Annotated in this window: 58 protein-coding genes and 1 pseudogene (2 of these 59 running past the window's edge); 29 read left to right on the top strand and 30 right to left on the bottom strand. The window is 66.4% G+C overall.

Annotated features, from left to right (window positions below; all coding sequences use genetic code 11):
• Positions 1-113: the beginning of a DUF1501 domain-containing protein gene (locus tag AC1DIN_RS02735; RefSeq protein ID WP_476808582.1), read on the bottom strand. It extends 1138 nt beyond the left edge of the window; 113 of the gene's 1251 nt are visible here — the first part of the coding sequence; the start codon lies at positions 111-113; its stop codon lies off the left edge, out of view.
• A gap of 5 nt (positions 114-118) precedes the next feature.
• Positions 119-1585 (bottom strand): DUF1800 domain-containing protein, encoded by a 1467-nt coding sequence (locus AC1DIN_RS02740; RefSeq protein WP_476808583.1) that lies wholly within the window; start codon positions 1583-1585, stop codon positions 119-121.
• Between the two features lie 272 nt (positions 1586-1857).
• Here AC1DIN_RS02740 and rpiB point away from each other — a divergent pair, with 272 nt between their 5' ends.
• Together rpiB and AC1DIN_RS02750 are read left to right on the top strand one after the other, a co-directional pair.
• Positions 1858-2307 (top strand): ribose 5-phosphate isomerase B, encoded by a 450-nt coding sequence (gene rpiB / locus AC1DIN_RS02745; RefSeq protein ID WP_476808584.1) that lies wholly within the window; start codon positions 1858-1860, stop codon positions 2305-2307.
• Positions 2308-2667: 360 nt separating this feature from the next.
• Positions 2668-4265 (top strand): annotated as a pseudogene (locus tag AC1DIN_RS02750) (arylsulfatase).
• Between the two features lie 160 nt (positions 4266-4425).
• Here the strand turns inward: AC1DIN_RS02750 and AC1DIN_RS02755 are convergent.
• Positions 4426-5517 (bottom strand): ATP-dependent DNA helicase, encoded by a 1092-nt coding sequence (locus AC1DIN_RS02755; protein ID WP_476808585.1) that lies wholly within the window; start codon positions 5515-5517, stop codon positions 4426-4428.
• Positions 5518-5599: 82 nt separating this feature from the next.
• Complete coding sequence (locus AC1DIN_RS02760) at positions 5600-7261, bottom strand: methyl-accepting chemotaxis protein (protein ID WP_476808586.1); 1662 nt, start codon at positions 7259-7261, stop codon at positions 5600-5602.
• Positions 7262-7458: 197 nt separating this feature from the next.
• On the opposite strand from AC1DIN_RS02760, the gene AC1DIN_RS02765 reads away from it, so the two are divergent.
• Together AC1DIN_RS02765 and AC1DIN_RS02770 are read left to right on the top strand one after the other, a co-directional pair.
• Positions 7459-8448 carry an alpha/beta hydrolase gene (locus tag AC1DIN_RS02765; RefSeq protein ID WP_476808587.1) on the top strand — a complete coding sequence of 330 codons (990 nt, stop codon included), beginning with the start codon at positions 7459-7461 and terminating at the stop codon, positions 8446-8448.
• Positions 8449-8470: 22 nt separating this feature from the next.
• Positions 8471-9325, top strand: a complete 855-nt coding sequence (locus tag AC1DIN_RS02770) for an alpha/beta fold hydrolase (protein ID WP_476808588.1) — start codon at positions 8471-8473, stop codon at positions 9323-9325.
• 15 nt (positions 9326-9340) lie between these two features.
• Here the strand turns inward: AC1DIN_RS02770 and AC1DIN_RS02775 are convergent, their stop codons facing one another.
• Positions 9341-9925 carry a GNAT family N-acetyltransferase gene (locus AC1DIN_RS02775; protein ID WP_476808589.1) on the bottom strand — a complete coding sequence of 195 codons (585 nt, stop codon included), beginning with the start codon at positions 9923-9925 and terminating at the stop codon, positions 9341-9343.
• Positions 9926-10015: 90 nt separating this feature from the next.
• Here AC1DIN_RS02775 and AC1DIN_RS02780 point away from each other — a divergent pair, with 90 nt between their 5' ends.
• Positions 10016-10633, top strand: a complete 618-nt coding sequence (locus tag AC1DIN_RS02780) for a LysE family translocator (protein WP_476808590.1) — start codon at positions 10016-10018, stop codon at positions 10631-10633.
• Between the two features lie 18 nt (positions 10634-10651).
• On the opposite strand, the gene AC1DIN_RS02785 is transcribed toward AC1DIN_RS02780, so the two are convergent.
• Together AC1DIN_RS02785 and AC1DIN_RS02790 are read right to left on the bottom strand one after the other, a co-directional pair.
• Entirely contained in the window at positions 10652-11347 is a 696-nt protein-coding gene (locus tag AC1DIN_RS02785) for an SDR family oxidoreductase (RefSeq protein WP_476808591.1), read from the bottom strand.
• Positions 11348-11381: 34 nt separating this feature from the next.
• Complete coding sequence (locus AC1DIN_RS02790; RefSeq protein WP_476808592.1) at positions 11382-14981, bottom strand: hydantoinase B/oxoprolinase family protein; 3600 nt, start codon at positions 14979-14981, stop codon at positions 11382-11384.
• A 223-nt stretch (positions 14982-15204) separates the two neighbouring features.
• Here AC1DIN_RS02790 and AC1DIN_RS02795 point away from each other — a divergent pair, with 223 nt between their 5' ends.
• The 4 genes from AC1DIN_RS02795 to AC1DIN_RS02810 all read left to right on the top strand — a co-directional run bounded on the left by AC1DIN_RS02795 (position 15205) and on the right by AC1DIN_RS02810 (position 18763).
• A complete protein-coding gene (locus AC1DIN_RS02795; RefSeq protein ID WP_476808593.1) occupies positions 15205-15753 on the top strand; it encodes a TRAP transporter small permease in 549 nt (182 codons plus the stop codon).
• 2 nt (positions 15754-15755) lie between these two features.
• On the top strand, positions 15756-17060 hold the full coding sequence (locus tag AC1DIN_RS02800; protein ID WP_441469841.1) for a TRAP transporter large permease: 1305 nt from the start codon (positions 15756-15758) through the stop codon (positions 17058-17060).
• Between the two features lie 42 nt (positions 17061-17102).
• On the top strand, positions 17103-18092 hold the full coding sequence (locus AC1DIN_RS02805) for a TRAP transporter substrate-binding protein (RefSeq protein WP_476808594.1): 990 nt from the start codon (positions 17103-17105) through the stop codon (positions 18090-18092).
• 146 nt (positions 18093-18238) lie between these two features.
• Entirely contained in the window at positions 18239-18763 is a 525-nt protein-coding gene (locus AC1DIN_RS02810; protein WP_441469843.1) for a winged helix DNA-binding protein, read from the top strand.
• On the opposite strand, the gene AC1DIN_RS02815 is transcribed toward AC1DIN_RS02810, so the two are convergent.
• Both AC1DIN_RS02815 and AC1DIN_RS02820 read right to left on the bottom strand, forming a co-directional pair.
• Positions 18764-19321, bottom strand: a complete 558-nt coding sequence (locus AC1DIN_RS02815; protein WP_476808595.1) for an SRPBCC family protein — start codon at positions 19319-19321, stop codon at positions 18764-18766.
• Positions 19318-19641: an ArsR/SmtB family transcription factor gene (locus AC1DIN_RS02820; protein WP_441469845.1), complete on the bottom strand. Its 324-nt coding sequence runs from the start codon at positions 19639-19641 to the stop codon at positions 19318-19320. The genes AC1DIN_RS02815 and AC1DIN_RS02820 overlap by 4 nt, the downstream gene beginning before the upstream one ends.
• A 139-nt stretch (positions 19642-19780) precedes the next feature.
• On the opposite strand from AC1DIN_RS02820, the gene AC1DIN_RS02825 reads away from it, so the two are divergent.
• Positions 19781-20683 carry a DMT family transporter gene (locus AC1DIN_RS02825; RefSeq protein ID WP_441469846.1) on the top strand — a complete coding sequence of 301 codons (903 nt, stop codon included), beginning with the start codon at positions 19781-19783 and terminating at the stop codon, positions 20681-20683.
• Between the two features lie 72 nt (positions 20684-20755).
• Here the strand turns inward: AC1DIN_RS02825 and AC1DIN_RS02830 are convergent, their stop codons facing one another.
• Positions 20756-21391, bottom strand: coding sequence for a pyridoxamine 5'-phosphate oxidase family protein (locus AC1DIN_RS02830; RefSeq protein WP_476808596.1), 636 nt, complete (start codon positions 21389-21391; stop codon positions 20756-20758).
• A gap of 219 nt (positions 21392-21610) precedes the next feature.
• Here AC1DIN_RS02830 and AC1DIN_RS02835 point away from each other — a divergent pair, with 219 nt between their 5' ends.
• The 4 genes from AC1DIN_RS02835 to AC1DIN_RS02850 all read left to right on the top strand — a co-directional run bounded on the left by AC1DIN_RS02835 (position 21611) and on the right by AC1DIN_RS02850 (position 24298).
• A complete protein-coding gene (locus AC1DIN_RS02835) occupies positions 21611-22069 on the top strand; it encodes a hypothetical protein (protein WP_476808597.1) in 459 nt (152 codons plus the stop codon).
• Positions 22070-22087: 18 nt separating this feature from the next.
• Positions 22088-22750 carry a ribonuclease T2 family protein gene (locus AC1DIN_RS02840; protein ID WP_441470035.1) on the top strand — a complete coding sequence of 221 codons (663 nt, stop codon included), beginning with the start codon at positions 22088-22090 and terminating at the stop codon, positions 22748-22750.
• A 64-nt stretch (positions 22751-22814) separates the two neighbouring features.
• On the top strand, positions 22815-23666 hold the full coding sequence (locus AC1DIN_RS02845) for a 23S rRNA (adenine(2030)-N(6))-methyltransferase RlmJ (protein WP_476808598.1): 852 nt from the start codon (positions 22815-22817) through the stop codon (positions 23664-23666).
• 29 nt (positions 23667-23695) lie between these two features.
• The gene (locus tag AC1DIN_RS02850) at positions 23696-24298 is read left to right on the top strand and encodes a glutathione S-transferase (RefSeq protein WP_441469850.1); all 603 of its coding nucleotides are present in this window, start codon (positions 23696-23698) and stop codon (positions 24296-24298) included.
• A 180-nt stretch (positions 24299-24478) separates the two neighbouring features.
• Here AC1DIN_RS02850 and AC1DIN_RS02855 read toward each other — a convergent pair whose 3' ends face one another.
• The gene (locus AC1DIN_RS02855; RefSeq protein ID WP_441469851.1) at positions 24479-25132 is read right to left on the bottom strand and encodes an outer membrane protein; all 654 of its coding nucleotides are present in this window, start codon (positions 25130-25132) and stop codon (positions 24479-24481) included.
• A 383-nt stretch (positions 25133-25515) separates the two neighbouring features.
• On the opposite strand from AC1DIN_RS02855, the gene AC1DIN_RS02860 reads away from it, so the two are divergent.
• On the top strand, positions 25516-26331 hold the full coding sequence (locus tag AC1DIN_RS02860; protein WP_441469852.1) for a glycosyltransferase family 2 protein: 816 nt from the start codon (positions 25516-25518) through the stop codon (positions 26329-26331).
• Entirely contained in the window at positions 26324-27070 is a 747-nt protein-coding gene (locus tag AC1DIN_RS02865; RefSeq protein ID WP_476808599.1) for an SDR family oxidoreductase, read from the top strand. Before AC1DIN_RS02860 ends, AC1DIN_RS02865 begins: the two co-directional genes overlap by 8 nt.
• Positions 27071-27073: 3 nt before the next feature.
• Here the strand turns inward: AC1DIN_RS02865 and AC1DIN_RS02870 are convergent, their stop codons facing one another.
• From AC1DIN_RS02870 to AC1DIN_RS02905, 8 genes are all read right to left on the bottom strand, one after another.
• On the bottom strand, positions 27074-27703 hold the full coding sequence (locus AC1DIN_RS02870; RefSeq protein ID WP_476808600.1) for a DsbA family protein: 630 nt from the start codon (positions 27701-27703) through the stop codon (positions 27074-27076).
• A gap of 126 nt (positions 27704-27829) precedes the next feature.
• Positions 27830-28114, bottom strand: a complete 285-nt coding sequence (locus tag AC1DIN_RS02875; protein WP_441469855.1) for a hypothetical protein — start codon at positions 28112-28114, stop codon at positions 27830-27832.
• A gap of 141 nt (positions 28115-28255) precedes the next feature.
• The gene (pgeF, locus tag AC1DIN_RS02880; protein WP_441469856.1) at positions 28256-29020 is read right to left on the bottom strand and encodes a peptidoglycan editing factor PgeF; all 765 of its coding nucleotides are present in this window, start codon (positions 29018-29020) and stop codon (positions 28256-28258) included.
• A gap of 42 nt (positions 29021-29062) precedes the next feature.
• The gene (locus AC1DIN_RS02885) at positions 29063-30154 is read right to left on the bottom strand and encodes a class I SAM-dependent methyltransferase (RefSeq protein WP_476808601.1); all 1092 of its coding nucleotides are present in this window, start codon (positions 30152-30154) and stop codon (positions 29063-29065) included.
• On the bottom strand, positions 30151-31005 hold the full coding sequence (gene lgt, locus AC1DIN_RS02890; protein WP_476808602.1) for a prolipoprotein diacylglyceryl transferase: 855 nt from the start codon (positions 31003-31005) through the stop codon (positions 30151-30153). The genes AC1DIN_RS02885 and lgt overlap by 4 nt, the downstream gene beginning before the upstream one ends.
• 85 nt (positions 31006-31090) lie before the next feature.
• Entirely contained in the window at positions 31091-32110 is a 1020-nt protein-coding gene (locus tag AC1DIN_RS02895; RefSeq protein ID WP_476808603.1) for an NADP-dependent oxidoreductase, read from the bottom strand.
• Between the two features lie 144 nt (positions 32111-32254).
• Positions 32255-32824 carry a chloramphenicol phosphotransferase CPT family protein gene (locus AC1DIN_RS02900; RefSeq protein WP_476808604.1) on the bottom strand — a complete coding sequence of 190 codons (570 nt, stop codon included), beginning with the start codon at positions 32822-32824 and terminating at the stop codon, positions 32255-32257.
• Complete coding sequence (locus AC1DIN_RS02905; RefSeq protein WP_476808605.1) at positions 32824-33342, bottom strand: MarR family winged helix-turn-helix transcriptional regulator; 519 nt, start codon at positions 33340-33342, stop codon at positions 32824-32826. The genes AC1DIN_RS02900 and AC1DIN_RS02905 overlap by 1 nt, the downstream gene beginning before the upstream one ends.
• 125 nt (positions 33343-33467) lie before the next feature.
• On the opposite strand from AC1DIN_RS02905, the gene AC1DIN_RS02910 reads away from it, so the two are divergent.
• Positions 33468-33821: a cupin domain-containing protein gene (locus AC1DIN_RS02910; protein WP_476808606.1), complete on the top strand. Its 354-nt coding sequence runs from the start codon at positions 33468-33470 to the stop codon at positions 33819-33821.
• Between the two features lie 291 nt (positions 33822-34112).
• Here AC1DIN_RS02910 and AC1DIN_RS02915 read toward each other — a convergent pair whose 3' ends face one another.
• The 3 genes from AC1DIN_RS02915 to AC1DIN_RS02925 all read right to left on the bottom strand — a co-directional run bounded on the left by AC1DIN_RS02915 (position 34113) and on the right by AC1DIN_RS02925 (position 35030).
• On the bottom strand, positions 34113-34373 hold the full coding sequence (locus AC1DIN_RS02915; protein ID WP_441469863.1) for a hypothetical protein: 261 nt from the start codon (positions 34371-34373) through the stop codon (positions 34113-34115).
• 41 nt (positions 34374-34414) lie between these two features.
• Complete coding sequence (gene rpsU / locus AC1DIN_RS02920; RefSeq protein WP_441469864.1) at positions 34415-34687, bottom strand: 30S ribosomal protein S21; 273 nt, start codon at positions 34685-34687, stop codon at positions 34415-34417.
• 133 nt (positions 34688-34820) lie between these two features.
• Entirely contained in the window at positions 34821-35030 is a 210-nt protein-coding gene (locus AC1DIN_RS02925) for a cold-shock protein (RefSeq protein WP_441469865.1), read from the bottom strand.
• Between the two features lie 355 nt (positions 35031-35385).
• Between AC1DIN_RS02925 and uvrC the strand changes: the two genes are divergently transcribed.
• From uvrC to AC1DIN_RS02950, 5 genes are read left to right on the top strand one after another with little or no spacing between them, the layout of a single operon-like run.
• Positions 35386-37503: an excinuclease ABC subunit UvrC gene (gene uvrC / locus AC1DIN_RS02930; protein ID WP_476808718.1), complete on the top strand. Its 2118-nt coding sequence runs from the start codon at positions 35386-35388 to the stop codon at positions 37501-37503.
• A gap of 57 nt (positions 37504-37560) precedes the next feature.
• Positions 37561-38181 carry a CDP-diacylglycerol--glycerol-3-phosphate 3-phosphatidyltransferase gene (pgsA, locus tag AC1DIN_RS02935; protein ID WP_441469866.1) on the top strand — a complete coding sequence of 207 codons (621 nt, stop codon included), beginning with the start codon at positions 37561-37563 and terminating at the stop codon, positions 38179-38181.
• Complete coding sequence (gene moaD, locus AC1DIN_RS02940; protein ID WP_476808607.1) at positions 38178-38471, top strand: molybdopterin converting factor subunit 1; 294 nt, start codon at positions 38178-38180, stop codon at positions 38469-38471. The genes pgsA and moaD overlap by 4 nt, the downstream gene beginning before the upstream one ends.
• A 7-nt stretch (positions 38472-38478) precedes the next feature.
• Complete coding sequence (locus tag AC1DIN_RS02945) at positions 38479-38943, top strand: molybdenum cofactor biosynthesis protein MoaE (RefSeq protein WP_441469868.1); 465 nt, start codon at positions 38479-38481, stop codon at positions 38941-38943.
• Position 38944: 1 nt separating this feature from the next.
• Positions 38945-39994 (top strand): DUF1176 domain-containing protein, encoded by a 1050-nt coding sequence (locus AC1DIN_RS02950; RefSeq protein ID WP_476808608.1) that lies wholly within the window; start codon positions 38945-38947, stop codon positions 39992-39994.
• Between the two features lie 106 nt (positions 39995-40100).
• On the opposite strand, the gene AC1DIN_RS02955 is transcribed toward AC1DIN_RS02950, so the two are convergent.
• Positions 40101-40988, bottom strand: coding sequence for a branched-chain amino acid aminotransferase (locus AC1DIN_RS02955; protein WP_441469870.1), 888 nt, complete (start codon positions 40986-40988; stop codon positions 40101-40103).
• 146 nt (positions 40989-41134) lie between these two features.
• On the opposite strand from AC1DIN_RS02955, the gene AC1DIN_RS02960 reads away from it, so the two are divergent.
• From AC1DIN_RS02960 to AC1DIN_RS02975, 4 genes are all read left to right on the top strand, one after another.
• Positions 41135-41677 (top strand): MarR family winged helix-turn-helix transcriptional regulator, encoded by a 543-nt coding sequence (locus AC1DIN_RS02960; protein ID WP_441469871.1) that lies wholly within the window; start codon positions 41135-41137, stop codon positions 41675-41677.
• 83 nt (positions 41678-41760) lie between these two features.
• The gene (locus AC1DIN_RS02965) at positions 41761-42504 is read left to right on the top strand and encodes a response regulator (protein WP_441469872.1); all 744 of its coding nucleotides are present in this window, start codon (positions 41761-41763) and stop codon (positions 42502-42504) included.
• A gap of 53 nt (positions 42505-42557) precedes the next feature.
• Entirely contained in the window at positions 42558-43958 is a 1401-nt protein-coding gene (locus AC1DIN_RS02970) for an ATP-binding protein (protein ID WP_476808609.1), read from the top strand.
• A 68-nt stretch (positions 43959-44026) separates the two neighbouring features.
• Positions 44027-44725, top strand: a complete 699-nt coding sequence (locus AC1DIN_RS02975) for an alpha/beta fold hydrolase (RefSeq protein ID WP_476808610.1) — start codon at positions 44027-44029, stop codon at positions 44723-44725.
• On the opposite strand, the gene AC1DIN_RS02980 is transcribed toward AC1DIN_RS02975, so the two are convergent.
• Complete coding sequence (locus AC1DIN_RS02980) at positions 44722-45624, bottom strand: LysR family transcriptional regulator (protein ID WP_476808611.1); 903 nt, start codon at positions 45622-45624, stop codon at positions 44722-44724. The genes AC1DIN_RS02975 and AC1DIN_RS02980 overlap by 4 nt on opposite strands.
• Positions 45625-45723: 99 nt before the next feature.
• Here AC1DIN_RS02980 and AC1DIN_RS02985 point away from each other — a divergent pair, with 99 nt between their 5' ends.
• Both AC1DIN_RS02985 and AC1DIN_RS02990 read left to right on the top strand, forming a co-directional pair.
• Positions 45724-46362: a glutathione S-transferase family protein gene (locus tag AC1DIN_RS02985; RefSeq protein ID WP_476808612.1), complete on the top strand. Its 639-nt coding sequence runs from the start codon at positions 45724-45726 to the stop codon at positions 46360-46362.
• On the top strand, positions 46352-47278 hold the full coding sequence (locus AC1DIN_RS02990) for a pyridoxamine 5'-phosphate oxidase family protein (RefSeq protein ID WP_476808613.1): 927 nt from the start codon (positions 46352-46354) through the stop codon (positions 47276-47278). The genes AC1DIN_RS02985 and AC1DIN_RS02990 overlap by 11 nt, the downstream gene beginning before the upstream one ends.
• A 10-nt stretch (positions 47279-47288) precedes the next feature.
• On the opposite strand, the gene AC1DIN_RS02995 is transcribed toward AC1DIN_RS02990, so the two are convergent.
• From AC1DIN_RS02995 to AC1DIN_RS03020, 6 genes are all read right to left on the bottom strand, one after another.
• A complete protein-coding gene (locus tag AC1DIN_RS02995) occupies positions 47289-47648 on the bottom strand; it encodes a tRNA-binding protein (protein ID WP_476808614.1) in 360 nt (119 codons plus the stop codon).
• The gene (locus AC1DIN_RS03000) at positions 47645-49642 is read right to left on the bottom strand and encodes a methyl-accepting chemotaxis protein (RefSeq protein ID WP_476808615.1); all 1998 of its coding nucleotides are present in this window, start codon (positions 49640-49642) and stop codon (positions 47645-47647) included. The genes AC1DIN_RS02995 and AC1DIN_RS03000 overlap by 4 nt, the downstream gene beginning before the upstream one ends.
• A 113-nt stretch (positions 49643-49755) precedes the next feature.
• Positions 49756-50508 (bottom strand): TetR/AcrR family transcriptional regulator, encoded by a 753-nt coding sequence (locus AC1DIN_RS03005; protein ID WP_476808616.1) that lies wholly within the window; start codon positions 50506-50508, stop codon positions 49756-49758.
• Positions 50509-50575: 67 nt separating this feature from the next.
• Positions 50576-51397 (bottom strand): pyrroline-5-carboxylate reductase, encoded by an 822-nt coding sequence (gene proC / locus AC1DIN_RS03010; protein WP_476808617.1) that lies wholly within the window; start codon positions 51395-51397, stop codon positions 50576-50578.
• 118 nt (positions 51398-51515) lie between these two features.
• A complete protein-coding gene (locus AC1DIN_RS03015; RefSeq protein ID WP_441469882.1) occupies positions 51516-52022 on the bottom strand; it encodes a type III secretion system chaperone family protein in 507 nt (168 codons plus the stop codon).
• A gap of 326 nt (positions 52023-52348) precedes the next feature.
• Positions 52349-52603, bottom strand: coding sequence for an accessory factor UbiK family protein (locus tag AC1DIN_RS03020; RefSeq protein ID WP_476808618.1), 255 nt, complete (start codon positions 52601-52603; stop codon positions 52349-52351).
• A 140-nt stretch (positions 52604-52743) separates the two neighbouring features.
• On the opposite strand from AC1DIN_RS03020, the gene AC1DIN_RS03025 reads away from it, so the two are divergent.
• Positions 52744-53732, top strand: the 5' portion of a protein-coding gene (locus AC1DIN_RS03025; protein ID WP_476808619.1) for a M24 family metallopeptidase. Its footprint extends 163 nt past the window's final position; 989 of the gene's 1152 nt are visible here — the first part of the coding sequence; the start codon lies at positions 52744-52746; its stop codon lies off the right edge, out of view.

A 53732-nucleotide genomic window follows, 5' to 3' on the forward strand; every position in this document is an offset into this window, starting at 1 on the left:
TAGGCAAATTTGGGCACGAAGGACCAGGCGAAGAGAGCGCCCGCCGCGCCGAGCGCGGCGCGCCGCGACGGTGTCATCCGTTCGCAGTCATCGTCATCGTCGTGGTGATCCATCGGCCTCACCTCCGCTGGAATTCGGGCGACATCAGCAGCAGCGCCAGCGCCTGCGGGCGGCTCTCCGCCCGCGCCACCGCCTGCTTCGTCTCGGGCGAGAGAATCGGACCGAGAATATCCTCGCTCAGGCCACGCGGGTCTGGCACCGCGTTCGCCGCCTGCCGGCCCCAACCGGCGGCGACGTCGATGCGCGTCTTGATGCCTTCGGCCGAGGCCCAGGCGGCATTGGTGTCGGCATAGCCGTTCGGCCCGGAGGGCTGCCAGAAGGGCTGACCCATCGCCGCCAGCGGCCCGGCGATCTGGCCGAAATCGGGTTGACGGCCCAGCGCCCGATAGGAGGCGATCAGGAACTCCTGCGGCGAGCGCATCTTGCTTGCCGGCGCTGTCCATGCCGCGTTGCTGCCAATCAACGCCCGGTAGACAGCGGGCAAATCTCCGGCGCTCTGGCGGAAAGTCGCGGCCAGAAGTTCGACGAGTTCGCGCGGAGGATCGTCCGCCACGAAATGGCGTACGAGCTTGGTCGCGATGAACCGGGCGGTGGCGGGATGGCGGGCGAGGTCTGTCAGGGCCGCAACGCCCTGCGCCCGGCCCGGCTGATCGTAGGAGCGGCCGAGCAGCGGCGTCACGCCCGGCTCGTGCAGGCCGACGTTGAAGGCGAAGGAGCCGGGAAAGCCGAGCACGCCCTCGCGCCCCACGACGGTCCAGCCGGTGATGATGCGGGCGAGATTGGTGACGTCCGCCTGACTGTAGCCGCCGGAGACGCCGAGCGTGTGCAGTTCCATGATCTCGCGGGCGAGGTTCTCGTTCAGCCCGCGCCCGCGCCGCCGGCCGGCGGCGGAATTGGGGCCGACGGACTGGCGGTTGTCGAGGAAGTCGAGCATCGCCGGGTGGCTCTCCGCCGCGACCAGCATGTCCTCGAAGCGGCCGAAGACATGGGGGCGGATCGCCTCGCGCTCATAGCTTCCCGCCATGATCCGGGACATGTTGCTCTTGGTCGCGCCGATGCAGAAATGGTTCGACCAGAACATCACCAGCCGTTCGGTGAGACCTGTCTCGGCCGCGAGCGCCAGATCGACCCGCGCCTTCACCTCGTCGCGATAGGTGCGATAGGGCAGCGCCGGCTCGCTCGACGCCTTCGGAGCCTGTGCCATCTGGTTCTGCGAGGGAGCCGGCTGCGCGTCGGCTTGCGCCGCGCTGGCGACCTGCATGCCCTGAGCGGGCTGCGGCATAGCCATACGCTTGGCCTCGCGCTCCCGCTTCTCATCGTCTTCGAAAGCGTAGAGCGCCTTGCCGATCTCGGCCGCGCCTGAAAGCAGCACGCCCTGAGGCTGCGCGACGACCCCGGCCGCGATCTCGGCCAGCAGCCGGTCCCGCGCCTGCCGGCGTATCACCTCGCCCTGCCCCGGCTTCGGCCCGAGACCAAAGCGCAGGAGGGCCACCGCCCCCGCCTTCAGATCGTCCGGTCCCGCCATGCCGCCGGCCTCCGCTGACCATCCCCACCAGCATCCGCAGCGACTATGGCAAAAAAGCAAAGAGATTCATGACAATTCGGCAATGTTCGACGGTGAGACTCGGCTCGTGGAACATCCAGACAGCCCGCTCCCGACCCCTTCCAGGCATCGCCCCTGTCCGCATTCGGCAGGTTGCAGCCATTCGAAGAACGGGAAGAATTGACGAAACAAAAAGCACCTGATTCAACTCGGCCGAGCTGCCAGATTGCCTCGGGAAACGGGACGACTTCGCCTTGATAGCCAGCAATCGCATCGTCCTCTCCAGCGACCACGCCGCCATTCAGCTCCGGCAGGCCATTGCCGCTCATATTGCGACGCAGGGCTGGGTGGTGGTGGACATCGGACCGACGACGCCGGAGAGCACACACTATCCCAAGCACGGCGAAGCGGCGGCGCGGCTCGTCGCCTCCGGCGATTGCCGGTTTGGCATCGTCCTATGCGGCACCGGCCAGGGCATCATGATGGCGGCGAACAAGGTCAAGGGCATCCGTTGCGGCGTCTGTGCCGACACATTCTCAGCCCGCATGATCCGCCAGCACAACGATGCCAACATGCTGTCGATCGGCGTGCGCGTGGTGGGCGAAGGGCTGGCGCTCGATATCGTGGATGCGTTCCTGACCGCCCAGTTCGAGGGCGGCCGGCACGCGACGCGGGTGGCGATGATTGAGGCGCTGGAGGAGTAGCGCCGTTCGTTGCTTCCCGCTTCGGGACATGCCCTGTTGCAGGCAACGGACCAATGTCCGGACGCGCGACGTGGCCGACATTTGACGGCATTCGGAATGCGAAGGAACGGCTGGAACGGCCCTCACGAACAGTCCAATCGCGTAATTCAAATTGATCGGCCGTGTCTGCCTTCGCAGTTTCCTCGGCTAAGCTCTGACGCCCAGAAACGTCAAGTGCGCCTTCCCTAGAGAGCTGCTAGGTTCCATTCGCCAGCATAAGAGCACGTACTGAGTTTAGATGCGCTTTGTCTCCGTAGAACCACCTTGACGAGGAGGATTACGATGACGACCGGCTTGCCTTCGAAGACTGTCACCGGAACGATGCCGCAGGGCGATCATGCCCTGGACAGACGCAAGATCCTGCTGGGCGGTACGACGCTTGCCGCCGCCTCCGCCCTCGGCGCGGCGGCGCCAGTCCAGGTGGCGCAGGCGCAGACGGCACCTGCTACGACCTCCGCTCGTCCGCCGAACATCCTGATTATCTGGGGTGACGACATCGGCACCTGGAACATCAGCCACAACAACCGCGGCATGATGGGTTACATGACGCCCGGCATCGACCGGATCGCACGTGAAGGCGTCTCCTTTACCGACTATTACGGCCAGCAGAGCTGCACGGCGGGCCGTGCGGCCTTCATCAGCGGGATGGTGCCGGTGCGCACCGGCATGACCAAAGTGGGCCTGCCCGGCGCCAAGGAAGGCTGGCAGGCCAGCGACCCGACGATCGCCGCCCTGCTCAAGGACAAGGGCTACGCCACAGGCCAGTTCGGCAAGAACCATTTCGGCGACCAGGATGAACACCTGCCGACGCGGCACGGTTTCGACGAGTTTTCGGCAGCCTTTACCATCTCAATGCGTCGGAAGAGCCGGAGAACTTCGACTATCCCAAGGACGTGGAATTCCGCAGAAAGTTCGGCCCGCGCGGCGTGATCAAGGCAACCGTCGATGGCAAGATCGAGGATACCGGTCCGCTCACCAAGAAGCGGATGGAGACGATCGACGAGGAGACGGTCGCGGCAGCCAAGGATTTCATCAGCCGACAGAAGGCGGCCAACAAGCCGTTCTTCTGCTGGTGGAACGCGACGCGGATGCATTACCGGACACATGTGAAGGCTGCCAACCGCGGCAAGTCGGGCCAGGACGAGTATTCTGACGGCATGGTCGAGCACGACGCCATGGTGGGCGACCTGCTCAAGTTCATGGACGATCAAGGCCTCGCCAACGACACCATCGTCTTCTACTCGACCGATAACGGCCCGCATTACAATGCCTGGCCGGATGCCGGCACGACGCCGTTCCGCAGCGAGAAGAACTCGAACTGGGAAGGCGCCTATCGCGTGCCGGCCTTCGTGCGCTGGCCCGGAAAATTCCCGGCCGGCACGACGCTGAACGGCATCGTGGCGCATGAGGACTGGCTCATCACGCTGCTGACGGCCGCCGGCATGCCGGACGTGAAGGAACGGCTGATGAAGGGCGATACCTTCGCGGGCCGGAAATACCGCGCCCATCCCGACGGCTACAACATGCTCGACTACTTCAGCGGCAAGGTGAAGGAATCGCCGCGCAACGAGTTCTGGTACGTCAATGATGACGGCCAGGTCGTCGCCGCTCGCTACCAGGACTGGAAGGTCGTCTTCCTGGAGAACCGCGGTCAAGCCTTCGGCGTCTGGCGCGAGCCGTTCGTCGAGCTGCGGGCGCCGCTGCTGTTCCACCTGCGCCGGGACCCATTCGAGAAGGCGCAGCACAACTCCAACACGTATAACGACTGGTTCATGGATCGAGCGTTCGTCGTCGTACCGATCCAGGGACTTGCGGCGCAGTTCCTCCTGTCCATGAAGGACTATCCGCCGAGCCAGTCGCCGGGATCGTTCAACCTGAGCAAGATCGAGGCGCAACTGCGAGGCGCCGGTGGCGACTAGTCGTATCGTTCTGCACGTCGCAACGACGGGGCCGTTTCACAATCACAACGATGCCCCGTCGTGTATGTCCAACCTCTTGGGGGGAGCCTTCGGCAGCGCACGGGGTGTGCTGCTCGACCCCTAGCAATGTCCGCTTCCCACCCCTACCGGACGCTCGTCCCTACATCACCACCGTGATCGTCTCGGCCGCGCGCGTCAGCCCCGTATAGAGCCAGCGCGCCCGGTGCTCGCGGAAGGCGAAGCTCTCGTCGAAGAGCACCACGTCGTCCCATTGCGAGCCCTGCGACTTGTGCACCGTCAGGGCGTAGCCGAAGGTGAACTCGTCGGTGTGCTTGCGCAGCTCCCACGGCACCTCCTCCTCGGTCCCGTCGAAGAAGTTCGGCAGCACCGAGACCTTCACCGCCTTGGCGCCGGTGTCGTCCTCCGGCGTCACCCGCATGGTGACCAGCCCCTTCTTCGAGGTCTTGATCTCCTGCACGATCCAGGAGCCGCCGTTGAGCAGGCCCTTGCTCTTGTCGTTGCGCAGGCAGACCAGCTTCTCGCCGGCGACCGGGCTGTTGTCCGTGCGGCCCATGAGCTGGCGGATGCGGGCGTTGTAGTTGCGCCGCGTCTTGTTCATCCCGACCAGGACCTGATCGGCCGTCATGACGATCTCGGGATTGACCTCCTCGCGCCGGATCACGCGGCTGGGGCCATAGTCGCCATAGTCGAGCCGGCCGCCCTCGCGCACGATCATCGACATCCGCACGATCGGGTTGTCCGCCGCCTGCCGATGCACTTCGGTCAGCATCACGTCGGGCTCCTGCTCGGTGAAGAAGCCCCCGCCCCTCACCGGCGGCAGCTGCGCCGGGTCGCCCAGAACCAGAACCGGCGTGCCGAAGGAGAGCAGGTCGCGACCCAGCTCCTCGTCGACCATCGAGCATTCGTCGATGATGATGAGCTTGGCCTTGGTGGCGGCGCTCTCGCGGTTGAGCACGAAGGTCGGGCTCTCCTCCTCGACCCCGCGCGAGCGATAGATCAGCGAGTGAATGGTCTGCGCGCCATGGCAGCGCTTGTTGCGCAGCACGAGCGCGGCCTTGCCGGTATAGGCGGCGAAGACGACCTCGCCGTCGACCGCCTCGGCGATATGGCGCGCGAGCGTCGTCTTGCCGGTGCCGGCATAGCCGAACATGCGGAAGAGCTGCGGCTCGCCGGCCTGCAGCCAGCGCGCCACGGCGGTCAAAGCCGCATCCTGCTGGGGCGACCAGCTCATCGCGAGGGAATCGTCGAAACGGGCATGGCGCAAATGGGGCCGAGTCGCCCCGCGAAGGCAAGCGCAACGATGCCGAAACCGATCAGGCCATGCGCAGGCGCCGCACGAAGGCTCCTGCCTCCACCTGAAGCGCATTGATCCGCCGATCGAGTTCGCCGGCGCTCTGAGCACCCATATCGGCCTGCCCCACGGTCTGCAGATTGGCCGTCGCGATCTCGGACATCGCAATGGCGGCCGTCGCAGTCACGTCCGAGATGCGTCCGACCGTCTCGCCGAGCGAGCCGAGAAGCTCGACATGCGATCCCACCATCGTGGCGATCTCGGTGCCGGTCTGCTCGACCGCGGCGACGCTCGCTCCGATGGCAGATACGGCTTGCGCCGCATGCGACAAGGCTTCGTCGGCCTGCGCGATGCGATGGACGATCCGCGCGGCGGCTTCCGACGCCTGGTTCGCCAGGGTCTTCACCTCGGCTGCGACGACGGCGAAGCCGCGTCCTTGCGCACCGGCGCGGGCCGCCTCGATCGTGGCGTTCAGCGCCAGCAGATTGGTCTGGCGCGCGACCGCCTCGATGATGCCGACGACGTCGCGAATTTGCGCGGCGTTCTCCGTCAGACGCGAGACCAGAGCGTGGGTTCCTGCCGCTTCGCGGGTTGCCGCCGTGGCCATCTCGGAGACGCGCCTGACCTCGGCATTGATCTGGCCGATAACATGCTCCATCCGCAGCGCGGCCTCGGTGGAACGAATCGCCTCGACGCCGGCTCCATCGACGGAAGCGGCCGCCGTCTCCGTGCTCTTCGAGACCTGATGGACCCGCACCGCCGAATCCTGAAGCGCCATGCGCAGCACCTCGCTCTCCCGGCCGATCTCGCCGAGCAGCAGGCCGAGCCGTGCCTCGAACTCGTCCGCTATCCGGGCAAGCTCCGTGCTGCGCATCTGCGCGTGGCGTCGCGCATCGCCCGCCTCCGCCTCGCGTGTCACCAGCGTCGCCCTGACTTCGCTGAACTGGCGCACGACGCGGGCGAGCTCGCCGATCTCGTCGGCCCTCCCGCGATAGGGCACCTCGATGACCCGGTCCGAGGCCGCGGCTTCGCCGATCGAGGCCATAAGCCGTCGCAGCGGGCGCGTCAGATGGTTGCGGAGCAGGAGCCAAGTCACGAGACCGCCGCCGAGCGGCAGCAGGCAGGCAAACAGAATGGTCCGGAGGCGGACATTGCCTGCGCGCTCCTCGGCACGGACCGTCGCCTTGCTGGCCCGGCGCGCAAGCTCGTCACGCAAGGCCGATGTCGTCGTGATGATCTGATCGACATTGATGCGGGCATCGTCCGCTCCGGCCTCCAGAAGTGCCGCCTTCGCCGAAACCCGGCGGCCGATGTCGACGATGCCGCGCTGGAAAGCGATGAAGGTGCGGATCCTCGCGTCCAAGGTCGGGTTCGCTTCGCGCAAAGCGGCAGGCAAGGCCGAGATCAGATGCGCGCGGGCCGCATCGACCAGATCGACGGAGCCGTCGAGCCGCTCGAGCATGGCTTCGACCTGCTGCGTTGACATCTCGGGATCGACATTGCTCTGCAACGCGGTGGCGGCGACTCGGCTCGAGAGCAAGGAAGCGCTGCTGGCAAGGCCTATATCGGCAAAGGCCGCAGCATCGATGCGCCGGGCCTCGTCGAAACCGCTCAACGCACTGAAGAGGCCGAGCGCTCCGGCGAGGCTCAGCAACGCGAAGAACGCCATGATCTTCGCCGTCAATCCCAATCGCCTCATGGTCGTCACTACCTCATAGCCGGGGCTCCTTTCGCAGATGCGAACGAACGCAAGGTTAATGCGGATCGACATACCAGAACAAAATCAATATTTTAGCCGATTACATAACGGTACTGACCGCGGCATTCCGTGTCGGCTCCCGCGCCATTGCTCGCGGAGAAGAGGCAGCCTAGCTTCGCGACATGAGACCTCGCGCCACCCGGATTCTCCTGCTCTGCCTCGGCCTTGTTCTGGCTGGCTATGCAGCCTTCGTCCTTTCGCCCTGGCCTTCGACCCTGCTGACGCGGCTTGCCTTCGGCTACGGCGCATCGAAGACCGATGCCGCCCTCGCCAAGCATGTTCCGGCCGATATCCGCGAGCTGCTCGATATCCGCTACGGCGCCGCGGAAGAGGCACGGCTCGATGTCTACCTTCCGCGAGGCGATGCCACGCCGGGGCGACCGACCCTCGTCTGGATCCATGGCGGCGCCTTCGTCGCCGGCGACCGCAAGGATGTCGCGCCCTATCTCAAGCTTCTCGCCGGGCGCGGATTTCCTGCCGTCGCGGTGGGCTACACGCGCGCACCGACAGCCCGCTATCCCGAGCCGGTTCTGCAGTTGAACGAAGCGCTCGGCTTCCTGCAACGCGAAGGCCAGCGCCTCGGCCTCGACCCCAGCCGGGTCGTGCTTGCCGGCGACTCGGCCGGTGCCCATATCGCAGCGCAACTCGCCGCAGGGCTGACCGGCAAGGACTATGCCGAACTGCTCGGCTTGAAACCGGCCATGGACCCGGCAAACCTGCGAGGCACCGTCCTGTTCTGCGGCGCCTTCGACCCGACGTCGTTCGAGCTGACCGGCCCCTTCGGCGGCTTCATCCGCTCCGTGCTCCTGGCCTATTTCGGTACGTCGAACCCCTTCGACAGCGAACGCATCACCGAAGCGGCGGTGCCTCGCTATGTGACGGAGGCCTTTCCCCGCAGCTTTATTTCAGTCGGCAACGGCGATCCGCTGGCGCCGCAATCCGTGGTGATGGCCCAGGCGCTGCGTGACCACGGCGTCAAGGTCGACACGCTGTTCTTCCCGCCCGAGACCGAGCCGAAGTTGCCGCACGAGTACCAGTTCGATCTCGATCGACCGGAAGGCAGGCTGGCGCTGGACCGGCTGACGACCTTTCTGGCCGGGCTCGGCGGCTGACCCGCCATTGGAGCTATAGACCATGCGCGTCGAGGTGAATGGCGTCCGCCTCTATGTCGACGTCGAAGGAGCGGGCCTGGTTCCGGACGGGCCGCGGATGCGCGAGAAGCCGACGCTCCTGCTCCTGCACGGCGGCCCGGGCGGGGACCACAGCATCTACAAGCCAGGCTTTTCGGCGCTGCGCGACATCTGCCAGATCGTCTACTACGACCATCGCGGCTGCGGCCGCAGCGATGACGGGCTGCGCGAGCACTGGACGCTCGCGCAATGGGGCGATGACGTGAAGGGCCTCTGCGATGCGCTCGGTATCAATAGACCTCTTGTGCTCGGGACCTCCTTCGGTGGCTTCGTGGCCCAGGCCTATGCGACCCGTCATCCCGACCATGCTGGAAAGCTGATCTTGGTGAGCACGGCAGCCAAGGTCGACTTCGAGGAGATTTACGCAGCCTTCGAGCAGTTCGGAGGCAGAGAAGCGGCTGCGGCGGCCCGGAACTACTGGTCGGCACCCTCTGATGCAACGCGCGCGGTTTATCGAGAAATCTGCTTGCCGTTCTATTCGACTCGCAAAGAGGCACGCGACAGGCGCTGGCTGAGCCGCGCGATCATCCGCAACAATACCGGGGAGCATTTCAACGGTCCGGGCAACGAGCACGGCCGCTTCGACTTCCGGGAGGCGCTTGGCCGCGTTTCCTGCCCGGTCCTCGTCATGGCCGGAGACAAGGACCCGGTCACGCCGATCGCCTTCAGCGAAACGATCGCGGCCAGCCTCCCGCCCGGGCAGGTCCGCTTCCTGCGCTTCGCCGATTGCGGCCACGGCGTGGTCACCGACGATCGCGAAGGCGCCTTCCAGGAAATCCGGGACTTCATCCTCGGCTGAAGCGAAGCCGCCCCGTCACAGCACCAGCCGGAGCAAAGGCCGCCCCGGCTTCTGCCGGGCCACCTCGACGAAGCCGGCGCGTCGGAGCACGCTTTCCGGCCCGACATAGAGCCCGTCGGCGCTGCGCTTCTCCCGGTTGTCCATGGCCGCGGCCTCGATCAGCCGCGCACCACTCTCCCGCGCGAAATCGATTGCGCCCTCGATCAGCGCGCCGGTGACGCCCTGCCCGCGAAATCCGCGCCTGACGAAAAAGCAGGAAGCCGCCCAATTGCTGATGTCCTCGGCCGGCGCGTCAGCCAGCGGCGTCGAGGCGCGCCGCGGATTGTTCCACTCGGGGATATCAGCCCGCGGCCCCACCTGCAGCCAGCCAACGGCCTTGTCGTCGGCATAGGCCAGCACGCCCGGCGGCGGCCCCTGCTTCACCCGCTCCTCGAACAATCGGCGCGCCCCCTCGCCGAGCAGCGGCTTGCGCAGGCGCTGCGGCATGCGGAAATGGTTGCACCAGCAGCCATAGCAAGGCCCTTGCGGCCCGAAGAGATCCTCCAGATCGCCCCAGCGCTCGGTCGTCAGCGGAAGCACGGCAAAGCCATTCCGGCCCATCACAACCTCTCCTTCGGCGGCCATCCGAGACCGCTGGACAAGGAGCGGACATCGGCAGATCACTAGGCGACACAGCCGGAGACCCGCGCCATGTCGCTCGAAGTCTATGCCGCCTATCTGCTCGCCTGCATCGTCATCATCATCGTGCCCGGGCCGACGGTCACGCTGATCGTCGCCAACAGCCTGAAGCACGGTACCCGCGCCGGCCTCCTCAATGTGGCAGGAACGCAGGCTGGGCTCGCGATCATGGTCGTGGTCGCCGGCATCGGGCTGAGTTCGGTCATCGCCGCGCTCGGCCACTGGTTCGAGTGGCTGCGACTGGCCGGAGCCGTCTATCTGATCTGGCTGGGCTGGAAGATGTTTCGCTCGGCGGGCTCCGGTCTCGACGGTGGCGCGCGGGCGAAGCCGCCGCGCGGCGGCTTCTTCCTGCAGGGCGCGCTCGTCGCTCTCAGCAATCCAAAGACGCTGCTGTTCTTCGGCGCCTTCTTCCCGCAGTTCCTCGATCCGGCACGCGACCAAGCCACCCAGATCGCTATCATGGGCACGACCGCGCTGGCCTTCGCCGCGCTCAGCGACGGCGCCTATGCGCTGCTGTCCGGGCGCGCCGGCCATCTGCTCTCGCAGCGGCGCGTCCGGCTCCTGTCGAAGCTCAGCGGTGGGTTTCTGGTCGGCGGCGGGCTCTGGCTCGCCTCGACGCGGGCGAGTTGAGCCACCGACCAACCGCGATCACCAGGCGATCTTTTCGCCCTTGTAGTCGCGGAAGCTGTTGGTCTCGGCCATGCCGGAGGCGTCGATGGTGCGGATCAGCCCGCCGGCGCTCTGGGCCGGGGTGATGTCGGCACCGCCGCCGCCCATGTCGGTCTGGACCCAGCCGGGATGGAACAGCATCACGCTGACATTGCGCTCGCGGACGCTGTTGCCGAACACGACCATCGCCATGTTCACCGCTGACTTCGACGAGCGGTAGATCAGCGCATTTCCGGGGTTGGCGCCGATAGAGCCCATGCGGCTGGAAATCGTCGCGATCTTGCGCCCCTGCCCAGCCTCGACATTCGGCAGGAAGGCCTGCGCCACCCTGATGGGTGCGTAGACATTGACCTCGAAGACCTCCCGCCAGGCATCGAAATCGACGTCGAGGCCCGTTTGCCGGTCGCGCGGGCCATAGAGGCCGGCATTGTTGAGCAGCACGTCGATGGCGCGACCGGCTAGCGCATTCTTGGCCGCGGCGACGCTCGCATCGGAGGTAACGTCGAGTTCGAGCGGCGTTACCGCTCCGGGATGCGCGGCGGCGAGTTCGCCGAGCGCCCCGCCCCAAGGTTCGCGCGCCGCGGCGATGACATGGTCGCCCCGGCGCAGCAATTCGATGGTGAGCGCGAGACCGATGCCGCGATTGGCACCGGTGATCATCCAGGTCTGGGGCATGTCCGTCTCCATGGTAGAGGGACGGACCTAAGCCTCAGTCCTTCGCTTTTCCATAGCCGCCCGCCGTCGGCGTGATCACGGTCACCGCCTCGCCGGCCTGAAGCAGCGTCTGGTCGGAGGGCTTCAGCTCCTCGACTTGCCCGGAAAGCCGGCGCACCAGCGTCCTGCCGAGCTGGCCAGGCTCGCCGCCCTTGACGCCGAAGGGCCGCACCCTGCGGTGCGAGGCGAGGATCGCGCAGTCCATCGTCTTGAGGAAGCGGATGGTGCGGCTGGTGCCGTCGCCCGCTGTCCATTCGCCCTTGCCGCCCGAGCCGAGGCGGATATGGAAATCCTCCAGCACGACCGGAAAGCGCGTCTCCAGAATTTCCGGGTCGGTCAACCGCGAATTGGTCATGTGGACGTGCACGCCCGAGGTGCCGTTGAAGCCCGGCCCGGCCGGCGAGCCCGAGCAGATCGTCTCGTAATACTGGTACTGGTCGTTGCCGAAGGTGAGGTTGTTCATCGTGCCCTGCGAGCAGGACATCGCCTGAAGCGCGCCGAACAGCGTGTTCGTCACCGCCTGCGACACCTCGACATTTCCGGCCACGACGGCCGCCGGATAGCGCGGCGCCAGCATCGAGCCTTCGGGCACGACGATCCTGATCGGCCGCAGGCACCCGGCATTCATCGGGATGGCGTCGTCGACCATGACGCGGAAGACGTAGAGCACCGCGGCGCGCGTCACCGGCGCCGGCGCGTTGAAATTGTCCGGCCGCTGCTCCGAAGTGCCGGTGAAATCGACCGTCGCCTCGCGCTTTTCGCGGTCGATGGTGATCTTGACCTTGATCGCGCAGCCCTGGTCCATCGGATAGGTGAACTCGGCATCGTGGAGCTTGGTCAAAAGCCGCGCCACGCTCTCGGCCGCATTGTCCTGGACATGGCCCATATAGGCCTGCACCACGTCGAGACCGAAGGAGCCGATCATCTTGCGCAGCTCAGCCACGCCCTTCTCGTTGGCGGCGATCTGCGCCTTCAGGTCGTTGACGTTCTGCACGACGTTGCGCACCGGATAGCGCGCGCCGGTCAACAACTTGATCAGTTCCTCCTCGCAGAAGCGGCCCCGATCGACGATCTTGAAGTTGTCGATGTAGACGCCCTCTTCCTCGATATTCGTCGCCAGCGGCGACATCGAGCCCGGCGCCGTGCCGCCGACATCGGCGTGATGGCCGCGACTCGCCACCCAGAACAGGATGTCCCTGTCCTGCGCATCGAAGACCGGCGTGCAGACCGTGATATCCGGCAGATGCGTGCCGCCATTATAGGGCGCGTTGAGGCAGTAGACATCGCCCGGCCGGATCACCGGGTTGTTCGAGATGACCGTCTCGACCGAACGGTCCATCGACCCCAGATGCACCGGCATATGCGGGGCATTGGCCACGAGCGCGCCGGTCTGGTCGAAGACGGCGCAGGAGAAGTCGAGCCGCTCCTTGATGTTCACCGAATAGGCGGTGTTCTGCAGCGTCACGCCCATCTGCTCGGCGATCGACATGAACAGGTTGTTGAAGATCTCGAGCATCACCGGATCGGCCCTGGTGCCGATCGCCGCCTGCTGAACCAGCGCCTTCACGCGGACGAGAACGAGATGGTCCTTGGCCGTGAGCTTCGCGCTCCAGCCCTCCTCGACGACGACGGTCTGGTTCGGCTCGATGATGATCGCGGGGCCGGCAACCCTCTGGCCAGGCAGCATCGCCTGGCGCCGGACGATCGCCGCATCGTGCCATTCGCCCTTGGCGAAGAAGCGCGTGCGCTCGGCAACCGCCGGCTCGCCCGCCTGCTCCGAAGCGGCAGCTTCCTCGAACTTGGCGCCGCCGCCGACGGCCTCGACCTCGACGGCCTCGACGACCAGCGCCTTGGTCTCGTCCATGAAGCCGAACCGCGCCTTGTGCGCCGTCTGGAAGGCCTCCTGCATCGCAGCGCGCGTGCCGGCAGGCACGGCGATGGCCGTGTCGGTGCCGGCATAACGGATATGGGCTCTGGTATGGATGGCGATGTCGCCCTCCGCCACGCCTTGCCCCGCGACTTCCGCGCGGGTCTCGGCTCCGAGCTTCTCGGCCACAGCCTCGATCGCCGCCTTGGCTTCGCCGTCGAGCGGGACATCGAGCGCCGCGGTGCGTGTCGAGCGGATTTCGGCGAGCCCCATGCCATAGGCCGAAAGCAGGCCGGAGAACGGATGCAGCAGCACCGTCTTGATGCCCAGCGCATCGGCCACCAGGCAGGCGTGCTGACCACCGGCGCCGCCGAAGGAGTTCAGTGCGTAGCGGGTGATGTCATAGCCGCGCTGAACCGAGATCTTCTTGATCGCCTCGGCCATATTGGCGACGGCGATCTGGATGAAGCCGTCCGCAACCTCTTCCGGAGAGCGGCCGTCGCCGACCTCCTTCGCCAGCGCCGCGAATTTCGCCCGCACTGTCTCGACATCGAGCGGCTGATCCTGCTTCGGCCCGAAGATCGCCGGGAAATAGGACGGAATCAGCTTGCCGACCATCACGTTCGCGTCGGTCACCGCGAGCGGGCCGCCACGGCGATAGGCAGCCGGGCCGGGATTGGCGCCGGCCGAATCCGGGCCGACGCGGAAGCGCGCGCCGTCATAGTGGAGGATCGATCCGCCACCCGCAGCGACCGTATGGATCAGCATCATCGGCGCGCGCATCCGCACGCCCGCAACCTCGGTCTCGAAGGCGCGCTCATATTCGCCGTCGAAATGGGCGACGTCGGTCGAGGTCCCGCCCATGTCGAAGCCGATCACCTTGTCGAAGCCGGCCGAGCGGCCGGTCTCGGCGAGGCCGACGACGCCGCCGGCGGGGCCCGACAGGATGGCATCCTTGCCCTGGAACAGCTCGGCGGCGGTCAGCCCGCCCGAGGACATCATGAACATCAGCCGCGCGCCGGTGCGGGCAACGTCGAGCTCCTCCGAAACCTGCTGCACATAGCGGCCGAGGATCGGCGAGAGATAGGCGTCGACCACGGCGGTGTCGCCGCGCCCGACCAGCTTCACCAGCGGCGAGACCTCGTGGCTCACCGAGACTTGCGGGAAGCCGATATCGCGGGCGATGCGGGCCGCGACCTGCTCATGCGCCGAGTAGCGATAGCTATGCATGAAGACGATGGCGACGGCGCGGAAGCCGGCATCGTACTGCGCCTGCAGCGCGCTGCGGATCGCCGCCTCGTCGGGCGCACGCTCGACAGTGCCGTCGGCCAGCACGCGCTCCTCGATCTCGACGACGTCGTCGTAGAGCTGCTCGGGCTTGACGATCTCCTTGGCGAAGATGTCGGGCCGCGCCTGGTAGCCGATGCGCAGCGCGTCGCGGAAGCCCTTGGTGGTGACGAGCAGCGTGCGGTCGCCCTTGCGCTCGAGCAGCGCGTTGGTGGCGACGGTGGTGCCCATGCGCACCTCGCCGACGGCGCCGACCGGAATCGCCTCGCCCGCCTTCAGGCCGAGCAGATCGCGGATGCCCTGCACGGCCGCGTCACGATAGGCGCCGGGATTCTCCGAKAGCAGCTTTCTGGCATGGAGATTGCCAGCCGGATCGCGCCCGATCACGTCGGTGAAGGTGCCGCCGCGATCGATCCAGAAGTCCCAACAGGCTGCCGACATAAGACGTTCTCCCCTCCGCCGCGCCAGCTTCGTACTACGCTGACGTTTCATCGATAAATCGTCGATGAGTTATTGACAAGGCGATTCCGCCGGCTACGATCCCAATTGTGGCTGGAACATGGCTGAGGGGCCGGGCCGGCACGAAAGCGGAGGATGTGACGATGCGAGCAACCCTGGCAACCGGGCGCGCACGCGCTATCGACCTGCGGGAGCGGCGCGCGCCATGATCCGCCGCACGCTCGATACGCTCTATCTCCTGGCCGGGTATCTCGCCGGCTTCTTCCTCGTAGCGATCTTCGTGCTGATGATGCTGCTGTCGGTCGGCCGCGAGATCAACCTCAACGTCCCGTCGGGTGACGACTTCACCGGCTGGTCGCTCGTCGCCATGGCCTTCCTCGGCCTCGCCCACACTTTCAAGAAGGGCGAGATGATCCGGGTTGGCCTGCTGCTGGAGCGCCTGCACGGCCCCGCCCGCCGCATCGCCGAACTGGCCTCGCTCACTATCGCAGCAGCCTTCCTCGCCTATTTCACCTGGCAGGCAGGGCGGCTCGCCTATGACTCCTGGCAGTTCTTCGACATGTCGACCGGCGTGATCTCGGTCCCGCTCTGGATTCCACAGCTTGGCATGGTCGCCGGGTTGGCGATCCTGCTTCTCGCAGTCGTCGAGGAGTGGGTCATCGTCGCGCGTGGCGGCAAACCGACCTACGAACCCGCGCCGCCGAAGACGACGGAGGAACTGATCGAGCGCGTCGCGCAAGGCGGAGGCGTCTGACGATGAGCCTGCCGCTTCTCTCCATTGTCCTGCTCGGCTTTCTCGTCCTTATCCTCGCCAGCGGCGTTTGGATCGCCGTGGGCCTCGGCCTCGTCGGCCTGCTCGCGATGCTGCTCGTCACCGACATCCCGATCGGGCAGGTGCTGGCGACGACGGTCTGGAGCGCTTCGGCCTCCTGGACGCTGGCGGCGCTGCCGCTCTTCATCTGGATGGGCGAGATCCTGTTCCGCACGCGGCTTTCCGCACAGATGTTCCAGGGACTCTCCCCCTGGCTGCAATGGCTGCCCGGCCGCCTCGTCCATACCAACATCGTCGGCTGCGGCATCTTTGCTGCCGTCTCGGGTTCTTCGGCTGCGACCTGCGCCACCATCGGCAAGATCGCCTTGCCGGAACTGAAGAAGCGCGGCTACGACGAAGGCATCAGCATCGGCACGCTCGCTGGCTCCGGCACGCTCGGCCTGCTGATCCCGCCTTCGATCCCCATGGTGGTCTACGCCGTCACGGCCAACGTGTCGGTGCTGCAGGTCTTCCTCGGCGGCTTCCTGCCCGGTGCTCTCGTGATGGCGCTCTACATGGGCTACGTCATGATCTGGTCCTGGCTGAATCCGGGCAAGATTCCCCCCCGCGATCCGCCGATGCCGTTCCTGGCGAAAGTGCGCCAGTCGGCCAATCTCGCGCCCTGCCTGCTGCTGATCGCTGCTGTTTTCCTGTCCCTTGTGCTCGGCTTTGCCACCGCAACCGAATGCGCCGCCTGGGGCGTGACCGGCGCTCTCGTCCTCGCCTGGTGGAGCGGCACGCTGACCTGGCAGACCTTCTTCGAAAGCGTGATGAGCGCGACGCGCCTCACCTGCATGATCATGCTGATCCTGGCCGGCGCGGCCTTCTGCACGGCGGCGATGGCCTATACCGGCATTCCGGCCGCGCTGGCGGAGTGGGTCAAGGGCCAGTCGCTCTCGCCGCATATGCTCGTGCTGGCGCTGACCTGCATGTACATCATCCTGGGCTGCCTGATCGACGGCATCTCGATGATCGTGCTGACCGCCGTCATCGTCCTGCCGATGGTCAAGGAGGCAGGTTTCGATCTCGTCTGGTTCGGCGTCTACCTCGTGATCCATGTCGAGATGGCGCAGATCACCCCGCCGGTCGGCTTCAATCTGTTCGTACTGCAGAACATGAGCGGCAAGGACACGATGACGATTGCGAAGGCGGCATTTCCGTTCTTCATTCTGCTGAACATCGCAGTCATCATCATCACGACCTTCCCGCAGATTGTGCTCTATTTGCCGAAGCTCGCCTTCCCGGACTGATCCTCGGCACAAACCATCACAAGCAAGAAGAGAGGGAATGACATGATCAACCGCAGACACATGACCGCCGCGGCCTTAGCCTTCGGGGTCAGCGCGCTCGCCTTCGCCATACCGGCCTCGGCGCAGACCAAGTGGAACCTGCCCAACGCCTATCCGTCGGACAACCCCCACACCGAGAACCTCGCCCTCTTCGCCAAGGACGTCGAATCGGCGACGGGTGGCAAGCTCCAGATCACGGTCCATGCCAACGCCTCGCTGTTCAAGGCACCGGAAATCAAGCGCGCCGTCGCGTCCGGCCAGGCCCAGATGGGCGAAGTTCTGATGTCGCTGCATGAGAACGAGGACCCGGTCTACGGCATCGACGTCGTGCCCTTCCTGGCCACCAGCTTCGCCGACTCGCGCAAGCTCTACACGGCCTCCAAGGCCGCGATCGAGAAGAAGCTCGATTCGCAGGGCATCAAGCTGCTCTTCATGGTTCCCTGGGCGCCGCAGGGCGTCTACGCGAAGAAGGACATCAACAGCGTCGAGGACATGAAAGGCCTGAAGTGGCGCTCCTACAATGTCGGCACCGCCCGCCTCGGCGAGATGCTCGGCATGCAGGCGGTGACGATCCAGGCGGCAGAGCTGCCGCAGGCGCTGGCGACCGGCGTGGTCAACTCCTTCATGTCGTCGGGCGGCACCGGCTACGACTCGAAAGTCTGGGAGTCGCTGACGCATTTTTACGACGTTCAGGCCTGGATCCCTAAGGACGCCACCTTCGTCAACAAGGCCGCCTTCAACGCGCTCGACAAGGCGACGCAGGACGCGATCCTCAAGGCCGCCGCCACCGCAGAGGAGCGCGGCTGGAAGATGTGGGAGGATAAGGCCGGCTGGTATCTCGACCAGTTGAAGAGCAAGGGCATGAAGGTGCAGGCCCCCTCGCCCGAGCTCGCGAGCGGCTTCAAGAAGGCCGGCGACACGCTGACCACCGACTGGCTGAAGAAGGCCGGTGCCGACGGTCAGTCGATCATCGACGCCTACAAGAAGATGTGAGGGTCATCCCGCCCGAGCGCGGGAACCACAACCGAAACCCCTCTCCCATCGAAGTCGGCGGTTGCCGGCTTCGACACTTAAAGGTGTTGATCTCGGGCAAGCCCGAGATCAATGAGGGTCCCCCGCGCATTATCCGGGTTGCAAGCATGCCCTCTGCCCCTGCCGACGACCTCGGCCCGATCGTCTCTTCCGGCCATCTCGCATCCGGAGCCTTGCCGGCGCTCTCGGAATTCGAGTTCGCCATGAACATGACGGTCCATGCCTTCCAGCGCTGGATGATCCGCTGCATGGCGGCGGCCGGCGTTCCCGATCTATCGCCGCTCGACGTGCTGGTGCTGCACAACGTCAATCACCGCGGCAAGCCGAAGCGGCTCGCCGATGTCTGCCTCGTCCTCAATATCGAGGACACGCATCTCGTGAACTATTCGATGAAGAAGCTCGAACGGCTGAAGCTGTTGAAGGCCGGCCGCAAGGGCAAGGAAAAGACCGTCGAGGTCACGCCCGCCGGCGAGGAGGCCTGCCGGCGCTATGCCCAGATCCGCGAGCAGCTTCTGGTCAAGTCCGTGCGCGCAACCGGCGCCGATCCCGCGCGGCTGTCGGAGATCGCCGCAGCGATGCGCTCTCTGTCGGGCCAGTACGACCAGGCGGCGCGGGCGGCGGCGAGTTTGTAGTCAGGCCGCGCCACCCGGCTCCGGCAGGCCCGCGTAGCGTTGGGCATACTCCGCTTCGAGCTTCGCGTGCCGCGACCAGAACCCGCGCCGCGGACTGCCGCTGAGCAAATCCTCCAGCAGGCCGAGATGCATGTGCCAGCCGCCGGAAACGCTGGTCATCTCCGCATTGCTGGGGAGCTTGCGATGCGTCACCACCAGCAGGACCTTGTCGCCTTTCGGGCTCAGCGCGAACTCGACCTCGGATTCCGCCTCGCTGCTACCACCCCAGGTGAAGGCGATGATCCGCGGCGGCTCGCAGCGCGTGATCGCGCCGGTCGCGCGCACGCCGTTCTCGTGCACCTCGCGGTAGGCCGCCGGCGGCGCCTCGTCCGTGATTTCAGAGTGCTTGAACAGGAGCTCGGCCCGCCCACCGACACGTAGGTCGAACGGCCCCGATGCCAGCCACCGGCCGCGCTTGTCCGATTCGGTGATGTAAGACCAGACGCGCTCGACCGGCCCCGGCAGCAGGCGCTCGAAGCGCACGGCTCCGCTTTCCAGCACGGCACCATATTCGCTCATCGCGTGTCTCCCTCGCCCGTCTCGGGCTTTGCGAGTTCCTGTTCCAGCAGATCGAGATGGCGACCCCAGAAACGCCGCACCCGGCGCAGCCAGGCGTCGAAGGCGTCGAGCCCGGCCGGATCGAGCCGGTAGATTCGCTGCTGGCCGCGGACCTCGACCGTCACCAGCCCGGCCTCCCGCAACACCTTGAGATGCTGCGAAATCGCAGGAGGACTCGCGCTGAAGCGCGCGCCGATCTCCCCGGCCGGCAATGCACCTTCCGCCAGCAGCTCGACGATGCTGCGGCGGGTCGGGTCGGCAAGGGCGGCAAAGCGGTCCATGCCGAAATTAATTCCGCCATCACTTAATTAAGTCAACACTTAAATTTCTGACACGCGGCTGCTATGCTGCGACGCAGGATTGCCTCCGGCCGCAGAGTCGGCCAGTGCTGGCACGCCTTTGAGAACCGACGACCCGGACATGACCTCCCGCAACGCCTCGCTCGCCGGCATCGCCATGATGCTCCTCGGCATCCTGCTGTTTTCGCTCAACGACGTGATGGGCAAATGGCTGGTCGCCACCTACACGGTCGGGCAGGTCTTGGTGATGCGCAGCCTGGTCGCGCTCGTCGTCATCATGCCCTTCGTCTTCAAGCAGGGCGTGCAGCGGACCTTGAGGCCGGAACGCCCCGGCCTGCAGGCGCTGCGCGTGCTCTTCGGCTCCGCCGAGGTGGCGTTGTTCTATCTCGCCGTCAGCTATCTGCCGCTCGCGGACACCATGACGATCTGGCTCGCCGCGCCGGTCTGGGTCGTCATCCTCGCGGCATTGCTGCTGGGAGAGCGCGTCGATGGCTGGCGCTGGCTCGCCGTCGCTCTCGGCTTTGTCGGTGTCGCCGTCGCGCTCAATCCTAGCGGCGCGAGCCTGTCGATGCCGGCGCTGATCGCCGTCGTCGGCAGCTTCTTCTTCGCCGCGATGATGATCGCCGGCCGGCAGTTGCGTGGCACGCCGGACGTGACGCTGGTCACCTGGCAGACGCTCGGCGCGCTGCTGATGGGTCTGGCGCTGCTACCCTTCGGCTGGGTGACGCCGAGCCTCAAGGACGCGGCCTTGCTCGGCCTCCTCGGCATCGTCGCCATGACCGCGCATATCTGCGTCACCCGCTCGCTCAAGCTCGCCGAAGCCTCGGTCGTCGTTCCCTATCAGTACACGCTGATCGTCTGGGCGCTGGTTTTCGGCTGGTTCATCTTCGGCGACTGGCCGACGCCGGCAATGCTGTGCGGCGCGGCGCTGATCGTCGCAGCGGGCCTCGTCCTGCTCATCCTCGAACGCCGGGCCGCCCCGGCGCCATCAGTGCTTGAAGCGACGGGAGCCGGCGCTCCCTGATGCCCGCGGACTGACGACAGCCGGCAGGATAAGGGCTTGCCGGGAGCCCCGTTTCGACTCGGTCCGCGCCCCTCAGTAAAGGCGCGTACGATAGCCTTCCTCGAGATTGCGATCGGCCTCGTCGCCATCGACGGCCTTGGTCTGGTCGGCGATGATGCGGCCGAGCGTCGGGAAGCTGTGACGCGGCACCTGCGAGGCCGGATCCCACAGCTTCGAGCGGATCAGCGCCTTGCCGCAGTGAAAATAGGCCTCCTCGACCTCGACGATGAGGCCGGTGACCGGCGCACGCTCCAGCATGGCGGACGGCGCCAGCAAATCGGCATCGCGCGTCGCCCGTCCCTTGCCGTTCACCCGCAGCGTCTCCGGGATGCCGGGCACCATGAAGACGAGGCCGACGCCGGGCGCAGACATGACGTTGCCGAGGGAATCGACCCGGTTGTTGCCGCGCCTGTCGGGGATCAGCAGGGTCTTGTCGTCGAGCACGCGCACGAAGCCGGGCCCGTCTCCGCGCGGGCTCGCATCGGCGTTGCCCTGCGCATCGCAGCTGGCCAGCACCAGGAACGGCGAAAGCGCGATGAAATCGCGGCAGAACCGGTCGAGCCTGCTCAGTACCTTGCCCGTCGCCAGCGGATGGACCGGGCCGATATGGCTGCGCAGGGCATCGCCATCCGCGATGCGCGCGGCCGGGTCATCGAAGCAATTCGTCATGGCGTCTCCCCTATCGACGGACAATCTGTCCGAAGCCGGCGAAGCGCACCAGCTCGGCATCCGACGAGACGCCCCGACGGGTTCGCATGACGCCGCGACTGTGACCGTAAAGCCCCCAGGGCGCTCCGCAACGCCAACGAGAAGCATCTTTTCTTGACCCTCGCCCGCGGCATCGCCATCGTGCCGTCTAGCTTTGCCCTCCTGAAGAGGCCTGATTCCATGCGCCGCGCCCTGCTGCGAACCGCCCTCGTCTCTCTCGCTTGCCTGACGGCCTTTGCCGCCGGCGCGACCGGCCGCCGCTACGTCTACCCCTCCGACCGGGCGGAGGAGCGCATTATTCCCTATTCCGGCAACGTTCCCGCCTGCGAGGATCCTGCCGTGCTGGACGAGCTGACGAGCTGGTTCAACTCCCGCGAAGCGAAATTCTGGGGCCCGCTTCGCGCCGTGAGTTATGACCGCATCGGGCAGATCGGCTTTCGCTCCTGGGGCGATGACTTCATTCCGCGCCGCTTCTGCACCGGTCGCATCTTGCTCAACGATGGCAACTTCCACCGCGTCGATTATTCCGTACGCGAGCGTCTCGGCCTCTTCGGATGGACCTGGAACGTCAACTGGTGCGTCAGCGGCCTCGATCGCAACCGGGCCTACGCGCCCGACTGCCAGATGGCGCGCCCCTAACGCGCAGAGCGTGCCATGATGAAGCGCCTCGCACTCGCGGCCCTGTCGCTGCTTTGCCTCGGCGCTGCCGCATCCGCACAGGGCTTCGGCTCGCGCGGCGGCACGCCGGGCGATTTCGATTTCTATGTCCTGGCCCTGTCCTGGTCGCCGGGCTTCTGCGAGCTCGATGGTGACCGCACCCGCAACCGTGAGCAGTGCGGCGAAAGCAGCGGTCTTCGCTTCGTGGTCCACGGCCTCTGGCCGCAGAACGAGCGTGGCTATCCGAGCGATTGCGGGCCCGCCGGCCGTTCGCCCTCGCGGATCGCGCTGGGCGAGGCCGATGGCTTGTTTCCGAGCGAGAGCCTAGCCCGCTACGAGTGGCGCAAACACGGCACCTGCAGCGGATCGAGCCCGAGCGAGTACTTCCGCGATGTCCGGCGCGCGCGCGACAAGGTGACGATCCCGCCGGTTCTCGCCAAGGCCGATCGCGACCAGAGCTGGACGGCGATCGATCTCGAACGCGCTTTCGTCGCCGCCAATCCCGGCCTGCGCACCGATATGATGTCCGTCGCCTGCAAGCGCGGCGTGCTGCAGGAAGTCCGAATCTGCCTGAGCAAGGACCTCCGCGAGTTTCGCAGCTGCCAGCAGGTCGATCGCTCCGGTTGCCGCGCCCGCGAATTCACTGTCGTCGCGCCGCGCTGAAAGCGGCTGTCATGATGGCCTTTGCCGCTTTCAGGCGCGGGCCGCATGATCTACGAACGCAGCCATGAACTACCGCCACGGCTTCCATGCCGGAAACTTCGCCGATGTGCTCAAGCATGTCGTTCTCACCCGCATCCTGCTGCATCTCGCTGCCAAGCCGGCGCCCTATCGCATCATCGACACCCATGCCGGCAGCGGACGCTACGATCTGGGCTCCGAGGAAGCGCTTCGGACGCATGAGTGGAAGGATGGCGTGGCGCGGGTCGACCAGTCGCCGCTCGCCCCTGCGGTCGAGGAACTGCTCGCCCCCTGTCGCGCCGCGCTTGCCGGTATCCGCACGCTTTACGGCCCCGGAGCCTATCCGGGCTCGCCCTGGTTTTGCCGCCACGTCATGCGGCCGGACGATCGACTGATCGCGGCCGAGCTGCATCCGCCGACCTATCAGAAGCTCGTCGAGGCGATCGGTCGCGACAAGCGCTGCAAGGCCCTGGCGATCGATGGCTGGACGGCCTTGAGGGCCAATGTTCCGCCCAAGGAGCGCCGCGGCCTCGTCCTGATCGACCCGCCTTTCGAGCAGAAGGACGAGTTCGCGACTCTCGCCGACCAGTTCATCGCAGCTCATCGCAAATGGCCGACCGGCATCTATGCGCTCTGGTATCCGGTCAAGGACCTGCGGGCGGTGGAGGGTATGATGGACGCGATCACCGATGCCGGAATCACCCGGCTCTTGCGCCTGGAGATCGCGGTCGATCGCCCCGAGGCAGCCGGTGGACTCGGTGCGACAGGCCTGTTGATCGCCAACCCGCCATGGCTGCTCGCCAAGGAAGCGGAAATCCTGCTGCCGGCCCTGACCGAGCGGCTCGCGCAGGGGCCGCGAGCGCGCTATCTCTGCGAAGCGATCCGCCCCGACGGCTGATCGCCTGCTCTCCCCGAAGGAACCCGTCGATGCTCGTCCTGCGCTCCTCCCCCGCCTCGCCCTTCGGCCGCAAGGTCAAGCTGGCGGCTCTCGAACTCGGGCTGATGGACCGCATCGAGATCGTCGCGGCCGACACGACCGATCCGTCGGATCCGCTGCGCCAGCAGAACCCGCTCGGAAAGATTCCGACACTGATTCTGGAGGACGGCACGACGCTGTTCGATTCGCGCGTCATCCTCGACTATCTCGACCATATCTCTGGCGGCAGGCTCATCCCCAGCGGCCAGGAGCGTTTCCTGCAGCTCCGTCTGCAAGCACTTGCCGACGGCATCGCCGACGCGGCCCTGCTCCAGGTCTATGAAGGCCGCTTCCGCCCGGAAGAAGGGCGCAACCCGAACTGGCTGTCCCACCAGGAAGGCAAGGTGGCGCGCGGCCTCGCCGCGCTGGAGGCAGAGCCGCCCGCCTTCCCGGATCGCCCGCGCATCGGCGAAATCGCGCTGGCCTGCGCACTCGGCTATCTGGATCTGCGCTTCGAGGGAAAATGGCGCGCCGCTCATCCCAAGCTCGTCGCCTGGCTCGACGATTTCGCGGCCCGCGTCCCGGCCTTCGAGACAACACGCTTCAAAGGCTGAACAGTTCGAATAAAGCGCCACATCGGCCATGCCGATGTCTTGATCATTCTGGGCCGCCGGCAGTCAAAAGCTGCCGGCGTTTTTATTGCCGAAGCCTAGCGGTGTATTCCGTCAAGTCGAGGCAACAAAAAAACCCGGTGGCCAAGGCCACCGGGTCTCTCAAATCCGACGTGGGTCGGATCAGAACTTGTAGCTGAGGCGAGCGCGGACGACCGAGAAGTCGGTGCCGACCTTGCCGGTGCCAGCAAGCGTGGTGAGGTTCTTGTCGCCGAGGTCGACGTAGAGGTACTCGACGCCAGCGATGATGTTGTTGGTGATGGCGTACTCGAGACCGCCACCGAGGGCCCAGCCGCCGGTGTGGGTGCGATCGGAGGAGAAGCCGATGCCCGGGATCGAGGTCTTCACGTTACCGTAGGCCCAACCACCGGTGATGTAGGGCATGAACCGGTCGAAGGCGACGCCAAGGCGAGCACGGACGGTGCCGAAGTACTCGGTCTTGACGCTGGCGCCGAAGAAGTTGCCGCCGGAGCTGAGGTCAGCACCCTGGATGTCAGCTTCCGCGCCGACCACGAACTGGCCGATCTGGTAGTTGTAGCCAACCTGACCACCGCCGACGAAACCGTCGAGGTTGCCGATGTTGTTGAAGCCGTTGCTGTTCACGTTGCCCCAGCCGTAGCCGGCGTTGGCACCGACGTAGAAGCCGGTCCAGGTGAAGACCGGAACGTAAACCGGAGCAGCAACCGGGCCCTTGCGGGACGGCAGGTCAGCAGCAGAGGCGGCGCCAGCGGCGACGATGCCGAGCGCGGCAACGCTCGCAAGCAGAAACTTCTTCATGATAAACTCCTTAGTCGTCGCAAGCGCCGGACAAGCCGGCAGGTGATTTCGATGGGCCCGTTATAGGACAGGGCAACGGCTTTGTCTGTTGCATCGGAAGCACATCTGCCGTGCAGACCGCGGCAGAAATGCGGCACGAATGCGATAACTGCACGCAAATAGGTAAAGCCAGGTTAACCACGCTGTTCGCACCAGCCATGCCAAATCGAATACTAATAATGCGCTAACCCTGCTCGATAACCGGAACGGGTCCGGGCGACGAACGCAGGCCGCAGTCTAAGGTTCCGCAATTTCAACGAGATCGGGCCGGAGCTTCCGGCACTAAACTTGCCGCACCGGACCGGACATGCTTAAGCCTTGAAATCTCAAGAAGTGACGGAACCGTGCCTCCTCTCTCGATTTTCATCATCGCGCTGAACGAAGTGGACCGGATCGGGCGCACCATCGAGGCCGCCCGGGCGCTCAGCGATGACATCGTACTGGTCGACTCGGGCTCGACCGATGGGACCCAGGCCCTGGCAGAATCGCTCGGCGCCCGTGTGATCTTCAATCCATGGCCGGGCTACGGCCAGCAGAAGCGCTTTGCGGAAGAGCAGTGCCGCCACGATTGGCTCCTCAACGTCGATGCCGACGAAGTGCTGCCGCCCGATCTCGTCGCCGAGATCGCCGCGCTTTTTGCCAGCGGGCCGCCGCCGGCCGACGCCTACAAGATTCGCATCGCCGAGATCTTCCCTGGAGAGAAGGCGCCGCATCGCTTCGCCTACGCGCTGGCGCCCGTGCGGCTCTATCGCAAGAGCTGGGGCCGCTATTCGCTTTCGCCCGTACACGATCGCGTCGATCTGCTGCCCGGCACCAAGGTCGGGAGGCTGAAGGGGACGATCCATCACTTCTCCGTCCGTTCGCTTGGCGAGCAGATGGAGAAGCTCAATGCCTATAGCGATGCCCAGGCGGATGATCTCGACGCCCGCGGCGAGACGCTCTCGGCATTCAGGCTCTTGGCTGAATTTCCCGCCAATTTCGTCAAGGCCTATATCGGCCGTCGCCATGCGCTGCGCGGCGTCTACGGTTTCATGACCGCCATGAACTACGCATTCTACCGCTATCTGCGCGCAGCCAAGCACTGGGAGCGCCGGCTGCAGCGGCGCTCTTCCGTAAAGGGCACGGTGACGCCCGGCGACCGGCCCTCCTCTGATGACTGAGGTCGCGCTGGTCACGGGCGGTGCGAGGCGAATCGGCCGCGCGATCGTCACGCGACTGGCGCAAGCCGGCTACGCCGTCGCGATCCACCATGGAGACAGTCGCGACGAGGCCGAAGCCCTGGCCGCGGAGCTGCGCGGCGCGGGCGCGGTCTGCTGCACCCTCGCAGCCGATCTGGCCGACGCGCAGGCCGTGTCTGCCCTGTTCCCGGCAGCAGAGCAGGCGCTGGGGCCGGTGACGCTGCTGGTCAACAGCGCCGCGAGCTTCGTCAACGACGACGTCCGCTCGCTCGACGTCGCAGCCTGGGATCGCCAGTTCGCTGTCAATCTGCGCGCGCCCTCGCTGCTGATCGGAGCGCTGGCGACGCATTTGCCGGAGCAGGCGAGCGGTGCGGTCGTCAATATCGTCGACCAGCGCGTCTGGAAGCTCACGCCGCAATATTATTCGTACACGCTGACCAAGGCCGCCCTGCTCACCGCGACCCGGACGCTGGCACAGGCGCTCGCTCCACGGATTCGTGTCAACGCGGTCGGCCCCGGCCCGACCTTTCCCAACGCCTATGACGGCGCTGCGCTGATGGAGCAGGAGGCCGCGGCGACCTTGCTCGGCCACAAGGTCTCTCCGGGCGAGATCGCCGAGGCCGTGCTTTACCTCGCGAGAGCGCGCTCGGTCACCGGCCAGATGATTGCCGTCGATGCCGGCCAGCATCTCGGCTGGCGTACGCCCGACATCGTCGGCTGATTCTCAGGCACCATCGTCGGGCCGATAGGGAGCACGCCCGCTCGCCAGCGCCGAGTCGAGCAGTTCGAGCCGGTCCTGCCCCCAGAACACCTMGCCATCGAGCACATAGCTCGGCGCCCCGAAGACGCCGGCCTCAACGGCCTGGCCCAGCGCGGCCTCGTAGCGTTGCCTGATCGGCGGACTATCGGCAGCCGCAACCAGAGCCGGCCCATCGAGCCCAGCCCGATCCGCGCAAGCCAGAAGTGCCTCAGCCCGGCGCATGTCTTCGTCGCGTGCCCAGACACCCGCCATCACATCGCTGATGAAGGCAAAGGGATCGCCGCCATCCGCCAGAATCGCGATCGTCATCCGGTCGGCCTGGGAAGGATCGAAAGGAAAATGCTGCGGCTGCAGCACGAGCGGCAGGCCGCGCCGCTCGCGCCAGCGCTGAAGATCGACAAGCCTGTAGCGTTGCCGCACGGGGTGCCGTTTCGGCAGGGGCAATCCGCCCGTTTCGTCGAAAACCGAGCGCAGTGGTATCGGCCGGTAATCGACGGTGCAGCCATGCCGGCGCGCGATGTCACGGAAGGCCGCGTTGCCGAGATAAGTCCAAGGCGAATGCAGCGAGAAGTAATAGGTGATCGAACGGGACAAGGCGGCCTCCAAGGCTTCTTCCAGGCGCAGCATCCCTGCACCTCGTGTCGCTCGCAAGGCCGCGCCCCTGCAGAAAACGCAGCCCGGCTCCGCAAGAAGCCGGGCTGCCGGTTTCGTTGGCCTTGCTCAGGCTGCCCTGTTCTTCAGCGCGCCGATGATCGCTGTCAGGATGGCGCCGCCGGCACCGCCGGCGATCAGGTTGGTCAGGACGCCGCCGACACTGAGATTGCCGCCCTGTGCCGCCGCGCTGATCGCCGGCAGTAAGAGCGGGACGAGCTGGCCGAGTACGCCGCCGCCGACCAGCCCGGAAATCGTGTTGCCCAATGTCCCGAGATCGAAGCTGGGACTGGTCTTGCCGGCCGCATTCCCGCCGATCGCACCGGCGACTAGGTTCATCAGGATCTGTTCCATCTCGGCCCCCGCATGTGAATGCATCGCCCGAAGAACGCCTCTGAGCCGGGGAAGCGATGCATTCCGACCAGCCTGCAGCGACGATGACTCCGCTCGCAGGCCGCGACAAGCGCGATGACCGTTCCGTCGACCGTTTCCTGTTCAGTCGAGCACGATCGCCGAGATCAGGCGCCCGTAATCGGGCTCGCCGCGATGGGTTGTGCGCCGATAGCTGAAGAAGTGCTTCTCGTCGCCATAGGTGCACAGGCCCATATCGACGAAACGCCCGATTCCCGCCTCCTGTGCCTTGAGCATGATGAAGGCCGGCAGATCGAACAGCGCATGGGCCGGCCGCTCGGACGGCGTGAAGAAGCGAGCATAGGTCCGATTCTCTGCCTTGAAGCGCTCGATGAATTCCGGCCCCACCTCATAGGCCTTGGCGCTGATGGTTGGCCCGAGCACGGCCGTGACGCGCTCGCGCCGGGCGCCGAGCTTCTCCATCGCAGTCACGGTCGCACCGACGATGCCACTGAAGGCCCCCTTCCAGCCGGCATGGGCGGCACCGACCACCCGCGCCTCGCTGTCCGCGAAGAGGATCGGTCCGCAATCGGCAGTGCTGACGCCGAGCGCGACATGCGATGCGGTCGTGACCATCGCATCGGCCTTCGGCCGCTCCCCAGGCCACGGGCCGGTGACGACCTCCACATCGGCAGAATGCACCTGATAGAGGCTGACGAGGTGTGTCGGCTCGACCGCGAGGTGCTGCGCCATCCGCATCCGGTTCTCGGCGATCGCGGCCGGATCGTCGGAGGAGCCCATACCGCCGTTCAAGGAAGCGTAGATGCCGGTCGAGACGCCGCCTTCGCGGGTGAAGAAAGCGTGGCGGATGCCGGGCTCTCCGGCGAGTTCGCGGGCGGTGATGAACATGGCTCGAATCCGGTTTGAGCGAAGCCGAGAGGCTTGCTGAAGTCAGCCCAGATCTGGCAGTCGATGAAGGTCAAATCCGGGCAAGGGCGGCAGGTTCCGATGCGATAACGCGAGAACCTTGAACAAATCGCCCATGCCCGTCTCGCCGGACGCGAGCAACCGATCGAAGGCGGCGGAGATCGCCGCGCGTTGGGCAGCATCGGCCTTGAGCGACAACGCCTGCGCCCGCTGCGGGAGACCCAATGCCAAGAGGAAATCGCGCTGGTTCGCGGGGCCGTGCAGTGCCGCGCCAGCGTTGAGCGCTGCCTGCCCGATCCGCTCGAAATCAACATGGACGGTGAGGTCGGCCTCGCCCGGCTCTGCCAGCGGATCGACGAATTCATGCCGCTTCATCGCCTGCAGCGTATCGCCGAAGCCGGAGCGTGCCGAGCCATAGTCGATAAAGAGCGCCGCACCGCCCTCCGTCGCGACATGGCCGGCGACCTGCGCGACGATGTCGAGCGCGAGGGTCGGCTGCTCGAAAGTCGTTCCGGCTGGAGCGGCGGCGTCCAGAGCATCCTCCTTCCCTGCAGCCAGGCCGAATGCCAGATGGCCGGCAGCATCCAGTCCCACCAAGCGCTCGCGCCAACCCTCGGGCGTCATCACGAACTGGTCGAGCGGCAGCGCATCTAGAAATTCGTTGGCGATGACGATCGCCGGGCCGGACAGCGCCTCGGCGACGTTGTCATGCCAGACCGGTTCGCTTCCCTTCAGGGTCGCTGCCTGGCGCTGGCGCAGAACCGGGCTGGTTTCGACGAGATGGACAGAGGCCGCCTCGCGGAAGCCGGGCACGATCCGCATCGCCCGCAGCATGTCGGCCATCAGCGTGCCGCGCCCCGGGCCGAGTTCGACGACGCGCAGTTGCGAGGGTGCGCCCATCGCCTGCCATAGATGGGCGGCCCAGAGTCCGATCAGCTCGCCGAACATCTGGCTGATCTCCGGCGCCGTGGTGAAGTCGCCGTCGCGTCCGAAGGGGTCGCGCGTCATATAGTAGCCATGGCGGGGATGGCCGAGCGCCAGCGCCATATAGCGGCCGATCCCGATCGGCCCCTCCTGCCGGATCAGATCGACGATCTCGGCCTTGAGCGTGCTCACGCACGCACCTCCCCCGGCGCCGCGGTCCGGCTGCGAAGCACGAGCCAGAGCCCGGCGAAGAACACAGGCAGCGACAACAGCATGCCCATGGTGATGCCGCCCGAAAGCGCATTGACGGAGGCGCCGAACAGGAAGCCGAGCTGCGGATCGGGCTCGCGGAAGAACTCGCAGACGATGCGGGCGAGCGCGTAGCCCATGCCGAAGGTGCCGGCGACGAGGCCGGGCCGCCTGAAGCCACCGAAGCGGACGACGAGATTCACCAGGATGAAGAGCAGCAGGCCCTCGCCAAGCGCCTCATAGAGCTGGCTCGGATGGCGCGGCACCGGCCCGCCATTGGGGAATATCATTGCATAGGGAAAGTCCGGCGCCGGCCGGCCCCAGAGCTCGCTATTGATGAAATTGGCGATGCGGCCGAGGAAAAGCCCGATCGGCACCACCGCCGCCGCCAGATCGAACACCGACAGCGCCGGATAGCCGCGCCTCCTGGCGAAGAGCCATAGGCCCAGCGTCGCGCCGATCAAACCGCCATGGAAGGACATGCCGCCCTGCCAGATCGCGAGGATATCCTGCGGGCGCTCAAGATAGCGCGGCAGATCGTAAAACAGCACGAAGCCGATCCGCCCGCCGAGCACGACGCCGAAGGCGACGAAGAGCAGCATGTCGTCGAGCTCGACCGGCTGCGGCCGCGCCCGCGCGCCCCACAGCCCGTCTGAAGCGACGAGCCGGCGCGCATACCACCAGCCACCGAGGAGGCCGACGACATAGGCCAGCCCATACCATTTGATCGCGAGCGGCCCGATCTGGACCGCAACGGGATCGATCATCGGGAAGGGAATGGCGAAAACGGGCATGGGCGGGGTCCGGTAGCGGGCGCACGGTGATGGCCGCGCGCTCGCTCAATGGTCAAGGAAAAAGGCTTGCCCGTGGCACGCTGTCTCAGAGTTTGACGATCAGCTTGCCGAAGTTCTTGCCTTCGAGCAGCCCGATGAAGGCCTCGGGCGCGTTCTCCAGCCCCTCGACGATGTCTTCCTTGTATTTGACCGCGCCCTCCCCGATCCAGCGCGTCATATCCTCGCGGAAAGCGGCCCCCTGCGCTGCGACGAACTCGCGCTGGATGAAGCCGCGGATCGTCAGGCTCTTGGACAGGACCTGGCGCATCAGCACCGGCAGCCGGTCCGGCCCCGGGAAATCACCGGTGGCATTGTACTGCGCGACGAGGCCACAGACGGGAATCCGGGCGAAGGTGTTGAGCAGGGGGAAGACGGCATCCCAGACATGACCGCCGACATTCTCGAAATAGACGTCGATGCCATCCGGGCAGGCAGCCGCGAGCTTCCCGGCCATGTCGGGATCGCGATGGTCGATGACCGCATCGAAGCCGAAGGTCTCGCGCACGAAGGCGCATTTCTCGGGGCCGCCGGCGATGCCGACCGCCCGCGCGCCCTTGAGCCGTGCGATCTGGCCGACTGCCGAGCCGACAGGCCCGCTCGCCGCCGCGACCACGACCGTCTCGCCGGGCTTGGGCTGGCCGATGGTGAGCAGCCCGGCATAGGCGGTGAAGCCGGGCATGCCGAGCACGCCGAGCGCCGCCGTCACCGGCGCGCTCTTCGGATCGAGCTTGCGCAGCTGTGCACCGTTCGCCACTGCATGCGATTGCCAGCCGGAATAGGACAGGACGATGTCGCCGGACTTGAAGGCAGGATCGCGGCTTTCGAGCACCTCGGCGACCGTGCCGCCCTCCATCACTTGCCCGATCTCGGTCGAGGCGGCGTAGGATTTTGCCGCGCTCATCCGCCCGCGCATATAGGGGTCGAGCGAGAGATACTGGACCTTGAGCAGCACCTGCCCTTCGGCGATCGCAGGGATGGCGGCGTGCTCCAGCCGGAAGTTCTGCGGGCTGGGGCGCCCTTCCGGGCGAGAGGCGAGAACGATCCGAACGCTGTCAGACTGGGACATGAGCTTCGATCCTTGATGAATGCGCGGCATGGGCCGGTCACTCCCATATTGGCCCGGCCTTGCTCGTGCGACAGCCCCCCGACCTGCATTCCGAGGCGACGGCGAGCACATCTGCGGCATGGCGAGGTCGTCTCCGAACCGCCTTCAGCTTTGATCGCGACGCTCCCTCACCCGCTCGAAAGCCGATGGCCGCGACCGCCCGCGCCAGGCCGCGATGACCACATCGGCATTGGCCTGGATGTCCCGCGTCCCGTCCACTTCGAGATCGTAGAGACAATAGGAGTGGATGCGAAAATAGTCGCGCCGCGCATCGCCGACCGGCCGGTCGCCTCGCGCCAGCTCGCGGCGCTCCAGCTCGGCAAGCTCGCAATGCACGCCGACAAAGAACACGTCCTGCCCGGCAAGCGTATCGGCGAGCCGGAGCAGCCAGTCCTCGCTCTCCATGATGTGCTCGACGATGAGATCGTTGCCGGCCTCGACATAGGCGAGGAGCGAGCGCTCGAAGCCGAGGAAGAAAGCCTCCCGCATCCTCCGCCAATCGAATTCCCCGCTCTTGATCCGCGCCGTCGGCAGCACGCCGGAATCACGCAGATGGTCGATCGAGATGTGCCAGAAGGGCGTGTCGATCCGGCGCTGCAGCGCCTGCGCCAACGAGGACTTGCCACTGCTCGATGCGCCGTTGAGCAGGATGATTCGGCCAGGTCTGGCTGGCATCACGCCTCGCTCTCCGGCATCGCATCGCTTTCGAGCGCCGCCAGCAACTCTTTCAGAAGTTCCGCCAGAGCTGCTCGTTTGGAAGGGCTGAGGCTTTCGAGGAACTGGGCCTCGCTTGCCATATCGGCGCGGAGCGCCTCCTCGGCCCGCTGGAAACCCAGCTCGGTCAGGACGACGAGGAGGCTCCGCCCATCCTCCGCCGATCTCTCGCGGCGCACCAGCCCGGCCTTTTCCAGCCGCCCCAGCCGGTGTGTCAGCCCACCGGAGGTGATCATCAGAGAGCGATAGAGCGCCGTCGGCGTGAGCCGATAAGGCGGCCCGCTGCGACGCAAGGTGCTGATGACGTCGAACTCACCGCGATCGAGTCCGAAACCTGCGAACGTCTCTTCAATGCTTGGCCGGACGAGATTGGACAAGCGATACGCCCGCCCCAGGATCGCCGTGGGCGTCGTGTCGAGATCCGGCAGTTCGCCTGCCCATTGAGCCCTGACACGCTCGACATGGTCCATCTTCGTCATCGCCGGCCCCGCCCCTCCACGCTCCCTTCCTCTGCCTCAGCACGACGCCCGCGCCAAGGGATATCTTGACGCAAAGATACCTCTTGGTGATTATCTTGGCACAAAGATAATTTGAGGAGATCAGCATGGCGACGATGATCGACAGCGACATCCTGCGGAGTGGCGCAAGCCGAACTGCCCGCTTCGAAGGCGGCGGCTACGGCTCGCAGGTCTCGTTCTTTCTGGTCGACAACGAACCGGGACAGGGGCCGGGACTGCACGTTCACCCCTATTCGGAAACCTGGGTGGTCCGCGCGGGCGAAGCGGAGTTCACAGTCGGCGCCGAAAGAATACGGGCGAAGGCCGGCGCCATCGTCGTGGGGCCGCCGGGAATCCCGCACAAATTCGTCAATATCGGAACCGGGCGCCTGGAACTGGTCTGCATCCACGCCAGCGAGGCGATCGTTCAGGACTGGATCGGGGAGGATGTCGCAGCCTGAACGCGACCGCGCGTCTCAACGAAACCGGCTGCGCCGGCGACGACGGACGGCCGCCTTCGTCAAGGCCGGCTCCGCTTCGACAGCGGCAGCCGATGGCAGATCCTCGTCACCAGCCGCTCGACGCGCGATTGAGCGGGGTTATGGGCCCCGGCCCCGGAGAGGGAGCGGTCATTGTCCGCTTGCCTCGCCGCCGTACACGCCGCGCGTGACCATGACGCTGGCGGGGCGGACGAAAGGCGGGGCGCGACATAGCGTGATCGCCACCCCCGGATATGCATCAACCGAAGAGTATCAGAGCGACTTGGCCGCAACGCGGCGCGGACGTTTCACCGCCGCATCGCTGCGTGGCGCCTTCGCCTTGGCCGCAGCCTCTTCGGCGTCCCGCGCAAGTCGCAGGGCTCTCAACCTCTCGGTCTTGAGGCGCGTCTGGCTGGACTGGTCCTCGAGCGCCTGCCACGCGACAAGCGTATCTTTCTTGCGCTGCTCAGTCGTCTCGAAAGCCGCCTGCGCCCGAGCCTTGATCTCGTCCAGCTTCATATTGCGACTAGACATGGGGAACTCCTTCTCGGCAGACGACAGCTGATCGATGCGGATCAGATGGAAGGCGGACGCGGCGCTCCGCTGCGTGCCTTGCCGACGGGCAGCTTGCGCTTCGGCGCCGGCAGCAGACCCTCGCGCTGCGCCTGCTTGCGGGCGGCCTTCTTGGCGCGGCGGACAGCCTCGCCCTTCTCCCGCGCGCGGCGCTCCGACGGCTTCTCGTATTCGCGGCGCTGCTTCATTTCGCGAAACACGCCTTCGCGCTGCAGCTTCTTCTTCAGGACACGAAGCGCCTGCTCGACATTGTTGTCCCGAACGAGAACTTGCATGACTACCCTTTCCAAAAAACACAAAGGGCCGGGCTTGCTGGTCCCGACCCTTCACTCACCGCTGCCGAGAAACGCTGCATCGTGGCGCCAGCATGTGACGCCTCAAATCGCCGTTGTCCCGCCTCTCCAGCGGTTATTCGGCCCGCAGATTATCGGCCGAGCTCTTGCCGGACCGCTTGTCCTGGACCAGCTCGTACGAAATCTTCTGACCTTCGCGCAGATCGCGCAGGCCGGCACGCTCTACCGCGCTGATATGGACGAACACGTCCTGCCCACCATCGTCAGGCTGAATGAAACCAAAACCCTTGGTCGCATTGAACCACTTAACTGAACCCGAAGCCATCGGCGCCTCCCGCAAGCGCGCTTATTCAAGCCGCATGGATCACATGCGGCGGCGAATTCGATAAAAGGAAGAGTTCATCAGCGTGTCGCGCTCAAAAAGGCGCGAATGGCCAAGTCATCAGGCCTAAATCGAGATTAACAATTAGAACGCCATCAACATGATGTCAAACCGAGATCAGATCGACGTTCGAAGGAAAACGGCCCCCTGCCCTCGGCGGGATAGAAGACAACGTTGAGAAACCATCGTCGGTTTTCGCTCGACGTTAAGCGGACCAGGGGCCGCAACGGTGCGAACACCGCCATCGCGGCGCTGCTCCTGACATGACGAAGCCGCCGCGACACCCTACATGGACATCATGAATCGCGAACGTCAGGACGATCTGCCTCAGGACGAGTTCGAGGACGAGGAGGACAGCCTCCCCGCTCCGGACCCCGCGCTCGATCTCGGCGACACTGCGCCCGGCGCGCTCAAGGCCGGCATCGAGGTCATCCAGCAATTCGCGAAGCATTTGCCGAACAAGCCGGGCGTCTACCGGATGTTCGATCGTGCCGGCGAGGTGCTGTATGTCGGCAAGGCCAAAAGCCTGAAAAACCGCGTGACCTCCTATGCCCGCGGCATGGCGCACACCAACGCCGTCGCCCGGATGATCGCCGAGACGGCGAATATGGAGTTCGTCACCACCGGCACCGAGACCGAGGCGCTGCTGCTCGAGTCGAACCTGATCAAGCAGCTCAGGCCGCGCTACAACGTGCTGCTGCGCGACGACAAGTCGTTCCCCTATATCCTGCTGACCGGCGACCATGACGCGCCCGCGATCCTGAAGCATCGCGGCTCGCGCCACCGCAAGGGCGACTATTTCGGCCCCTTCGCCTCGGTCTGGGCGGTGACGCGTACCATCGACGCACTGCAGAAGGCGTTCCTGATCCGCACCTGCTCGGATTCCTTCTACGAGAACCGCACCCGCCCCTGCCTGCTTTTCCAGATCAAGCGCTGCGCCGGCCCCTGCACCGGCGAGATCTCGATCTCCGACTATCAGGCGCTCGCCGGCCAGGCCCGCGACTTCCTCTCCGGCCGCTCCTCCGCCGTGAAACAACTACTATCGGCGCGGATGCAGGAAGCCGCCGAAGAGTTGGAGTTCGAGAAGGCCGCACGCTACCGCGACCGCCTCGCGGCGCTCTCCGCAGTGCAGGCCGGGCAGGACATCAATACACAGGGCGTGGAAGAGGCCGATGTCTTCGCCATCGACGAGCAGGCCGGGCATTTCTGCGTCGAGATCTTCTTCTTCCGCAACCACCAGAACTGGGGCAACCGCGCCCTCTTCCCGCGCGCCGACCGCTCGCTGACCCCTGCCGAGGTGCTCGCCTCGGTCGTCGCCCAGTTCTACGACGACAAGCCGCCGCCGCGCCTCGTTCTGCTCTCGCACCCGGTCGAGGAGATCGAGCTGATTGGCCAGGCGCTCTCGGCCCGCGCCGGCCGCAAGGTCGAGGTCGCCCATCCCAAGCGCGGCGAGCGCGCCGACCTGATGGCGCATGCTGTCAAAAACGCCCGCGAGGCGCTTTCCCGCAAGCTCGCCGACAATGCCGGCCAGAGTGCGCTGCTGGCCGCGCTCGGCACCGCCTTCGGCATAGAAACTGCGCCGCGCCGGGTCGAGGTCTACGACAACTCGCACATCATGGGCACGAACGCGGTCGGCGGCATGATCGTCGCCGGGCCGGACGGGTTCATGAAGAGCCATTACCGCACCTTCAACATCTCGACCGACACCATCGCCGGCGACGATTTCGGGATGATGCGGGAGGTGCTGACGCGCCGGTTCGCCCGGCTCGCGAAGGAAGCCGGGATCTCTCTTAGCCCTGATGCTGAGGAGGCCGCGGCGGCGCCCGTCTCGAAGGAGGCTCCAGAGGGCGATGGAGCCTCCAACAGCATCCTTCTGGGCGCACCTGACGGCACTCCCCAGGCCGAGGGCCCGCAGAAGAAAAGCCGCAAGACGGCAAAGCCGCGTAAAGACGAGGATGGCTTCCCCTCCCGGCCCGATCTCGTCATCGTCGACGGCGGCAAGGGGCAGTTCGAGGCGGCGCGCAAGATCATGGCCGAGCTCAACGCCAGCGACATCCCGCTCGTCGCCATCGCCAAGGGCGCCGACCGCAATGCCATGCGCGAGACCTTCCACATGGCCGGACGAGAGCCCTTCAAGCTGCAGCCGCGCGATCCCGCGCTCTATTTCATCCAGCGCCTGCGCGATGAGGCCCACCGCTTCGCCATCGGCACGCACCGCGCCAAGCGCAAGCGCGAGACGATGAAGAACCCGCTCGACGAGATCCCCGGCATCGGCCCGTCGCGCAAACGGGCGCTGCTTCTGCATTTCGGCACGGTGAAGGCGATCCAGCGCGCCAAGCTCGACGACCTCATGCGCACCCCCGGCGTGAATGCGGCCACCGCCAAGGCCGTCCATGATTTCTTTCACGATGCCTGAAACTAATGGCGCCCTCGCGGTTTTGCGTGTTGACGCTGTGGCAGCGGGGTTGCTTTGGTGCTCGACGTGACGATTCTTCCTGACGCCATCAGGCGGCGTGGCCCGTGGTCGCTGCCCAACCTCCTCACTTACGGGCGGATCCTGGCGATCCCGGCCCTGGTGGCGATCTTGTTCTGGCCGCGCGACGACTGGATGCGCTGGCTCGCGCTGGGAATCTACACCGTCGCCGCCATCACCGATTATCTCGATGGCTACATCGCCCGCGCCTGGAGCCAGCAATCGGCCATCGGCCGCATGCTCGATCCGATCGCCGACAAGCTCCTCGTCGCCGCCCTGCTGCTGATGCTCGTCTATACCGGCCAGATCGAGGGCTGGACGCTCTGGGCCGCGATCGTGATCCTCTGCCGCGAGATCCTCGTTTCGGGGCTGCGCGAGTTCCTGGCCGACCTCAAGGTCAGTGTCCCCGTGAGCAAGGTCGCGAAATGGAAGACGACGGCGCAGCTCTTCGCGCTCGGCTTCCTGATCGCCGGCCCGGCCGGCGACAAGGTCCTGCCCGGCAACACCATGATCGGCATCACCCTGCTTTGGCTCGCAGCCGGCCTGACGATCTATACCGGCTGGGACTATTTCAACGCCGGCATCCGCTATCTCGTCGAAGAAGACGAGCGCATTCCATGAGCACGGCTGTCGCCACCGCAGCGGCGGCCACCCGCGCGGTCCGCCTCGTCTATTTCGCCTGGGTGCGCGAGCGCGTCGGCCTCCAGGAAGAAACGCTCGATATCCCCGCCGACCTTGCGACCGTCGCCGACCTCGTGCGCTGGCTGAAGGCAAGGGGCGAGAACTACGAGGCGGCATTTGCCAACGAGGCCGTGGTGCGCGCCGCTCTCGATCAGGTTCACGCCAAGCCGCAAAGCCCGCTCGGCACTGCCCGCGAGATCGCCTTCTTCCCGCCGATGACCGGCGGCTGAGGCCGCCATGACACCTCTTATCCGCATCCAGCGCGAGGATTTCGAGCTCTCGGACGAGATCGCGGCGCTCAGCCACGGCCGCGCCGACATAGGTGCCCTCGTCTCGTTCACCGGGCTTTGCCGCGACGAGAATGGCAGCCTCGCCGCGCTCGAGCTGGAGCATTATCCCGCCATGGCCGAGGCTGAGATCGGCCGCGTCGCGGCCGAGGCCGCTGCGCGCTGGCCGCTCATGGGGCTCGTCGCGATCCACCGCTATGGGTTGATCCGCCCTGGCGAGCAGATCGTGCTGGTGCTCGCAGCCTCCGCACACCGCCGCGCCGCCTTCGAGGCTGCCGATTTCATGATGGACTACCTCAAGACGCGCGCTCCGTTCTGGAAGCGCGAGCACCGCGCGGACGGCACGCTCGGGGGCTGGGTCGAGGCGAAGACGGATGACGACGATGCAGCGAGACGCTGGGAAGAGACACCCTGAAATGCTGAAAGGCTGCGCTCTCGCCAGCGGTCTGACGCTGCTGCCGGCCCTGGCCCTGGCGGCAGCGCCGGAGCCAAAGACGTTTCGCGATTGGATGGCCGGCTGCGACAATCTCAAGAGCTGCACCGCCCTGTCGCTGCCGCCGGAGAGCGCCGACACCGTCGCCTATCTGCGCCTCGAACGCCCGGCCGGGCCTGACGGCACAGTCAGCCTCGTGCTGCGCTTGCGCGGCGACTGGAAGAAGCCGCCGACAGCGCTTCAGCTCAAGCTCGACGGCGCCCCCTTCCCTGCCGGCGGCAAGGCTCTCCCGGCGGCGGCCGACGGCGACATGGTCTCGCTATCCTTCCAGCCTGCCGAGATCGCGACGCTGGTTGAAGCCGCCCGCAAGGCGACGAAGCTCACAATATCTGCGCCCGGCGCGACGGCGAGCATCTCGTTGTCGGGCTCGGTCGCCGCGATGCTCTGGATCGACGAGCAGCAGGGCCGGCTGAACACGACCTCGGCCCTCGTCCGCAAGGGCAGCGGCACCACCGTTCCGGCTGCCCCAACGCTGCCGATCGTCCTGGCAAAGCCCGCCGCCGGCACGCTGTCGGAGAAAGACGGGAAGGCGCTCGCTGCAACGATGCGCAAGCAGATCAAGCAACGCGACGCCGATCTCTGCGAGGATGACGAAATGCTGGTTGCGGCCGATGCTGCCTGGCCGCTCGACGGCGACCGCCGTCTGGTCGGCCTCGCCTGCTCACGCGGCGCCTACAACGTCTCCACCGGCTTCTGGATGGTGGAGCGCGGCGATGTCGCAGCCGCGAAGCCGGTTGCCCTGCCGGAGGGCGAGGGCGATGCGAAGAACATGCTGACCAATGCGGATTTCGACGCGAAGACCGGCCGGCTGAGTTTCTTCGCCAAGGGCCGCGGTCTCGGCGACTGCGGCGCCACCGGCGGCTACGCCTGGACCGGCACCGCCTTCGTCCAGACCGAATTCAGCATGATGGGCGAGTGCCGCGGCATCGGTGCCGATGACTGGATCACGCTCTACCGCAGCGAGGTCAAGTAGCGCGCGTCATTCTCGGGCGGAGCAAGGCTCCAGCCCGAGAATCTCGTGGCGCGGCGTCGCTGGCTTCCGAGATGCCCGGGTCAGGCCCGGGCATGACGGGACTGCCTCACGCCGCCTTCGACTGCGGGCGCACCGCCGCCGAGTAGTCTTCCATGATCACCTTGCCCATATTGCCGGTGATGAAGCTGTACGGCCCGACCTCGGAGACGAGCGTCACCTCGGCGGCCGAGCCGGTGATGAAGCACTCGTTGAAGCCTTCCAGCTCCTCCGGGCGGATGCGCCGCTCCACCACCTCGAAGCCGCGCTGCTTGCACAAATCAATCACCGACTGGCGGGTGATGCCATTGAGGAAGCGGTCGGCCAGCGGGGTATGGACCACGCCGTCCTTGATGAAGAAGATGTTGGCGCCGGTGCATTCGGCGACATTGCCTTCCCAGTCCAGCATCATCGCGTCGGCGTAGCCGGCGCGCTCGGCCTTATGCTTCGACAGCGAGCAGATCATATAGAGGCCCGCCGCCTTGGCATGGACCGGCGCGCAGGCCGGATCCGGCCGGCGATAATCGGCAACGTCGAGGCGCACCCCCTTCAGCTTCTGCGCCATGTCGAACATGCTCGGCCATTCCCACACCGCGATCGCGGTATGGATCTTGTTGTTCATGCCCGACACCGCCATCATTTCCGAGCCGCGCCAGGCGACCGGGCGGAGATAGGCGTCCTTGAGCCCGTTCTCCTTCAGGCAGAGATACTTGGCCTCGTCCAGCTCGGCGACCGAATAGGGGATCGTGAAATCCATGATCTCGGCCGACTTGTGGAAGCGCTGCGAATGCTCCGCGCACTTGTAGATGACGCCATCATAGGCGCGCTCGCCCTCGAACACGCAGGAGCCGTAGTGGAGCCCGTGGGTCAGTACGTGAATCTTGGCGTCCTTCCACGGCACGAGCTTGCCGTCGAACCAGATGACGCCGTCGCGCTGGTCGAAAGGAATGACTGACATGGACCTTCTCCTGGGTGCTTCCTCGTTCCGAACTCCGGCACAGCCGATTTGGGAACGCAAGCATGGGTCTAAAGCTGCGCCGCGACGATCCGCTTTGAAATAATCGTTCGCTCAGCGCCCTTGACCGGTAATCTTCCGTCTGAGATATGTCAATAAGGCTGACCCAAATTTTTGGAAGCGTGCTTTTGACCTTGTCCGAACCTCGCCCTGACGACGCCCCCCTCAAGCCCTCGTCCGAGGCCGTTCCGCACGACCTGATCGAGCTGCTTTTCTTCGCCTATCGCGATTTCGTCGGAGACCCCGACAGGATACTGGCGGATTACGGCTTCGGCCGGGCGCATCACCGCGTCCTCCATTTCGTCCAGCGCTGCCCCGGCCTGACCATCGCCGAGTTGCTGGACATCCTGCAGATCACCAAGCAGAGCCTGAACCGCGTCCTCAAGGAGCTGGTCGAGAAGGGCTATATCGAGCAGCGCACCGGCCGGCAGGACAAGCGCCAGCGCCATCTCCACACCACCGCCGCCGGGCAGGACCTGGCGCTTCGCCTGGTCCGGCTCCAGGCCAAGCGCATCAACCGGGCGCTCGAGGGCGTCGGCCCCGAAGCAGCGGCAATCGCCGCGCGGTACCTTTCCGCCCTGATCGATCCGTCGGAGCGGCCGAAGGTCGAGCGCCTGCTGATGAAGCCCTGACAAGCGACCCGTCTCGCGCATTATGCTATGGCAGCCGGGCACCGTGATCGCTCCCGGCCCGGAAGCAGGAGGAAGGCGCAAGCATGATCGCCAGCGAGACCTTAGCGAAGCCGGCCCGCAAGCCGCTGCCCGACGAGGCGCCGCATGTCCTCGTCGTCGACGACGACCGCCGCCTGCGCGATCTGCTCGCCCGCTTCCTCGGCGATAATGGCTACCGCGTCACCACCGCGGCCAATGCGGCGGAGGCCGACACGCGGCTCGGCAACCTCGTCTTCGACGCGATCGTGCTCGATGTGATGATGCCTGGCGAGAACGGTTTCGACTTCGCCCGCCGTTTCCGCGGCGGCTCCGCCGTGCCGATCCTGATGCTGACCGCCCGCGCCGATGGCAAGGACCGGATCAACGGTCTCGAGATCGGTGTCGACGACTACCTCGCCAAGCCCTTCGAGCCGCGGGAGCTGCTGCTTCGCCTCGGCAACATCCTGAAGCGAACCGTCGTCGTCGAAGCCGCCCAATCCGGCACGCGCCCCGATTTCGTCCGCTTCGGCCCCTTCATCTACGGGCTGGCTCGCGGCGAGCTGCGCAAGGGCGAAGAGACGATCCGGCTGACCGAGCGCGAGCGCGAGATCCTGACGGCGCTCGCCGAGCGCGCCGGCGAGGTCGTCCCGCGCGAGGAGCTGGCAGCGCAGGGCTCGGCGGCGAACGACCGCACGGTCGACGTGCAGATGAACCGGCTGCGCCGTAAGATCGAGCGTGATCCGGCCGATCCGCTCTATCTTCAGACCGTGCGCGGCGTCGGCTACAGGCTGGTGACGGACAGGACGTGACTTCGCTTCACCACGGCGGGAAAGGTCAATCGGCGCTTCGCTCGGCCGCGGCCATGCTGCGACCTGTCCTCGCCTGGCTCGAAATGGTCTGCGGCCATATCGGCAGGTTCCTGCGCCCGGCGCTCAGGAGCATCGGCCGCCCGCTCCAGATCATCGCGCGCTACATGCCCAAGGGGCTCTATCCCCGCGCGCTCGTCATCGTCATCGCGCCGGTGGTGCTGCTGCAATCGGTGATCGCCTACGTCTTCATGGAGCGGCACTGGCAGCTCGTGACGCAGCGCCTGTCCTCCGCGGTCTCCGCAGATATCGCCATGCTGATCGATGTCTATGAGAGTTATCCGCAGGATGCCGACACCACGACGCTCTCGCGCATCGCCGCCGAGCGGCTCGGCATGGACGTCGATATCATACCCGATTCCGACCTGCCGGCGCCGGGCCCGCGCCCCTTCTTCTCGCTGCTCGACAACGCGCTTTCGACCGAGCTCAGCCAGCAGGTTGCCCGCCCCTTCTGGCTCGACACGGTCGGCCGCTCCAGCCTGATCGAGATCCGCATCAAGCTCGGCAAGGACGTGATGCGCATCCTGACCCGGCGCAATGCGGCCTATGCCTCCAACAGCCACATCTTCCTGCTCTGGATGATCGGCACCTCTCTCATACTGCTCACCATCGCGGTGCTGTTCCTGCGCAACCAGATCCGCCCCATCCTCAAGCTCGCGGATGCGGCGGAGGCCTTCGGCAAGGGCCGCGACGCCGATTTCCGCCCGCGCGGCGCGCGCGAAGTCCGCCGCGCGGGCAACGCCTTCATCGAGATGAAGCGGCGCGTCGAGCGCTCGATCGGCGAGCGCACGACGATGCTGAACGGCGTCAGCCACGACCTGCGCACCATCCTCACGCGCTTCCGCCTCTCGCTTGCCCTGATGGAGCGCTCTTCGGAAATCGAGGCGCTCGAGAAGGATGTGGACGAGATGAGCCGGATGCTCGAGGACTATCTCGCCTTCGCGCGCGGCGATGCCGGCGAGGTGCCGGTCGAGACCGATATCCGCTCCCTGCTGGAAGAGCTGAAGTCGGATGCCGAGCGTCAGGGCCACCAGACCGAGCTTGAGGTCGTCGGCGACCCGCTGGTCGTCATTCGCCCGGACGCCTTCCGGCGCCTCCTGACCAACCTCGTCTCCAACGCCGCCCGCTATGGAGACCGCATCGCCATCCGCGCCACGCACGATGCGCGCTATTTGATCGTGATGGTCGACGATGACGGGCCGGGCATCCCTCCCGACCAGCGCGAGGAGGTCTTCCGCCCCTTCTTCCGCCTCGACGAAGCCCGCAATGTCGACGGCGGCGGCACGGGCCTTGGCCTTGCGATCGCGCGCGACATCGCCCGCGCCCATGGCGGCGACATCATGCTAGGCGACTCGCCGCTCGGTGGCCTGCGCGCGACGGTGCGCCTGCCGGTCTGACCAAAAAATCCGCTCGACGCCGACCGACCCGTAACCATAGGTATTCGCGAAACTCATTGGGGCCGGTCATGCGGACGTTCCGGATCGCTGCAGCATTCCTTGCAACCTCCCTTCTCCTTTCGGCGACAGCGGCGCGCTGCGAAGAGGTTGTCGATCTCGGCGGAGGTCTCTTTGGCGGCGGCCGCGCGCTCCTCAACAAGCCCACGGGAAAGCCTCGTGCCGGGCTGGTCCTGTTGACCGGCGGCGACGGCTATATCGGCATCGGCTCCGACGGGAGCGTCGAGCGCAGCGCCAACTGGATCGTCCGGACCCGCGACGCCTATCTGGGCAGCGGCATCGCCAGCATCACGCTCGATGCCAACGCCGACCCGGCAAAGGCCGTGGAGTACATGCGCGGGATCGCACCGCGCGTCATCGTCGTGGCGATGAGCCGCGGTGCTCTCAAGGTCGCCGGCACTCTGCCGGCGAGGCCCGACGGCATCGTCTTCGCTTCCTCGATGCTGGACGAGGCACGCGGCATGATTGGCGACCCGTCCCGCCTGCCGCCGACGCTTATCATCCATCACCGACAGGACACCTGCCGCGTGACGCTGCCGGAATCGGCTGCCGCCTTTCAGCAATGGACCGGCGGCAAGGCGCGGCTGCTCTGGATCGACGGCGGCTCCTCGACCGGGAATCCGTGCCAAGCCCGCGCCCATCACGGCTTCATCGGTCGCGAGGGGCAGGTCGTCTCCGCCATATCCGGCTTTGCCGGCTCGCTGCGCTAGGAATCTCCGCCGATCGGCGCGAGCTGCGGCAAGCGCGTGACGGCATGGTCGATGAAGGCGCGCAAACGCGGCGCCGGCTGGCGCCCGCCCGGCATCACCAGTTGTACCGGCAACGGCGGCGGCTCGAACTCCGGAAGCAGACGCAACAGCGTTCCCGCAGCGAGGTCGTCCGCCGCCTGATAGGAGAGCACCCGCGCCAGCCCCCGTCCGGCGCGCGCTGCGATCAGCACCGATTCCACCTCGTTGACAATGAGCCGCGGCGTCAGCACGACCCCACTGCCGCGGCGCGGCCCGCCGAAACGCCAGTTCAGGGTCTGGTTGGCGGCAACACTCGCAATCGTCTCATGGGCCGCGATATCGGCCGGACGGCGCAACAGCGGAGAACGGGCGAGGTAGGACGGCGCTGCGACGAGGATGCGCCGGACCTCCCCGACCTTGCGCATCAGCAGGCCCGAATTCGGCAGCGGCCCGATCCGCACCGCGAGTTGCAGATCCTCCTCGATCAGGTCGAGATTCCGGTCGGCCAGCACGAGCTCGACCTGCACCTGCGGATAGAGATCAAGGAACTCGGACACCAGAGGCGTGACATGCCGCCGGCCGAAAGCGAGCGGCGCGGTGATCCGCAACAACCCGCTGACCGGCTCGGCCGCAGCGACGCCCAGCGCCGCATCGTAATCGGCCAGAAGCCGCCGGGCTGACGTCGCAAGCTCCCTGCCAGCATCGTTCGGCGTCAACCGCCGGGTCGTGCGTGCGATCAGTTGCGAGCCGACGCGCTCTTCCAGCGCCGCGAGTGCGCGCGTCACCGCCGGGCGCGACTTGCGCAGGCGTCGCGCAGCTCCGGCAAGGCTGCCGGCATCGACGATCGCCACGAAGATCGCGAGCTCCTCGATCCGATCCACGTCACTGTTCCGAAGATTGAAATTCTGATTTTGAAAGATAGCAGATTTCGCCGGATTATCGAAACGATGATCATGCTGCCGACGAGCAGGAGCATCGCCATGCCATCGACCGAGATCGTCCTTCACGGCACGCCTCTTTCGGGCCACGCCCACCGCGTCGAGCTGCTGCTGCGTGCCCTCGGGCTGGCCTATCGGTTCGCGCCGGCGCCCGCCGAGGTCCGGCAGAGCCCGGCCTTTCGCAAGCTCAATCCGCTCGGCCAGATTCCCGTCCTGCAGGATGGCGATCTGACGCTCGCCGACAGCAACGCGATCATGGTCTACCTTGCCAGGCGCTACGCCCCGGACAGCGCCTGGCTGCCCGTTGATGCCGTCGGTGCAGCCCATGTGCAGCGCTGGCTCTCGATCTCGGCCGGCGAGGTCATGCATGGCCCTTCCGTTGCGCGGCTGATCACGCAGTTCGGCCTCAACGACGACAAGGCGCGCGCCAAGCGTATCGCAGCACGGCTCCTGGCCTTCATGGAAGAGCATCTGGCCGAGCGCGACTACCTAGCGGCTCTTCACCCGACCATCGCCGATCTGGCCTGCTGCTCTTACGTCGCTCACGCGCCGGAGGGGGGCATCTCGCTCGCGCCCTACCCGGCCGTGCGCCGCTGGCTTGCCCGCATCGAGGTCCTGCCCTTCTTCAAGCCGATTCCGCCCTCCCCCTTGCCTGTGGAGCGCGACGACGATGCAGCCTGACGGTCCCTTCCATTCCGGCGAACTCGCGGCGCAGGCCCGGGCCGGCGTCTTCACGCGCGGTGCGGGCATACGCGGCTTCATGCCAGATCAGCACCGCGTCTTCTTTGGGCAATTGCCCTGGCTCTTCGCCGGCGTGTGCGATCAGAACGGCTGGCCGCTGGCGACAGCGTTGACGGGCGAGCCCGGCTTCGTGACCAGCCCGGATCCCACTCGCTTGTCGATCGCAGCCTCGCCGTCCCCTGGCGATCCCGCGTTCGAAGGCTTTCGGCCGGGCGTCCCCATCGGCCTGCTCGGGCTGGAATTCGAGACCCGCCGCCGCAACCGCGCCAATGGCCGGATCGAAGCGGTCGGCTCCGATGGCTTCACGGTTTCGGTCACCCAAAGCTTCGGCAATTGCGCCAAATATATCCAGGCGCGCAGTCGGGCTCAGGACGGCAGCGACCTCGGCGAACGACCCACCGGCTTGTCCGGTCTCGACGCCGCAGCCCGGGCGTTGATCGCCAATGCTGATACGCTATTCGTCGCCAGTGCTGCGGCTCTCGAAACACCGCTGGGAGGCGTCGACATCTCCCATCGCGGCGGCCGGCCCGGCTTCGTGCGGATCGACGGCGATACGGTGACCATCCCGGATTTCGCCGGCAACAACTACTTCAACACACTCGGAAACCTGCTGGAGCAGCCGCGCGCTGCCCTGCTCCTCGTCGATTTCGAGACCGGCACGACACTGCAATTGCAAGGCGTGGCCGAGATCGTCTGGGACGGGCCGGAGCTTGCGGGGCTGGAAGGCTCGCAGCGCCTGTGGCGCCTCCACGTCACCCGTGGCTGGCGGCGCCCCCATGCGCTGGCCTTGCGCTGGTCGGCGCCGGAGTTCGCGCCGACCACGTTGCAGACCGGTCTGTGGGCGGCCGCCGCTTGACCGTCGTCGGCTAGTACAGCCTTCCGCCGTTTGGAACGCCGTGGCCCGGCCCGATCAGCACGACCTCGCCCTCGGCATCGGGGATACCGAGGGTCAGCACCTCCGACATGAACTTGCCGATCTGGCGCGGCGGAAAGTTGACCACCGCGAGCACCTGCCGGCCCGGGAGGTCCTCGGGCCGGTAGTGCCTGGCGATCTGCGCCGAGGATTTCTTACGGCCGATGGTGCCGCCGAAATCGATGACGAGCTTGATCGAGGGCTTGCGCGCCTCGGGATAGGGCTCGGCCTCGACGATCGTGCCGACACGGATGTCGACCTTGAGGAAATCGTCGAAGCCGATCGGCGCGGCCGGTTCAGCAGATGTGCTCAAAATTCCTCCCACCCCTTGTCGCGGGCATCCGCATCGGCCTTGTGCGCGGCGGCGGCGCTGCCGCTATAGGCCTTGCTGGCGGCCCGCGGTACGGCAGGTCGGGGCGCAGGTGCGGGAGCCGACTGAGCGACGGCCGCCTGCATCGTCCGCGCCATCGCCTTGAGCCCAGCGACGTCGCTGCCGAGCTGGAAGCGCGCGACCAGTGCCGACAGGCGGTCGGCCTCCTGCGATAGCGAATGGGCGGCGGCGGTGGACTGCTCGGCCATAGCGGCGTTCTGCTGCGTCGCCTGATCCATCTCGCCGACGGCCGAGTTGACCTCCTGCAAGCCCGAGGCCTGCTCCTGCGCGGCACCCGCGATCTCGGCGACGAGGCCGGTGACGCGGGTGATCTCGGAAGCCATGCGCTGGAGCGCGCCGCCGGTCTGGCCGACGAGCGCGACGCCCTTCTCGACCTCGATCGCCGAAGCGTCGATCAGCGTCTTGATCTCCTTGGCGGCGGAAGCCGAGCGCTGCGCCAGCGCCCGCACCTCGGAGGCAACGACCGCGAAGCCCTTGCCGGCATCGCCGGCGCGCGCCGCCTCGACCGAGGCGTTGAGGGCGAGCAGGTTGGTCTGGAAGGCGATCTCGTCGATCACGCCGACGATCTGCGAGATTTCCTGCGCCGACTTCTCGATGCCGCCCATCGCCGTCACCGCATCGCGCACGATGCTGGTCGACTGTTCTGCCTCGGTCTTGACCTGTTCGGTCGCGTGGTTGGCAAGGCGTGCGCTCTCGGCGGTCTGGCGCACCGTGGCCGTGAGTTCGTCGAGCGCGGTCGCGGTCTCCTCGACCGAGGAGGCCTGCTGCTCGGTGCGGCCGGCGAGGTCGTCGGCGGCCTGGCTGATCTCTGTCGAGCCCGCCTTCATGCTCTCGGTATTGGTCGCGATCTGGCGCATCGCATCCTGCAGCTTGGCTATGGCGGCGTTGAAGTCGTCCTTGAGCTTGACGTACTCGGCGCTGAAGGCCGCATCGATCCGGTAGGTCAGGTCGCCGCCGGAGAGCCGCTCCAACCCGGTGCCCAGAGCCTGCACCACGCCGGCCTGAACGCGCGCGTGGTCGGCGCGCTCGGTCTCGTTGCGGCGCCGTTCGCCATCCGCGGCGCTGCGGTGGTCGGCTGCTTCCTCCTCGGCGCGCAGCTTGTCGGCCTCCATCGCCTCCTTGGCGCGGGCCGCATCGCGGAAGACGACGAGGGAACGCGCCATCGAACCAACCTCATCAGAGCGCTCCTGATGCTCGATCGCAGTGTCGAGATGCCCCGAGACGAGGCCGTCCATCGAGTCCTTCAGCGAATGCAGCATGCCGTTGGCGCGGCGGCTCAGCACGAGGACCAGGCCGAGCATGAGAAGACCGAGCGGCACGAGCACCTTGGCGACACCCGTAAGCATGCTCGTGAAAACGGCATCGACATCCTCCACATGCAGGCCGGAACCAACCACCCACTGCCATTTCGGAACACCGACGACATAGGAGATCTTGAGGGAAGGCTCCTTGTCGCCGGCCTTGAGCCAGCCATAGTCCAGGAAGCCTTCGCCTTTCGCCTTCACCAACGCGATCATGTCCTGGACGAAGAACTTGCCGTCCGCGTCCTTGAGCGGCTTCATGTCCGTCGACTGGATCTTCTTGTTGGCATGCAGGACGCTGATTCCGTCGTAGTTGACGAGGAAGTAGTAGTTTCCATCGTCGAAGCGCGCATTGCCGAGGGCCGCCATGGCCATCTTCTTGGCGTCGTCTTCCTTGAGCTCGCCGGCCTCGACCCGCGCCAGGTAGCCTTTCACCGTCGTCGCCGCGGCCTCGACGAGATTCTTCATCTCACCGCGCTTCAGCGCGATCATTTCGTTGCGGGCGGCATTCAACGTGTAGCCGACACTGCCGACGGCGATCAGCACGGCCAGGGCTGCGATCAGGGCGAATGAGCGGCTGATCGACAGGGTCGCAAGCTTCTTGAAGAAAGACATACGCGTTTCCTGCGCGGGAGGGACCTTCCACCTCGCGCAAATTGACTAAAACGCGCTTAACATCGACCCATTTCGGCCACATTTGCGTCGCTGCGAGGCAGCGGCGCCCCGGCTCAGATCGCCGGCGCGTAGTCCTCGTTGTCCTCGCCGCGCTCCGGGGCGCGTTCGCGCCGGCGCGCCTTCAACGGCCGGCCGGAACAGATCGCCCGCGCCAAGCCTCTGAAGGGCGCCGTCAGGCGATGCACGTCCTCCGCCCGGGCCATGATGCAGCTGGCGAGCTTCAGTTCGCGATCGAGCCGCGCCATGGTCTTCGACAGCTCAGGCTCGTCGTCGTGGAGCCAGGTTTCGGATACCCGCGCCATCAGCAGCACCGCGCCCTGCACGCGCAAATGTCCGAGCGCATCCTCGGTCGGGATGCCGGCGGAAGCAAGCATGTAGCGCCAGGAATTGACCGCACCGCGGTTGAGGGCCGCCAGCGCCAGCGGATCGCGTCGGATGACCGGCACGATCTTGCGCAGGCCCGCCTTGTACGGCGCCATCGCATCGAGCCGGCGCATCACCAGATCGAACATGCGCTCCTTGGCGGGCTCCCCCGCCAGATCCTCCGACGTGCCGGCCAGAACCGCGTCGTCGACGAGGCGCGTCACCCCGCCCAGCATCGCGAGCTTGGAGGGGAAGAGCCCGCGCAGCTGCGCCAGAGTCAACTCGGCCTCGCTGGCGATATCCGGCAGCTCGATCTGATCCCACGGCCGCTCCGCGGCGAGCCTCATCAGCGCATCGACGGCGCGCTTGCGCGGCTCGACCGCCTTGGCCCCGGGCGTGGGCTCGGCGCCTGTCGGCGGAGTGGAAACGGGTTTGCGGACCATGGGGACAGCTCCTCTCGCTTCGCGTCGAAAGGAGGTTAGGCCGCTATCGTGGCGGGTGGAAGGCCGATCAGCCCGAAAGCTCGCCGGCGCGACGTTTCGCAGCAGCCACCGCCTTGTTCATCAGCGGCTTCAGGCCATCGTCCGCCATCAGCACTTCGAGCGCGGCTGCCGTCGTGCCACCCGGCGAGGTCACGTTCTGGCGCAGCGTTCCCGGCGGCAGCGGCGACTGGAACAGCAGCTCGCCCGCCCCTTCGACCGTCGCCCGCGCCAGCCGCTCCGCCACATCGGCGGGCAGCCCCGCCGCAGCCCCGGCCGCAGCCAGGCACTCGACCAGATGGAAGACATAGGCCGGGCCGGAACCGGAGACGGCGGTGACGGCGTCGATCAGCCCCTCATCGCCGAGCCACTCGACCTTGCCGATGCTGCCGAGCAGCGCGTCAGCAGTGGCGCGCTGCGCGGCGCTCACGCCCTTGCCGGGCGCGGCCGCGGTCACGCCGCGCTGAACCGAGGCTGGCAGGTTGGGCATGGCGCGAATGATCGCGGCCGCGCTCGGCAGGCGCGCCGCGAGGTCGCCCAGCGTCTTGCCGGCGAGGATCGAGATCAGCAGCGTCCGGGGATGGATGAAAGCCTGGACGGCCGGAGCGGCGGTGTCCAGCAGCTGCGGCTTGGTCGCGAGGACGACGACATCGGCTGCCGGAATTTCCTTGGCGGAAGGGTTGAGCCGCATCCCCTTCTCACCGGCGAGTTCGACCATCTCGTCCGAAGGCTTGGGATCGATGATGCTGATGCCCGCGGGGTCCATGCCGATGCGCAGCCAGCCTTCCAGCATCGCTCCGCCCATCTTGCCCGCGCCGATCAGGACGAGCGATTGCGGAAGGGAATTCGACATGGCGGTTCTCGTCGCTTGGGACCAGGGCGTCATGCCCGGGCTTTGCCCGGGGCATCTCAGGACCAGAGCCTGCAAGAGATGGCCGGGTCAAGCCCGGCCGTGACGGCAATGCGGCTGCTCAGGCTTCGCCGACCGTCTCCAGGATGGCTCCCTCCATGCCTTCCTTGGCCGTCTTCCCGGCCCAAACCACGAACTGGAAGGCCTGGTAATAGCGCTCGCAGGCTTCGACGGCCGTCTTGACCAGTGCGGCCGCTTGCTCGTCGGTCGGCTCGGCGCCACCGGAGAGCAGGAGCGCATGGCGGTACATCACCACGCTCTCGGTGCTCCAAAGGTCAAAATGACCGAGCCAGAGCTGCTCGTTGACTAGGCTCACCAGCTGCAGCACCTCGCCGCGCCGGCGCTCCGGCACCTTGAGGTCAAAGGCGCAGGCGATATGCAGCGCCTCGACCTCCGCGAGCCAGGTGATCGCGACGTGATACTCCGACCATCCACCGGTCACGGCGACCGAAAGCTCGTCCTCGCTGTCGCGGTCGAAGTTCCAGCCGTTGAGGGCGGCGAGGCGCTCGAACAGGTCGAGCGGGTTGGAAGGCCGATCCAGCTCGGCATCCATATCGAGGTCCATCATGCCCTAGGATCCACCTTCCGGGGCAGGTGCCCCGGCGCGTTCGAGAAGAGGAACACGGCGACTGGAAAGCCGAAGGAACGCAACACACCTCCGGGACGCTCCCGGGAGAGCGGCCCATCCGTCGGCCAGAGGCGAATCCGCCCGACGAATCAATTCTTTCCACCGACGATAGCGCAGGCGCTGTGACGCTCCCAACACAGCGTGAAGCTCCGCGGATTCGGCCGGCGGGCTCAATCCCCCTGGGATGCTGTCCACAACACATGGCTGTGGACATGACGCAACGACGTGACGACCGTCGTTCGAGCGGACCCGTCAGGACTTGTCGGTCAGGCCTTGCCGAGCTTCTCCTCGAGCACGGCGAGGCGCGCCGCGAGCTTGTCGTTCTCCTCGCGGGCGATCAGCGCCATCTCGCGCACCGCCTCGAATTCCTCGCGGGTGACGACGTCGAGATCGCGCAGCAGGCGCTCGATCTGGGTCTTCACGACGGTCTCGACCTCACGGCGCACCCCCTGCGCAGCTCCGGCCGCATCGGTGGCAAGGCGGGCGATGTCGTCGAGGATGCGGTTGCCGGGGTTCACCATGGCTCTCTCCCATCGGGGCGAAACTCTCTTGCCAAAGCCTATAGGCAGCGCGGACCGGAGCCGCAATCGCCACCGGAGGTCCGGCTTGCTCGCCGGCCATGGCCACGATCAGATGCCCGCCTGGCTTGAGGAGACGCATCATGGCCCTGCATTTTACCCCCGCCGAATTTGCCCGCCGCCGCGAATCCCTCCTTGCCTCCATGCAGGCCGCGCGTCTCGACGCACTCCTTCTGTTCCAGCAGGAATCGATGTTCTGGCTGACCGGGTATGACACCTTCGGTTTCTGCTTCTTCCAGTGTCTCGTCGTCAGGGCCGACGGCACCATGGCGCTGCTGACCCGCTCGGCAGACCTCCGGCAGGCGCAGCTCACCTCCAACCTCACCGACATCCGCATCTGGAAGGACGGCCGCGACGCCAATCCGGCCAGCGACCTCCTGGCGCTCGCGCGCGATCTCGGCCTGTCCGGCAAGCACATCGGCGTCGAGTTCGAGTCCTATGGTCTCGTCGCCTCGAACTACCGCAAGCTGGACGCCGCCTTTACCGGCCAGGCCGAGCTCGTCGATGCCTCGACGATCGTCACGCGGCTGCGCGCCGTGAAATCGGCCGAGGAGATCGTCTATGTCCGCCGCGCCGCGACGCTCGCGGATGCGGCCGATCGGGCGGCGCTCGACGCGATCCGGGCCGGTGCCGACGAGGGCGAGATCCTCGCCGCCCAGCACAATGCGATCTTCGCGGGCGGCGGCGACTATCCGGCCAACGAATTCATCATCGGCTCGGACAGAGACGCCCTGCTCTGCCGCTACAAGTCCGGCCGGCGCAGGCTCGGCGCCAACGACCAGATCACGCTCGAATTCGCCGGCGTCGATCGGCACTACCATGTCGCCGCCATGCGTACGGTCGTGGTCGGCGACCCCCGCCCGCTGCACGGCCCCTATCATGCTGCCGCCCGCGACGCGCTGCTCGCCTGCGAGGCCGCACTGAAGCCCGGCAGCACCGCCGGAGATGTCTTCGCGGCGCACGCCCGCGTCTTCGACGAGCACGGTCTCGCACAGCACCGGCTCAATGCCTGCGGCTATTCGCTGGGCGCCAAATTCACTCCTTCCTGGATGGACTGGCCGATGTTCTACGA

The organism is Allobosea sp. 05T438 (genome assembly GCF_056396025.1).

Excerpts from the sequence above, each read along its gene's own strand:
- AC1DIN_RS02740 (WP_476808583.1), bottom strand. The coding sequence starts at position 1,585 with ATGGCGGGACCGGACGATCTGAAGGCGGGGGCGGTGGCCCTCCTGCGC.
- AC1DIN_RS02755 (WP_476808585.1), bottom strand. The coding sequence starts at position 5,517 with ATGAGCTGGTCGCCCCAGCAGGATGCGGCTTTGACCGCCGTGGCGCGC.
- AC1DIN_RS02765 (WP_476808587.1), top strand. The coding sequence starts at position 7,459 with ATGAGACCTCGCGCCACCCGGATTCTCCTGCTCTGCCTCGGCCTTGTT.
- AC1DIN_RS02770 (WP_476808588.1), top strand. The coding sequence starts at position 8,471 with ATGCGCGTCGAGGTGAATGGCGTCCGCCTCTATGTCGACGTCGAAGGA.
- AC1DIN_RS02775 (WP_476808589.1), bottom strand. The coding sequence starts at position 9,925 with ATGGGCCGGAATGGCTTTGCCGTGCTTCCGCTGACGACCGAGCGCTGG.
- AC1DIN_RS02780 (WP_476808590.1), top strand. The coding sequence starts at position 10,016 with ATGTCGCTCGAAGTCTATGCCGCCTATCTGCTCGCCTGCATCGTCATC.
- AC1DIN_RS02785 (WP_476808591.1), bottom strand. The coding sequence starts at position 11,347 with ATGCCCCAGACCTGGATGATCACCGGTGCCAATCGCGGCATCGGTCTC.
- AC1DIN_RS02795 (WP_476808593.1), top strand. The coding sequence starts at position 15,205 with ATGATCCGCCGCACGCTCGATACGCTCTATCTCCTGGCCGGGTATCTC.
- AC1DIN_RS02800 (WP_441469841.1), top strand. The coding sequence starts at position 15,756 with ATGAGCCTGCCGCTTCTCTCCATTGTCCTGCTCGGCTTTCTCGTCCTT.
- AC1DIN_RS02805 (WP_476808594.1), top strand. The coding sequence starts at position 17,103 with ATGATCAACCGCAGACACATGACCGCCGCGGCCTTAGCCTTCGGGGTC.
- AC1DIN_RS02810 (WP_441469843.1), top strand. The coding sequence starts at position 18,239 with ATGCCCTCTGCCCCTGCCGACGACCTCGGCCCGATCGTCTCTTCCGGC.
- AC1DIN_RS02815 (WP_476808595.1), bottom strand. The coding sequence starts at position 19,321 with ATGAGCGAATATGGTGCCGTGCTGGAAAGCGGAGCCGTGCGCTTCGAG.
- AC1DIN_RS02820 (WP_441469845.1), bottom strand. The coding sequence starts at position 19,641 with ATGGACCGCTTTGCCGCCCTTGCCGACCCGACCCGCCGCAGCATCGTC.
- AC1DIN_RS02825 (WP_441469846.1), top strand. The coding sequence starts at position 19,781 with ATGACCTCCCGCAACGCCTCGCTCGCCGGCATCGCCATGATGCTCCTC.
- AC1DIN_RS02830 (WP_476808596.1), bottom strand. The coding sequence starts at position 21,391 with ATGACGAATTGCTTCGATGACCCGGCCGCGCGCATCGCGGATGGCGAT.
- AC1DIN_RS02835 (WP_476808597.1), top strand. The coding sequence starts at position 21,611 with ATGCGCCGCGCCCTGCTGCGAACCGCCCTCGTCTCTCTCGCTTGCCTG.
- AC1DIN_RS02840 (WP_441470035.1), top strand. The coding sequence starts at position 22,088 with ATGAAGCGCCTCGCACTCGCGGCCCTGTCGCTGCTTTGCCTCGGCGCT.
- AC1DIN_RS02845 (WP_476808598.1), top strand. The coding sequence starts at position 22,815 with ATGAACTACCGCCACGGCTTCCATGCCGGAAACTTCGCCGATGTGCTC.
- AC1DIN_RS02850 (WP_441469850.1), top strand. The coding sequence starts at position 23,696 with ATGCTCGTCCTGCGCTCCTCCCCCGCCTCGCCCTTCGGCCGCAAGGTC.
- AC1DIN_RS02855 (WP_441469851.1), bottom strand. The coding sequence starts at position 25,132 with ATGAAGAAGTTTCTGCTTGCGAGCGTTGCCGCGCTCGGCATCGTCGCC.
- AC1DIN_RS02865 (WP_476808599.1), top strand. The coding sequence starts at position 26,324 with ATGACTGAGGTCGCGCTGGTCACGGGCGGTGCGAGGCGAATCGGCCGC.
- AC1DIN_RS02875 (WP_441469855.1), bottom strand. The coding sequence starts at position 28,114 with ATGGAACAGATCCTGATGAACCTAGTCGCCGGTGCGATCGGCGGGAAT.
- pgeF (WP_441469856.1), bottom strand. The coding sequence starts at position 29,020 with ATGTTCATCACCGCCCGCGAACTCGCCGGAGAGCCCGGCATCCGCCAC.
- lgt (WP_476808602.1), bottom strand. The coding sequence starts at position 31,005 with ATGCCCGTTTTCGCCATTCCCTTCCCGATGATCGATCCCGTTGCGGTC.
- AC1DIN_RS02895 (WP_476808603.1), bottom strand. The coding sequence starts at position 32,110 with ATGTCCCAGTCTGACAGCGTTCGGATCGTTCTCGCCTCTCGCCCGGAA.
- AC1DIN_RS02900 (WP_476808604.1), bottom strand. The coding sequence starts at position 32,824 with ATGCCAGCCAGACCTGGCCGAATCATCCTGCTCAACGGCGCATCGAGC.
- AC1DIN_RS02905 (WP_476808605.1), bottom strand. The coding sequence starts at position 33,342 with ATGACGAAGATGGACCATGTCGAGCGTGTCAGGGCTCAATGGGCAGGC.
- AC1DIN_RS02910 (WP_476808606.1), top strand. The coding sequence starts at position 33,468 with ATGGCGACGATGATCGACAGCGACATCCTGCGGAGTGGCGCAAGCCGA.
- AC1DIN_RS02915 (WP_441469863.1), bottom strand. The coding sequence starts at position 34,373 with ATGTCTAGTCGCAATATGAAGCTGGACGAGATCAAGGCTCGGGCGCAG.
- rpsU (WP_441469864.1), bottom strand. The coding sequence starts at position 34,687 with ATGCAAGTTCTCGTTCGGGACAACAATGTCGAGCAGGCGCTTCGTGTC.
- AC1DIN_RS02925 (WP_441469865.1), bottom strand. The coding sequence starts at position 35,030 with ATGGCTTCGGGTTCAGTTAAGTGGTTCAATGCGACCAAGGGTTTTGGT.
- uvrC (WP_476808718.1), top strand. The coding sequence starts at position 35,386 with ATGAATCGCGAACGTCAGGACGATCTGCCTCAGGACGAGTTCGAGGAC.
- moaD (WP_476808607.1), top strand. The coding sequence starts at position 38,178 with ATGAGCACGGCTGTCGCCACCGCAGCGGCGGCCACCCGCGCGGTCCGC.
- AC1DIN_RS02945 (WP_441469868.1), top strand. The coding sequence starts at position 38,479 with ATGACACCTCTTATCCGCATCCAGCGCGAGGATTTCGAGCTCTCGGAC.
- AC1DIN_RS02950 (WP_476808608.1), top strand. The coding sequence starts at position 38,945 with ATGCTGAAAGGCTGCGCTCTCGCCAGCGGTCTGACGCTGCTGCCGGCC.
- AC1DIN_RS02955 (WP_441469870.1), bottom strand. The coding sequence starts at position 40,988 with ATGTCAGTCATTCCTTTCGACCAGCGCGACGGCGTCATCTGGTTCGAC.
- AC1DIN_RS02960 (WP_441469871.1), top strand. The coding sequence starts at position 41,135 with ATGTCAATAAGGCTGACCCAAATTTTTGGAAGCGTGCTTTTGACCTTG.
- AC1DIN_RS02965 (WP_441469872.1), top strand. The coding sequence starts at position 41,761 with ATGATCGCCAGCGAGACCTTAGCGAAGCCGGCCCGCAAGCCGCTGCCC.
- AC1DIN_RS02970 (WP_476808609.1), top strand. The coding sequence starts at position 42,558 with ATGCTGCGACCTGTCCTCGCCTGGCTCGAAATGGTCTGCGGCCATATC.
- AC1DIN_RS02975 (WP_476808610.1), top strand. The coding sequence starts at position 44,027 with ATGCGGACGTTCCGGATCGCTGCAGCATTCCTTGCAACCTCCCTTCTC.
- AC1DIN_RS02985 (WP_476808612.1), top strand. The coding sequence starts at position 45,724 with ATGCCATCGACCGAGATCGTCCTTCACGGCACGCCTCTTTCGGGCCAC.
- AC1DIN_RS02990 (WP_476808613.1), top strand. The coding sequence starts at position 46,352 with ATGCAGCCTGACGGTCCCTTCCATTCCGGCGAACTCGCGGCGCAGGCC.
- AC1DIN_RS03000 (WP_476808615.1), bottom strand. The coding sequence starts at position 49,642 with ATGTCTTTCTTCAAGAAGCTTGCGACCCTGTCGATCAGCCGCTCATTC.
- AC1DIN_RS03005 (WP_476808616.1), bottom strand. The coding sequence starts at position 50,508 with ATGGTCCGCAAACCCGTTTCCACTCCGCCGACAGGCGCCGAGCCCACG.
- proC (WP_476808617.1), bottom strand. The coding sequence starts at position 51,397 with ATGTCGAATTCCCTTCCGCAATCGCTCGTCCTGATCGGCGCGGGCAAG.
- AC1DIN_RS03015 (WP_441469882.1), bottom strand. The coding sequence starts at position 52,022 with ATGATGGACCTCGATATGGATGCCGAGCTGGATCGGCCTTCCAACCCG.
- AC1DIN_RS03020 (WP_476808618.1), bottom strand. The coding sequence starts at position 52,603 with ATGGTGAACCCCGGCAACCGCATCCTCGACGACATCGCCCGCCTTGCC.